The organism is Halogeometricum sp. CBA1124 (genome assembly GCF_009741955.1).
Classification (GTDB): Archaea; Halobacteriota; Halobacteria; order Halobacteriales; family Haloferacaceae; genus Halogeometricum; species Halogeometricum rufum.
In genome coordinates this window covers 1-57671 of record NZ_WPCD01000002.1, presented here as the reverse complement: position 1 = coordinate 57671, position 57671 = coordinate 1, and the positions used below count along the sequence as shown (strand labels likewise).

The 57671-nt window shown below is 54.0% G+C and carries 49 protein-coding genes and 3 pseudogenes (1 of these 52 running past the window's edge); 26 read left to right on the top strand and 26 right to left on the bottom strand.

Annotation, left to right across the window (positions count from 1 at the left end; genetic code table 11):
- Positions 1-990: pseudogene (locus tag GJ632_RS00625) on the top strand (ABC transporter ATP-binding protein) (it extends 914 nt beyond the left edge of the window).
- Positions 991-1014: 24 nt separating this feature from the next.
- On the opposite strand, the gene GJ632_RS00620 reads toward GJ632_RS00625, so the two are convergent.
- On the bottom strand, positions 1015-1830 hold the full coding sequence (locus GJ632_RS00620) for a hypothetical protein (protein ID WP_191451598.1): 816 nt from the start codon (positions 1828-1830) through the stop codon (positions 1015-1017).
- 224 nt (positions 1831-2054) lie between these two features.
- A pseudogene (locus tag GJ632_RS00615) lies at positions 2055-2596 on the bottom strand (fumarylacetoacetate hydrolase family protein).
- A 265-nt stretch (positions 2597-2861) separates the two neighbouring features.
- Here GJ632_RS00615 and GJ632_RS00610 point away from each other — a divergent pair.
- Positions 2862-4550, top strand: a complete 1689-nt coding sequence (locus GJ632_RS00610) for a spermidine synthase (RefSeq protein ID WP_191451596.1) — start codon at positions 2862-2864, stop codon at positions 4548-4550.
- Here the strand turns inward: GJ632_RS00610 and GJ632_RS00605 are convergent.
- From GJ632_RS00605 to GJ632_RS00575, 7 genes are all read right to left on the bottom strand, one after another.
- A complete protein-coding gene (locus GJ632_RS00605; RefSeq protein ID WP_089808621.1) occupies positions 4547-4828 on the bottom strand; it encodes a hypothetical protein in 282 nt (93 codons plus the stop codon). The genes GJ632_RS00610 and GJ632_RS00605 overlap by 4 nt on opposite strands.
- Positions 4829-4861: 33 nt before the next feature.
- The gene (locus tag GJ632_RS00600; RefSeq protein ID WP_191451594.1) at positions 4862-5233 is read right to left on the bottom strand and encodes a DCC1-like thiol-disulfide oxidoreductase family protein; all 372 of its coding nucleotides are present in this window, start codon (positions 5231-5233) and stop codon (positions 4862-4864) included.
- A gap of 189 nt (positions 5234-5422) precedes the next feature.
- Complete coding sequence (locus tag GJ632_RS00595; protein WP_191451592.1) at positions 5423-5674, bottom strand: hypothetical protein; 252 nt, start codon at positions 5672-5674, stop codon at positions 5423-5425.
- 87 nt (positions 5675-5761) lie between these two features.
- Positions 5762-6154, bottom strand: a complete 393-nt coding sequence (locus tag GJ632_RS00590; protein WP_343160938.1) for a hypothetical protein — start codon at positions 6152-6154, stop codon at positions 5762-5764.
- Between the two features lie 111 nt (positions 6155-6265).
- Positions 6266-7108, bottom strand: a complete 843-nt coding sequence (locus GJ632_RS00585; protein ID WP_191451588.1) for a potassium channel family protein — start codon at positions 7106-7108, stop codon at positions 6266-6268.
- 114 nt (positions 7109-7222) lie between these two features.
- Positions 7223-8455, bottom strand: coding sequence for a nucleotide sugar dehydrogenase (locus tag GJ632_RS00580; RefSeq protein ID WP_197427770.1), 1233 nt, complete (start codon positions 8453-8455; stop codon positions 7223-7225).
- Entirely contained in the window at positions 8436-9419 is a 984-nt protein-coding gene (locus tag GJ632_RS00575; protein WP_197427768.1) for an NAD-dependent epimerase/dehydratase family protein, read from the bottom strand. Before GJ632_RS00575 ends, GJ632_RS00580 begins: the two co-directional genes overlap by 20 nt.
- 112 nt (positions 9420-9531) lie before the next feature.
- Here GJ632_RS00575 and GJ632_RS00570 point away from each other — a divergent pair, with 112 nt between their 5' ends.
- Entirely contained in the window at positions 9532-10716 is a 1185-nt protein-coding gene (locus GJ632_RS00570; protein ID WP_191451582.1) for a glycosyltransferase family 4 protein, read from the top strand.
- A gap of 114 nt (positions 10717-10830) precedes the next feature.
- Here the strand turns inward: GJ632_RS00570 and GJ632_RS00565 are convergent, their stop codons facing one another.
- Positions 10831-11073: a hypothetical protein gene (locus tag GJ632_RS00565; RefSeq protein ID WP_089808609.1), complete on the bottom strand. Its 243-nt coding sequence runs from the start codon at positions 11071-11073 to the stop codon at positions 10831-10833.
- A gap of 370 nt (positions 11074-11443) precedes the next feature.
- On the opposite strand from GJ632_RS00565, the gene GJ632_RS00560 reads away from it, so the two are divergent.
- Together GJ632_RS00560 and GJ632_RS00555 are read left to right on the top strand one after the other, a co-directional pair.
- On the top strand, positions 11444-11791 hold the full coding sequence (locus tag GJ632_RS00560; RefSeq protein WP_231751216.1) for a hypothetical protein: 348 nt from the start codon (positions 11444-11446) through the stop codon (positions 11789-11791).
- A gap of 151 nt (positions 11792-11942) precedes the next feature.
- The gene (locus tag GJ632_RS00555) at positions 11943-12875 is read left to right on the top strand and encodes a tyrosine-type recombinase/integrase (protein ID WP_191451579.1); all 933 of its coding nucleotides are present in this window, start codon (positions 11943-11945) and stop codon (positions 12873-12875) included.
- A gap of 163 nt (positions 12876-13038) precedes the next feature.
- On the opposite strand, the gene GJ632_RS00550 is transcribed toward GJ632_RS00555, so the two are convergent.
- Positions 13039-14337, bottom strand: coding sequence for a hypothetical protein (locus GJ632_RS00550; protein WP_191451577.1), 1299 nt, complete (start codon positions 14335-14337; stop codon positions 13039-13041).
- Between the two features lie 467 nt (positions 14338-14804).
- Between GJ632_RS00550 and GJ632_RS00545 the strand changes: the two genes are divergently transcribed.
- Entirely contained in the window at positions 14805-15224 is a 420-nt protein-coding gene (locus tag GJ632_RS00545; protein ID WP_191451575.1) for a hypothetical protein, read from the top strand.
- A 35-nt stretch (positions 15225-15259) separates the two neighbouring features.
- Here GJ632_RS00545 and GJ632_RS00540 read toward each other — a convergent pair whose 3' ends face one another.
- Positions 15260-15532: a hypothetical protein gene (locus GJ632_RS00540; RefSeq protein WP_191451573.1), complete on the bottom strand. Its 273-nt coding sequence runs from the start codon at positions 15530-15532 to the stop codon at positions 15260-15262.
- A gap of 283 nt (positions 15533-15815) precedes the next feature.
- Between GJ632_RS00540 and GJ632_RS00535 the strand changes: the two genes are divergently transcribed.
- The 11 genes from GJ632_RS00535 (at position 15816) to GJ632_RS00485 (ending at position 23939) form a co-directional block, all read left to right on the top strand.
- A complete protein-coding gene (locus GJ632_RS00535; protein WP_191451571.1) occupies positions 15816-16097 on the top strand; it encodes a hypothetical protein in 282 nt (93 codons plus the stop codon).
- Between the two features lie 274 nt (positions 16098-16371).
- A complete protein-coding gene (locus tag GJ632_RS00530) occupies positions 16372-16701 on the top strand; it encodes a hypothetical protein (protein ID WP_191451569.1) in 330 nt (109 codons plus the stop codon).
- Between the two features lie 750 nt (positions 16702-17451).
- The gene (locus tag GJ632_RS00525; RefSeq protein WP_191451567.1) at positions 17452-17592 is read left to right on the top strand and encodes a hypothetical protein; all 141 of its coding nucleotides are present in this window, start codon (positions 17452-17454) and stop codon (positions 17590-17592) included.
- The gene (locus GJ632_RS00520) at positions 17589-18344 is read left to right on the top strand and encodes a hypothetical protein (RefSeq protein WP_191451565.1); all 756 of its coding nucleotides are present in this window, start codon (positions 17589-17591) and stop codon (positions 18342-18344) included. The genes GJ632_RS00525 and GJ632_RS00520 overlap by 4 nt, the downstream gene beginning before the upstream one ends.
- A complete protein-coding gene (locus GJ632_RS21750; protein ID WP_197427766.1) occupies positions 18337-18681 on the top strand; it encodes a hypothetical protein in 345 nt (114 codons plus the stop codon). The genes GJ632_RS00520 and GJ632_RS21750 overlap by 8 nt, the downstream gene beginning before the upstream one ends.
- A complete protein-coding gene (locus GJ632_RS00510) occupies positions 18633-18983 on the top strand; it encodes a hypothetical protein (protein WP_191451560.1) in 351 nt (116 codons plus the stop codon). Before GJ632_RS21750 ends, GJ632_RS00510 begins: the two co-directional genes overlap by 49 nt.
- The gene (locus GJ632_RS00505; RefSeq protein ID WP_191451559.1) at positions 18980-19513 is read left to right on the top strand and encodes a hypothetical protein; all 534 of its coding nucleotides are present in this window, start codon (positions 18980-18982) and stop codon (positions 19511-19513) included. Before GJ632_RS00510 ends, GJ632_RS00505 begins: the two co-directional genes overlap by 4 nt.
- An 87-nt stretch (positions 19514-19600) precedes the next feature.
- Positions 19601-21637, top strand: a complete 2037-nt coding sequence (locus GJ632_RS00500; RefSeq protein ID WP_191451557.1) for a DUF853 family protein — start codon at positions 19601-19603, stop codon at positions 21635-21637.
- The gene (locus GJ632_RS00495) at positions 21634-21918 is read left to right on the top strand and encodes a hypothetical protein (protein WP_191451555.1); all 285 of its coding nucleotides are present in this window, start codon (positions 21634-21636) and stop codon (positions 21916-21918) included. The genes GJ632_RS00500 and GJ632_RS00495 overlap by 4 nt, the downstream gene beginning before the upstream one ends.
- 116 nt (positions 21919-22034) lie before the next feature.
- Complete coding sequence (locus tag GJ632_RS00490; RefSeq protein ID WP_191451554.1) at positions 22035-22676, top strand: hypothetical protein; 642 nt, start codon at positions 22035-22037, stop codon at positions 22674-22676.
- 411 nt (positions 22677-23087) lie between these two features.
- The gene (locus GJ632_RS00485) at positions 23088-23939 is read left to right on the top strand and encodes a hypothetical protein (RefSeq protein WP_191451552.1); all 852 of its coding nucleotides are present in this window, start codon (positions 23088-23090) and stop codon (positions 23937-23939) included.
- A gap of 189 nt (positions 23940-24128) precedes the next feature.
- Here GJ632_RS00485 and GJ632_RS00480 read toward each other — a convergent pair whose 3' ends face one another.
- A complete protein-coding gene (locus tag GJ632_RS00480; protein WP_191451551.1) occupies positions 24129-24275 on the bottom strand; it encodes a hypothetical protein in 147 nt (48 codons plus the stop codon).
- Positions 24276-24465: 190 nt separating this feature from the next.
- The gene (locus GJ632_RS00475) at positions 24466-24840 is read right to left on the bottom strand and encodes a winged helix-turn-helix domain-containing protein (RefSeq protein WP_197427765.1); all 375 of its coding nucleotides are present in this window, start codon (positions 24838-24840) and stop codon (positions 24466-24468) included.
- A gap of 141 nt (positions 24841-24981) precedes the next feature.
- On the opposite strand from GJ632_RS00475, the gene GJ632_RS00470 reads away from it, so the two are divergent.
- The 5 genes from GJ632_RS00470 (at position 24982) to GJ632_RS00450 (ending at position 27964) form a co-directional block, all read left to right on the top strand.
- Positions 24982-25314 (top strand): hypothetical protein, encoded by a 333-nt coding sequence (locus tag GJ632_RS00470; protein ID WP_191451547.1) that lies wholly within the window; start codon positions 24982-24984, stop codon positions 25312-25314.
- A 14-nt stretch (positions 25315-25328) separates the two neighbouring features.
- The gene (locus GJ632_RS00465; RefSeq protein ID WP_191451545.1) at positions 25329-26003 is read left to right on the top strand and encodes a hypothetical protein; all 675 of its coding nucleotides are present in this window, start codon (positions 25329-25331) and stop codon (positions 26001-26003) included.
- The gene (locus tag GJ632_RS00460; RefSeq protein ID WP_191451544.1) at positions 26000-27100 is read left to right on the top strand and encodes a 26S protease regulatory subunit; all 1101 of its coding nucleotides are present in this window, start codon (positions 26000-26002) and stop codon (positions 27098-27100) included. The genes GJ632_RS00465 and GJ632_RS00460 overlap by 4 nt, the downstream gene beginning before the upstream one ends.
- A gap of 114 nt (positions 27101-27214) precedes the next feature.
- Complete coding sequence (locus GJ632_RS00455) at positions 27215-27442, top strand: hypothetical protein (RefSeq protein ID WP_191451542.1); 228 nt, start codon at positions 27215-27217, stop codon at positions 27440-27442.
- A 165-nt stretch (positions 27443-27607) separates the two neighbouring features.
- A complete protein-coding gene (locus GJ632_RS00450; protein WP_191451540.1) occupies positions 27608-27964 on the top strand; it encodes a hypothetical protein in 357 nt (118 codons plus the stop codon).
- Here the strand turns inward: GJ632_RS00450 and GJ632_RS00445 are convergent.
- The 7 genes and pseudogenes from GJ632_RS00445 to GJ632_RS00415 all read right to left on the bottom strand — a co-directional run bounded on the left by GJ632_RS00445 (position 27955) and on the right by GJ632_RS00415 (position 37244).
- Positions 27955-28452: a hypothetical protein gene (locus tag GJ632_RS00445; protein WP_191451539.1), complete on the bottom strand. Its 498-nt coding sequence runs from the start codon at positions 28450-28452 to the stop codon at positions 27955-27957. The genes GJ632_RS00450 and GJ632_RS00445 overlap by 10 nt on opposite strands.
- 154 nt (positions 28453-28606) lie before the next feature.
- Positions 28607-29074, bottom strand: a pseudogene (locus GJ632_RS00440) (30S ribosomal protein S15); the annotation flags it as partial.
- Positions 29075-29138: 64 nt separating this feature from the next.
- Positions 29139-30371 carry a tyrosine-type recombinase/integrase gene (locus tag GJ632_RS00435; protein ID WP_191451535.1) on the bottom strand — a complete coding sequence of 411 codons (1233 nt, stop codon included), beginning with the start codon at positions 30369-30371 and terminating at the stop codon, positions 29139-29141.
- Positions 30372-30768: 397 nt separating this feature from the next.
- Complete coding sequence (locus GJ632_RS00430; protein WP_191451534.1) at positions 30769-34944, bottom strand: ATP-binding protein; 4176 nt, start codon at positions 34942-34944, stop codon at positions 30769-30771.
- A gap of 739 nt (positions 34945-35683) precedes the next feature.
- Positions 35684-36022 carry a DUF5615 family PIN-like protein gene (locus GJ632_RS25680; RefSeq protein ID WP_394351766.1) on the bottom strand — a complete coding sequence of 113 codons (339 nt, stop codon included), beginning with the start codon at positions 36020-36022 and terminating at the stop codon, positions 35684-35686.
- A 30-nt stretch (positions 36023-36052) separates the two neighbouring features.
- Positions 36053-36331 (bottom strand): DUF433 domain-containing protein, encoded by a 279-nt coding sequence (locus GJ632_RS00420; RefSeq protein WP_191451530.1) that lies wholly within the window; start codon positions 36329-36331, stop codon positions 36053-36055.
- A gap of 25 nt (positions 36332-36356) precedes the next feature.
- Positions 36357-37244, bottom strand: a complete 888-nt coding sequence (locus GJ632_RS00415) for a Cdc6/Cdc18 family protein (protein WP_191451529.1) — start codon at positions 37242-37244, stop codon at positions 36357-36359.
- A 229-nt stretch (positions 37245-37473) separates the two neighbouring features.
- On the opposite strand from GJ632_RS00415, the gene GJ632_RS00410 reads away from it, so the two are divergent.
- The 4 genes from GJ632_RS00410 to GJ632_RS00395 all read left to right on the top strand — a co-directional run bounded on the left by GJ632_RS00410 (position 37474) and on the right by GJ632_RS00395 (position 47136).
- Entirely contained in the window at positions 37474-38454 is a 981-nt protein-coding gene (locus tag GJ632_RS00410) for an AAA family ATPase (protein ID WP_197427764.1), read from the top strand.
- 503 nt (positions 38455-38957) lie between these two features.
- Positions 38958-40628, top strand: a complete 1671-nt coding sequence (locus GJ632_RS00405) for a hypothetical protein (protein WP_191451525.1) — start codon at positions 38958-38960, stop codon at positions 40626-40628.
- A gap of 92 nt (positions 40629-40720) precedes the next feature.
- On the top strand, positions 40721-41695 hold the full coding sequence (locus GJ632_RS00400; RefSeq protein WP_191451524.1) for a hypothetical protein: 975 nt from the start codon (positions 40721-40723) through the stop codon (positions 41693-41695).
- On the top strand, positions 41692-47136 hold the full coding sequence (locus GJ632_RS00395; protein ID WP_191451522.1) for a DEAD/DEAH box helicase: 5445 nt from the start codon (positions 41692-41694) through the stop codon (positions 47134-47136). The genes GJ632_RS00400 and GJ632_RS00395 overlap by 4 nt, the downstream gene beginning before the upstream one ends.
- Positions 47137-47221: 85 nt before the next feature.
- Here the strand turns inward: GJ632_RS00395 and GJ632_RS00390 are convergent, their stop codons facing one another.
- The 5 genes from GJ632_RS00390 to GJ632_RS00370 all read right to left on the bottom strand — a co-directional run bounded on the left by GJ632_RS00390 (position 47222) and on the right by GJ632_RS00370 (position 57563).
- Positions 47222-48598, bottom strand: coding sequence for a hypothetical protein (locus GJ632_RS00390; protein WP_191451519.1), 1377 nt, complete (start codon positions 48596-48598; stop codon positions 47222-47224).
- 1 nt (position 48599) lies between these two features.
- Positions 48600-50255 carry an McrB family protein gene (locus GJ632_RS00385; RefSeq protein WP_191451517.1) on the bottom strand — a complete coding sequence of 552 codons (1656 nt, stop codon included), beginning with the start codon at positions 50253-50255 and terminating at the stop codon, positions 48600-48602.
- 516 nt (positions 50256-50771) lie between these two features.
- Positions 50772-51569: a hypothetical protein gene (locus GJ632_RS00380; RefSeq protein ID WP_191451515.1), complete on the bottom strand. Its 798-nt coding sequence runs from the start codon at positions 51567-51569 to the stop codon at positions 50772-50774.
- 341 nt (positions 51570-51910) lie between these two features.
- Positions 51911-56476 (bottom strand): DNA translocase FtsK, encoded by a 4566-nt coding sequence (locus GJ632_RS00375; RefSeq protein ID WP_191451513.1) that lies wholly within the window; start codon positions 56474-56476, stop codon positions 51911-51913.
- Entirely contained in the window at positions 56469-57563 is a 1095-nt protein-coding gene (locus GJ632_RS00370; protein ID WP_191451511.1) for a hypothetical protein, read from the bottom strand. The genes GJ632_RS00375 and GJ632_RS00370 overlap by 8 nt, the downstream gene beginning before the upstream one ends.
- Positions 57564-57671: the final 108 nt, after the last annotated feature.

Below are 57671 nucleotides of genomic sequence, written 5' to 3'. Positions count from 1 at the left end.
TTCGTCTGGCCACTCGCGCAGTTCGGCCAGATAATCAACAGCTACCAGCGCGCGAAGGCCTCCAGCGAGCGGGTGGACGGACTGCTCCGCGCCGAACGCTCGGTCGGCGAACGGGCGGACGCGCTGACGCTCGACGCCGTCGCCGGCCGCATCGACTACGAGGGGGTGACGTTCGGCTACGGCGAGTCGACGGCCCTCGCCGGCGGCGACGACGGCGGCGACGACGTGCCGCGCTCGCCGGTCCTCCGCGACGTCTCGTTCGGCGTCGAACCGGGCGGGACGGTCGGCGTCGTCGGCCCGACTGGTAGCGGTAAGTCGACGCTCGTGAAACTGCTCGTCCGACTGTACGACCCCGACGACGGCGTCGTCCGCATCGACGGCCACGACGTGCGCGACCTGTCGCTCGCGAGTCTCCGGCGGGCCGTCGGCTACGTCTCGCAGGAGCCGTTCCTCTTCTACGGCACCGTCAGGGAGAACATCGCGTACGGGACGTTCGACGCGACGGACGAGGAGGTTCGGACGGCGGCCCGGCGCGCGGCGGCCGACGAGTTCGTCGAGAACCTCCCGGACGGCTACGACACGCTGGTGGGCGAACGCGGCGTGAAGCTCTCCGGCGGCCAGCGGCAGCGTCTCACGCTCGCCCGCACGTTCCTCAAGGACCCCGCGATTCTCGTCTTAGACGAGGCGACGAGCCACGTCGACACCGAGACGGAGGCGCTCATCCGGCGGAGCCTCGACGACTTCGCCGCCGACCGGACGACGGTGGCAATCGCGCACCGCCTCTCGACGGTGAAGGACGCCGACGAGATTCTCGTCCTCGACGGGGGGCGCATCGTCGAACGCGGGACGCACGCGGAACTGCTCGACGCCGACGGCCTGTACGCCAACCTCTGGCGGGTGCAGGCGGGCGACATCGAGGCCCTCCCCGACTCGTTCTTCGAGGAGGCCCTCGCGCGCCGGGCGGTGCTGGAGAGCGACGGCGGGGAGTGAGCGTCCGCGGCGACGCGCCCGCCGTCACAGCACGAACGTCCCCTCGGGGAGCAACTCGCGCTCGGTCCGCTTCGCCTCCGGACCCGCCTCGACCAGCGTCGGCGACGCGGGCACCTCGTCGAAGCGGTCCACGTCGGGTTCGACGCGCTCCAGCATCGAGGAGAACACCGACCCCTTGCGACCGCCGCCGGAGACGATGCCGCCCGTCTTCCGTTCCTCGAACGACGTCTCGTCGGGGTCGGGGAACGCCTCGCGGATGTACGCCGCCGTCGCCGCTATCTCCTCGGCGGCCTCCCGTTGCGTGTAGTGGCTCTCCGCGGAGTACGTCAGCGCGGACTGGGCGTCGAGTTCCTCGACGAGGTGTTCGGGCGACTCGTACAGCACCGACCGGGTCGTCCGGTGGCCGCTGGCGAACCGGAGGTTGACCGTGAAGCAGTCGGGGTAGCGGAGGATGATGGGGAAGAACAGCAGGTCGGAGACGGTGATTCGCTGCTGCATCCGCCACAGTCCCTCCAGGTAGTACGCCGCGATGGCCGCGGTGTCGTCGTCGCGTTCCCCGCGCGCGTAGGCGAGTGCGACCGACTCGTACTCCTCGCCCGCGACGCGCAGACACCGCTGTCGGTACGTCTCGGCGATTCCCTCCAGTTGCCGCTCGTACGCCTCTAGCAACCGCACGTCGGGGTCGGCCAACATCTCGGCCTTCCGCTCCTGCGCGGCGGCGACGTTCATCATGTTCCGGTGGAACTCGCGTTCGGCGTCGACGTCCGGCAGTGGCGTCAGGACCGCGCGTTCGTGAAGTACGTCGACGTTTCCGTTGAACGGTTTCCCGTCGTTTCCCATCCCGAGAGACGCTCTACTCGGTATCCGTATTAAACGCTTACATTTCATACTGGTGATGACATGTCGTCACAGAGCTATGTCCCGGGACCGGAAGACGGCGTTCGACGCTCAGTCGACGACGGCCCGGACGTTCGCCTCCGCCACGCGGTCCGCGGCCTCGACGAGGAAGCGTCCCGCGCCGTCGACGCGGACGCCGGCGTCCGCTATCGCCGCCGTTCGGCGACTCACTCCCCCTCGACGACGGTGTTCCGAAGCGTCCCGACGCCCTCGTACCGTATCTCCACCTCGTCGCCGGGTTCGACCAGTCCGGGGTTGGCGGGACTGCCGAACGAGACGACGTCGCCCGGCTTGAACGTGTAGCGCTCCGAGAGGAACGAGACGACTTCGCGCGGCGAGAACAGCATCAACTCGGTGTTCGCCTCCTGTCGCAACTCGCCGCCGACGTGGGTGGTCATGTCGACGCGTCGGGGTCGAGGTCCGTCTCTATCCACGGGCCGAGGGGGCCGGAACCGTCGAACGCCTTGCGCGCGGTGCGGCCCGGTTGGTCGAGGGCGTCCAGGTCGTTCATGATGGTGTACCCCCGCACGGCGTCGTCCACCTCGTCCTCGGCGAGGTCCGTACACTCCTCGTCGATGACGGCGGCGAGTTCGCCCGCGTAGGTGAGTTCCTCCGTCCACGACGGGTACTCGACGTCGGTGTCGGGGGCGACCACCGACACGGGCGGCTTGATGAACCAGTCGGGCTGGTCGGGCGTCTCGTACTCCATCTGCTCGATGGTCTCGGCGAAGTTCCGGCCGACGCAGTAGCACGCCGAGGGCTCGCACGGGGCGAGCAGTTCGGCGTCCTCCCCGACGACGTACGCGCCGTCGTCCGTCTCGACCGTTCCGTCGTCGTATTCGCCCGTCAGTACGCCGTCGTCGGTCCGGATTCGCGCCAGTCGCATGACCGGCCGTTCGCGGACGACCGGACTATGGCTTTCGGTAGCGCTCCGCGGACGCCACGCTAAAGCGTCTCTGCTCCCTCGAACCCACATGGCTACGGCCCGCGTCTCGGACGCGTTCGAACTGTCGCGGCCGGAGGTTGCGGTGTTCGTCTCCGGCGTCGCCAGCATGGGGCTGGAGATTCTCGCCGGGCGGATGATCGCGCCGCAGTTCGGCAGCAGCATCTACACGTGGGGGAGCATCATCGGCGTCTTCCTCGCCGCGCTCAGCTACGGGTACCACCGCGGCGGCAAGCAGGCGGCCGAGCGAGCGACGAACGGGCGGATGGCGCGCGTGTTCCTCCTGACGGCGGCGTACGTCGCCGGCCTCATCTTCCTCGGCGACCTGCTGTTGCGCGCCAGCACCGGCTTCCCGCTTCCGAGTCGGTTCGCGTCGCTGCCGGCCATCACGCTCCTGTTCGGCCCGCCGACGTACCTCCTCGGCTACGTCAGCCCGTACGCGGCCGAACTGTCGGCGAAGGAGGGGCTCGGCGAGGCGTCGGGGCACGTCTACGCGCTCGGCACGATCGGCAGTATCGTCGGCGCGTTCGCCACGACGTTCGTCCTCGTGCCGTGGCTCGGCATCGAGTACATCGCGTTCGTCTTCGGCGCGCTCTCGCTTCTGACCGCCCTCGTCCTCGTCCTCCCGGAGTTCGACCGCGACGATGCCGTCGCGGGCGGGTTCGTCGCGCTGTTGCTCGTCGCCGCCGTCGGGAGCGGCGTCGCCGGCTACAGCGTCGAGGGGCGCGTCGTCTACGAGACGCAGACGCCGTATCAGGAGCTACAGGTCGTCGACAGCGGCGACACGCGGACGCTCTACCTCGACGGCCAGCGACACAGCGCGATGGACCTGTCGGACCCGAACCGTCACGTGTTCGACTACACCCGCTACTTCCACCTCCCCCTGCTCCTGACCGACGACGTCGACCGCGTGCTGTTCGTCGGTGGCGGCGGGTTCACCGGCCCGAAGCGGTTCGCGAACGACTACGACGTGACCGTGGACGTGGCCGAAATCGACCCCGAGGTCATCGACGCGGCGAAGCGCTACTTCGACGTCGAGGAGTCCGACCGGCTGAACATCTACAATCGGGGCGGCCGGCAGTTCCTCCGGGAGACCAACCGGACGTACGACCTCATCGTCCTCGACGCCTACCGGAAGGACAAGGTGCCGTTCGAGTTGACCACCGAGGAGTTCATGCGCCTCGCGTCGAGTCGCCTCGACGACGACGGCGTCCTGTTCGCCAACGTCATCTCCGCGCCGTCCGGCCCGGCGTCGGAGTTCTACCGCGCCGAGTACAAGACCATCGAGCGGGTGTTCCCGCGGGTGTACAGTTTCCCGACGGCCGGCGGGGGCGTCGTCCAGAACATCGAAGTCGTCGCCACGAAGGACGACTCGGAGGTCACCGAGGCGGAACTGCTGGCGCGCAACGACCGGCGCGACATCGGCATCGACCTCACCGAGGAGATACGGAACTACCGGCGGTCGGCCCCGCCCACCGACGACGTGCCCGTCCTCCGCGACGACCGGGCACCCGTCGACAGACTGCTGGACCCGATGGTCGGGCAGCGATACGTGCTGCAGGAGGCCGACGAGGTAAACGAGTCGTCGGCGGGGGGAACGGAGGCGAACGAATCGACGGCGGGGGAGACGGACGCGAACGAGTCGGCGTCCGCGTCACTCGCGGCGACGCCGCTCTCGACGCCGACGTGGACGCCGGCACGCGCCCGTCCGTCGGCCTAGCGGACGTTCATCTGCTTGGCCATCTCCGCGGCCTGACTCGTCACCTGTTCGATGCTCGCGTTCGACTGCTCGGCGAGGACGCGGGTCAGCATCCCGAGTTGCTGGGCGGCCATCTCCTGTAACTCCTCGTCGTCGACGTCGTTGGCGAAGTAGTACTCGTTCTGGCCGTCCGGGCCGGCGAGGCCGACGTACAGCGACGCGGCGTCGCTCTCGGTGAGGGCCTCGGCCGCCTGTTCGCGCACTCGCTCGAACGTCGGGTCGTCGGGGCTGTCGCTCATCGTCACCCCCTCGGCCGCCCAGCGGTAAAACGGTCACTCCCTCGCCGGCGGCCGCTTCGAGAGCAGTTTCCCCCACCACGCGCGGGAGTCCGCGACGCGGCGGTACCCCAACTCCCGGACGTTCCGGTAGGTGCCGAACGTTCGCAGCGATTCCACGGCGGGCCGGAAGCGCGACCCGACGCCGGTGCGGAGCAACGCCTCCTCGATGGACGCGCCGCAGGAGTGGACGGCGTCGTCCGTCACGAGGTGCGCGCAGGACTCGAACTCCGGCGGCAGTCGCTCTCGGAGCGACGGGTCGAGGTCGGAGAACCCGACGATTCGGAGGTCGGCGCGCCCGTCGAGGAACTCGGCCCACCACGTGCAGAACCCGCAGTCGTCGTCGTAGACGAGTACCGCGTCGCTCATGCGCGGACGGAGGGGCGCGAGCCACAAACGTCTCACGTCCGTTCCGCTCGGTCCCCCTCTCGGCGTCCGTTCGGTCGACTGCCCCGACCCGCGCGCGGCGCAGTTCGTCCGGATTCGACTCGGCGGCGGCGTCGCTCTCCTCGTCGTCGGCGCGGGCTGTCTCGGCGACAGAATCCGCCGGGAACTCGACTACCGAGCGTCGTCGGCGACGCCGGCTTCGAGCGTCTCGACGCGGAACGACGCGAGCGACTGCCGCGTGGCGGCGGCGGCGACGCAGAGCATCGCGAGGATGAACGCCGCCACGAGCGGAGACTGCGCCCCGTGGACGACGGCGTTCGCCGCCTGCGCGACCGCGACGACCACCGGTGTGACCGAGAGGACGGCGGTGCGAGCGGGGTACGATCGGACGAGCGCCGGGAATCCGGCGAACGGCTTCGACATCGTACGCACCCTCTTTCGAGAAACCGCACAAAAGTCTTTCACCGGTCGGTCGTCGCGACTGTCCGAAAAATCGAGGGAGGGAGAGCGCTACACGCCGGGGCTCTCGGCGCCCGATGCGCCCGTCGCCGTCCGCGCATCGTAGGCTTCGTACCCCGACAGCACCGCGATGGCGGCGCCGCTGGCGACGCTACTCCACGTCGTCGTCGTCGCGGCCTCGTACACGACCGGCGCGGCCATCGCCCACAGACCCAACAGCGCGGCGAGTCCGGAGGACCAGGCGTTGCCCGTGCCGGTCACACGCGAGCGGTACGCGCTGTATCCGGCGAGCAGGACGACTGCCGCGCCGACGACGATGCCGTTCCAGTACGTCGCGCCGACGAGGTCGAACACGAACGCCGAGGCGACCAGCCACGCGCCGAACAGTGCGCTGACGATACTGACCCACTGCGCGCTGTCGCTCATGACGGGTAGCACCTCCACGGCGCGCTAGCACCTCTCACGCGGAAAAGCCTGATAGCGCATCCCCGGAGAACGCGGCCGAGTCGGCTTCGCTCCTCCCTCGTCGGGGGCCTGACCGCCGCCGGGCGCCGACTACTCTCGCGAGTCGTACTCCTGATAGATGACCTGTCCGCAGGACTTGCAGTGGGAGGCGTCCGGGTCGTGGTAGGCGAGTCCGCAGTCGGGGCAGGTGACGTTGACCTGCTCTCTGTGGGTCCACTCGCGCACTATCTTCCCCGCCTGCCACGGGACGAGGAGGATGGCCGCGAAGATGCTCGCGACGGTCACCCAGCGACCCAGACTCGTCGTCGGCGTGATGTCGCCGAAGCCGACGGTGGTGAGCGTCACCACCATGTAGTAGAACGCGTCGCCGAAGTTGCGCACGTCGGGGTTCGTCTGGAACTCGGCGCTGTAGAACAGGCCGGCGGAGACGAAGAACACCACCAGCACGGTCAACAGCAGTTTCATCACCCGGAGCGTCTCCAGCGAGACGGTGCCGAAGAAGAACTCCTCGTCGCGCGTGAACCGGTAGAACCGCAGCACGCGGACGACGCGGACGACGCGGAGGAACCCGACGGTCATCGCCACCGCGGGGACGGGCAGGAGGAACACCGCCACCGTCGGGAGGACCGACAGGAGGTCGACCATCGTATACGGGTTGGTGAACTCCCCCAGTCGGTCGCGCGCCCCGTACAGTCGGAGGACGTACTCGACGACGAACACCGCCGCGATGCCGACTTCGGCCGCCCACAGCGACGACCGGAGCGTCGCCGAGACCACGTACGTCTGCGCGACGAAGACGCCGACGAACACGAGGTTCAGCGCCAGCAGCGCCACGTCGATGGTCCGACCGGCCGCCGTCTCGTGGTCCAGGAGGTAGAAGCGGACCCGTTCTCGGAACCCGTCCGTTCCGCGAGAGGGCGCGTGACTGGTCATACTGCTACCGGGCCGTCGAGGATACTGAATCTTACCGGCAGACGTCGGCGGTCCGACGGCGTTCGCTCGGGAGTCATCGGACCACGGCGACTCCGTCGCCCGACGACGAACGACTCACTCGGAGATGCCGAACCCCTGATAGCGAGCGTTCAGTCGCTCCGAGCGGAGGGCGCCCCAGACGTCGTAGACGAAGGCGTCGTCGTCGAGGTGTTCGTTCAGTTCCGGTTCGATGCCCTCGAACGCCGAGTGGTTGACCGCGAGGACGGCCCCGTCGGCGTCGGCGAGCACGGTTTCGAGGTCCGTGTCGTAGTCGTCGATGTGGGGGTCGTAGCTCCGCGTCTCGACGCCGTGCGACTGCAGGGACTCCTTGATGGCCCACGCGGGAGAGTTGAACACGTCGCCCACGTCGCGCTTGTACGAGAGACCGAGCATCGCCAGTTCCGAGGGCTGTTCGAGGAGCAACTCGGTCACGATGTACGACTGGAGGGACGCGTTGGTCCGGCGCGTGAAGTTGAACAGGTCGGGCGTCGTCGGCTGGTCGCAGACGCGTTCGTCCGTCAGGAAGTGGGGGTCCTTCGGGAGGCACTTGCCGCCGACGGTGCCCGGGAGGGGGATGTCGTTGCGGGGGTACTCGAAGTTCGCCAGGTCGATGGCCTCGTGCGCGTTGAGGTCCAACTGGTCCGCGGTGTAGGCTATCTGGTTCGAGATGGCGAACAGGGCGTCGCGGTAGGAGTTGTCGATGAGTTTGACGAGCATCGCCGTCTCGGGGTCCGTCACCTTCACCGAGCACTCGAACGGTTCCAGCAGTCGGCGGACGGCCGCCTCGCCGGCGTCGCTGTCCACGCCGACCACCTTCGGCAGCGTCTGTATCTCCGCTATCGCCTTCCCCTCGGCCAACCGTTCGGGGAAGACGGCGAAGTTCACGTCGCCCGTCGCGTGTCGCTCGACGATGTCGCGCGTCCGAGAGACCATGTTGACCGGCAGCGTGCTCCGGGAGATGACCGTCTGCCCGTCGACGAGGCGTTCGGCGTAGGACTCGACCACGTCCACGTAGTCCGACATCCCGTTGCGGGGCGCGTTGACGGTGAAGGCGACGTACTCGTGGTCGGTGACCGCCTCGGGGTCGGTCGTCGCTCGCATCGCGCCGGACTCGACGGCCGCCTGCATGTACTCGCCGAGTTTCGGTTCCGCGAACGGCGCCTCGGCGTCGTTTATCTCCTCGACCCGCGTCTCGTCCACGTCGACGCAGGTGACCTGCCAGTCCTGCACGGCGGCCAACACCGCCGCCCACGGGAGACCGATTCGACCGGCGCCGACGACGGCGATATCACGCTCGAACGTCGTCACAGGACCTCCTCCTCGTACCAGCCGATGTACTGTTCGAGCGACTCGTCGAGCGTGATTTCGGGCTCCCAGCCGAGCACCTCCTGCGCCTTCTGGGAACTCGGGACCCGCTTCTGCACGTCGTGTGCGAACGCCTCGGTCGTCTCGAACTCGATGTCCTCCTCGCGACCGCTGCGCTCCCATATCTTCCGAGCGAGGTCACGCATGCTGACGCCCTCCTCGAGCCGAGGTTGAAGTGGTCGTTCGCGGCGGCGTCCTCGAACGAGCAGAGGTAGACGCCGCGCGCGATGTCGCGGACGTTTGTGAACGACCGGACCTGCCGGCCGTCGCCGAGAATCTTCAGCGGGTACTGCTCCTTGTCGAGGATCTTCAGGACGAAGTCGGGGATGACGTGCGCCTGTCCGACCTCCTCGCCCGGCGGTTCGCGCGGGCCGACGGCGTTGAACGGGCGGAAGATGGAGTACTCCACGTCGTACTGGTCGTGGTACGCGCGGCAGTAGTACTCGCCGGCGAGTTTCTGGAAGCCGTAGGCGCTGTCCGGCGGGGGAATCTCCGAGATCTGGTCCTCGGTGACGGGGAACTCGGTGGCGCGTTCGTACACCATCGACGAACTGGCGTAGACGACGCGGTCGAAGTCGTGTTCGACGGCGGCGTCGAAGACGACCTTGTTCATCGCGTCGTTCATCGCGATGATGTCGGCTGGAACGTGGTGGAAGTACCCGATGCCGCCGATCTTCGCCGCGAGGTGGACGACGACGTCGATGTCGTCGAGTCCGTCGATGGCGTCCTCGGACCGAAGGTCGAGTTCGCGAACCTCGACGTCGTCGGCGGACTGCTCGAGATTCTTGGCCTCTCCGGAACTGAAGTCGTCGACGACGACGACGTCCTCTCCCTGTTCGACGAAGTAGTCCACGATATGCGAGCCGAGGAAGCCCGCACCCCCGGTAATAGCTACTTTCTGAGACACGACTGGCGGTTTCCGCGCGTCTCTCATAAACACTACCGGTTCTCTTCGCGCCGTGCGGACGGCATCGGGGGAGAAGAAAGAATTATAGCTGGAACTGGGCAACTGCCACCGAATGGGTTCGGACATCTCTCGCGTCTGTTTCGTCGGTATCTACGGTCACAATCAGGACGAAGTGCTCAGGCAGGGGCTCGAACGGCGCGGCATCTCGCTGTCGGAGGTGCGCGTCCCGCAACGCTCGCTCTCGGAGGCGAAGGCCGAGCGCCGACTCCCCGTCCGAACGATGCGTGCGACGATGAACTGGTTCGACGACGCGCCCGGGTGGCTCTTCCCGTTTCTCGTCGTCGCGACGTTGCTCGTCCACACCGTCGTCACGACGGCGGCCGTCCTCGGCAACCTCGGCGACCTGCGTCGAGCGGACGTCATCGTCGTCCCGCACATGGGCGACACGTCGGTGTTCGTCGCGAAGCCGTTCGCCGTCCTGTTCGACACGCCTCTGGTCTACTTCTCGCACAACGGGCTGTACTTCACGCTCGTGCGCAACCGCGGCATCTACCCCGAAGACAGCGTCGCCGGGAAGTTCCTGTTCGCCCTCGACTTACTCGTCCAGCGACTCTCCGACAGAGTGGTCGTCTTCTCGCAGGAGTCGGCCGACCGCTTCTCCGAGGCGTTCGGCCTGCCGGCCGAGACGTACGAGGTGATGTACATCAAAGTCGTCGAGTCCAACTTCGACACGAGCATCGAACCGGCCCCCGAGTTCGAGTCCGACGTCCTCTACTGGGGGAACTTCCTGCCGCACCACGGACCGGACACGATGGTCGAGGCGGCGGCGGCCCTCCCGGACGCCGAGTTCGTGTTCGTCGGCGAGAGCGACAAGCGACAGGGAGTCGTCGACCACGCCGACCGACTCGGAGCGGAGAACGTCTCGTTCCCCGGGTTCGTCTCGCTGAGCGAACTCGTCCAGTACATCAAGGGTGCGAGGGTCGTCCTCGGTCCGATGGGCGACAACCCGCAGACCGAGTTCACCATCGGAACCAAAGTCGCCGAGGCGTCCTACCTCGGGAAGGCCATCGCCGTCGCCGACCAACCGGGGACGAGCGAGGTGTTCGACCACCGGGAGACGGCCTACCTCGTCGAACCCGGCGACGCCGGCGCACTCGCCGCGGGCGTCGAGGAGATTCTCGGCGACGACGACCTGCGCCACCGCCTCGAAGACGGCGCCGCGGACGTCTACCGGCGACACTTCTCGGTGGACCGCGCGGGAGAGCGGTTCGTCGAAATCGCCGCGTCGGCTCGCTGAACGCGCGCTTCGGCGCTCTCGACACTCGCCGGTTCACGCGCTCTGGTCCGCGACGCCGGCGACGGCCGGCACTCGTCGGTCGCGTCCGAGAGCGGTACCGCCTGCTCGGACTCGCTACAGGTTCCCGCGCAGGTGAAGCTTCTCCGAGGCCTTCGTCTCGACGGCCGTCTCGTCGACCGTGTACTCGTCGGACTCGGTGTCGGCCCATCCCATGTCGGCCTTGATGGTCTCGGTGAGGCTCGGGTCCGGGTCGACGTACGCGGTGTCCCCCTCTATCTGCGTGACGAGTCCGAGCGTGTTCCCGCTGGCGTCTACGACTACCTTCCCCTCGTCGTCGTCCGTGAAGGTGACTGTCATCGGCAGAACGTGGGTTTGGCGCTCACTAATGCCTGCTGGCCCCGAGAACGTTCGTTTCGATGGCGAACCGGCGCGCTCTGCTGTCTCGCCGACGAACGCGGCTTCGTCCTCCTTCGGACCCGGGCGCAACCACTACCGACGCCGGCCGGAATCGCGGGTGACGAGGCGCGGCGGGGTCCGAGGACCGACGGGTGCCGGGACGACTCGCTGGTGGGCGTGAACCGACTGATTCGCTCGCCCCGGAGGAGAAGCGGTCCGTCCGTCGGAAACGGAGGCCTCGGCACTCATCGAAAGGCGGACTGGAGTTAGATATAAAAATATTGATAGATAAGGTTGCTAGCGTGATGGAACTGTTGGGAGGTGTCGGAAAATGACGGGCGGCGGTTGGAAAGAGTCAGTCAATCTTCCGGAATCAACGACGAAGGTGTCGCTGTATTGTTCGGAGGATGACAAAGAAGAGTGGGATGAGGAAGTGGAGGAGAAACAGTACAAGAGCAGGAGTAAGTACCTCTACGAGTTGATTCAGGAGGCGCGGGCCTACAGGGACCAAGGATTCCTCGCGCATCATGAAAGCGAGGAAAGAATTGAGGAACTGAAGCAGGAGATTGAATCACTGGAAAACAGGTTGGAGAATCGAGAGAGGCAGAGTAGTGGGCAGACGGAAGTGGATGATGTTGACTTCCTGGAAAAGTTCCTTGATGACACGTACAAGCCTTAGATCAGATTCTTCGGGAGATTGTGGAGAGTGGGGCTTTGGATGACTTGATTCGGAAACGTGTTGAGGATCAGTTGTACTTTTTGGCGCAGCAGGATCGGGTGGAGTTTGAGCGAGGGCATGGCTGGAAGCTCAGGAATGGGGGTGATCGGTGATGGCAGACGACTGGTATGAAACGGTCTACGAGAACAAGCACGAGTCGATCAACGAGTTCCTTAAACGGAAACAGGTCACGGGCCGAACCGAACGCACACTCAACGCCTACAGCCGAATCCTCAGGAAGTTCTACCACGAGGAGTTCCCGGAGTTACAGCCGGAGGATACGGAGGTCCATCATATCGAGGACTACGTGATGAGGTTGGATCAGCGTGATCTCAGCCAGAATACGAAGAGGCGGTATCTTGAGAGTTTGTCTGCGTTCTTTAGCTATGCGATGAAGCGACCTCGTTTTGAGAAAATAACGGGGAATCCGGCGGCAGTTGTTCTTGAAGAGATTCCGAAGCAGATACGGGATCGACCGGACTGTGCTACGTGGGAGAACGGGAAACGGATTATACACAATATCTCTGATCCGCGTGATAAGGCCGTCGCGATCATACTCGCTAAAACCGGTTGCCGGTTGACTGAGGCGCTTGAGATCCAGATGGATGACCTGATGCTGGAGGAAGGGTTCATCCGGCTTAGGGAACGAAAAGGCGGTAAACAGACCGTCGTACCTATCGACAAGGAAACCATCCGGGCTATCGAACGGTTCCAGTTCATTCGTAACGGCCGTGGCACCGACTATCTGTTCGTCTCAATACGCGGAGAACGAGTCTCTAAAACCTCGGTACAGCGAGCGGTGAAAACCGCTGCTGCAGAAGGCGGGATTATGGAGCCAGGGGAGGAACGGTTTCACAAGAAGTTCACACCTCACACCTACAGAACCGTCTTCACCACCCTGATGCGAAACCAGGGAATGCCTGACCACATCCTACGCTACATCCGGGGGGACAGCAACGACGAAACAATGGATATCTACACCCGCGTAGACCGAACCCAGGCCCGTCAACAATACCTAAACTGCATCAAAACCCTCGAACTCTAACCACGGGAGGTGAACAACAATAGAACACAGAATCAATGAGATAACCGATAGACACGGTGAGCTGCTCGGAGCAGCGATTTTCCTGAGTCCGGAAGAAGTCCGCAAGCTCCAGTCTGGAGAATCAGTTACAGTCCGACAAAAGCGGTAGCCCCTGAGCATTGATCTAGGTTCTTTCCGGATTGGACGTTGGTAGAGTTTTTGAGCAGAATCTGTCTATTTGCTTTACCGCGTTTTCAAACTCGTTTTCTGACTGAGGATAGATTGGGAGAGGTGTTCCGGTGCTTGGTTCGAACGGAACATTCCGTTCTTCGCCAGGGCTGAAGATACCTAATCCGAACAGAAGCAGTGATTGGGATTCATCGGGTTGCCCCATCTCTATATACTCGAAATCGGTGATCTTCTCACCGTTCCCATAGCAATATCGGTGTTTCTGAATAGTATTCTGCAGTTGATCCTCCGGGGCTTTGAAGAAGTCCTCTCTATGCATTCGTCGTATTTGTTGGCTGATCTTGTTTCTCCAGCGGTCACAAGGCGATTTATCTCCCTGGCTCACGCTAGATTTCGATGAAGCCAGTACTTGTTCTACAGATTCTTCTAACAGACGCAGTGCTTCGAATACCTCAATTATCTCGGAATGCTGTGGGAGATGAACTGGGAAATCTTTGAGTCGACTTCTCGGAAGGACTACTCCGTTCTTGAACCCGTGACGGTGATCCATCTCGATTCTCGGGTAGACCATGAATCCTGCACTTGCCACAGCCGTCATCCATACTATTCCCAACTCGTCGTCAAGTTCGTCACTGATCGGTTCTGGTGTGTCACCCGGAATTGTGAAGTCGGATTCATCAGTATCTGCCAGCCTGATGTGGACATGAGAGTCATCAGCCCAGACAACTTCTCTCTGGTCGATATTCTCTGCTTCAAGGTCAAATGGTGCTGAGTCTCTCAGCCAGACGTGTTGAAGATATCCACAAAGTGCGATTTCTAAAGTATATTTCCCGTCGTGTACGGATTCACTGTACTCCTGGATAGTTTCATAGCTGTACCCTGCAGCCTCAGATATCTCCTTGATTAACGGCCGTAGCTCGACGCTTGACTCCCCAATGAGACTTATAATCCAGTTTGCTGCTTTTCCCTTGAATAGACTCAATACTCCATGAGATTCGATAACTTGGAGTGCGACCTGAACACGGTCTGCAACAGACAGATCCTCAAACTCCCAGTTTTCAGAGTCTAGATCTGGCAGCTTAGTTTGACTCGGGTTCTTTCCTTTTGTGGATATATGACCGAGATCGTATAGCAAGTAGAATAAATGGTCAGGGAAGTACTCTCCCAGTTCTTTCCCACTGCTTTTGACGATCTCAGCCCCTCTATCTGTGACTTGGAAAGTATTGATAGAGTTCACATCACCACTCATATGGATGAAGTAGCCCCCATCCTTCCGGCGTTTCAACTTCGGCATTGACCCTACCATCCCTATACGATCATATAATATTTCCTGACATACGACCAATCAGGCTAATTATGGTACAAGCAGGAAAATTGTACTCAGTGGAGTCAAGCTGAGCATTCCTCTGTACACAACTAGGGGACGCTCGTTTTCCGGGTATGAGTTGTAAGACCAGTCTGTCTCCGGTTCGTCATCTTTGGAGTTCGACTTATTGGGCTAGAAATTGAATTGCTAGCATATAGCACACCAGTTGGCATATCGAGGTGGTCCTATGGAATGATCTTCAAGCAATCAGTCTCTATGGACTCTAGTGAATTGTTTGGCAGGAACCGTTAGGATGAGAGATGTTGGAGGTTAGAAAATGTTGTCTAATCTGGTTTTGTCTGAGAGTCCGTGTCTGTTGCCCAAATTTCTCAACCGATTCAATAGAGTTCGGATCCGACTTTCAGGTGCGTCAGTAAGTGACGCGGTGGTTCAAGATGACCGAGGACCTAGATGATGGGATAGAAGAGTTCGTTGATTGGTTTGAAAATCAGCAGAAGGATCGGTTGATAGAGTGCCACGATTTTGATAGCGAGCTTATTGAAGTGTCATATGAGGAGATGCCGTTAACTAAGCAAGGTGGGATAGATGCTAGGGAGTACCGTCTTGCGGTTGTTGGTGAATTCATAGAGTCGAGTGGGGTTCCAGAGAAACAGAAGGACGGACAGGCGTTCAGATCTTCGGATCAAAGTCGTTTGGAGCGTGCGTTTACGCGAGTTGCGAAAGTCTATGATAGATGTGAGACCACGATTCGTGAAGCATGTGTTCATTCGATATATTCTGGAGAGAAGCAGACAGAACAGTTTCTCAATGATCTTCTCCGGATCGAACGACGATTGAAAGATATCGAGAGATGAAGAGACCTATACGTGATCTCGAGATATTGGAGGTGCTAAGTATGGTTGCGGTTTCGGATTATAGTGAGTAGATGTGTCATTAGCCGTGTTTGTTCTTCTTCTGGCAGTTCTTTGAATTTTTTGCGTATATTGTTGACTGTTGCTTTTGAGTTGATGCTGGTGTTCTCGACGATGTAGGTGGGGCCGCCTTCCATTTTCTTTTGCATGTAGGCGGCGAGTTTCTGGCTTTGATCTTTTTGTCTTCGGTATGGCATCTTTTTCAAGATGTCATCTAGAACAGGGCCTTCCGGATTTTCGGGTGCGGACATGATATTGTTAATCTGTAGCATCGATTTTAAACATCTATGTGATTCTGGCGGAACTGGGTAATTAGAGGGTGTGGTTTCCTTTCTCCGTGGATGGCTAAGGCCACAGTCTCGTTCCGCAGGTTTGGTGTTGGTCATGATCCAGAGATCGTTGAAGTTTGTAGTAGTGCTCGGGTTCCAGGTTGTGATGTGAATTTCCGTGGTTATTTTGGTTTCAGATACTCACAGTACTTTACTTTTATAAAAGTATGAACTAGTAGTTCATCTAGAAGGTGGATACAGAACAATGGCACAATACCTCCAAACTAAACAAATACATACTATACATAACGCAGACCAATTCATCTCAGGCTTTAACGTAACAGTCGAAGAACTACAACAAATAGAACCCGGAATAGAAGAAATCAAAGAAGAGGTACCCATCTATGAGCAACTCAATGAGCCGGACGGCTACATAATAACTGAGACCTTGAAACACCGTGACGGGCTTTACACGGTGAAAGACCCCGAGAACGGAGCTAACTTCTTCGAAATCAGGGAGCACACGATCAGCGAAACAGGTGAATGAACAGGTGACAGCACTACCCGATGAACCCGCAGACAAATTCAGTATGTACATCAGGGAATCCCCTCATTCAGATCTCCCGCGAGAAAAGTACTGTCTTCGAGGAACTTACCCAACTGTAGTGGAGGATGGAGAGAACGTATCAACACGGAAAGGAACGCTCAGTTCCAGGGACAAAACCACTGTAAGAGAAACACGCCTCGGCATAGGCAACTAGCCCCTTCCTGAAGTGATTAGAATGAATGAAGAATGGGGTAGATACACTGATGAGCCGGATGTGAAAGAGTGGGAGCACACCAATCTACAGATACATGCTCGCGTACACCGAGCCGATGATCAAGTGATGTTTCACCTTTCAAGAAACGGCCATCAGATTGACTCAGGGACTTTCGATGAGATGGACGCAGCTGTAGAATACGCTGAGGAAACGCTGGAGAAATACAGCGACGACCTGGGAATGTACTCAGTTGAGTTCAAAGTTCCTGCATCTGTAGGGGTAAGAGCTGCTAGTGAAGACGAAGCACGGAGCCGTGCAAGACGAATCTACAGAGACAGTGGCTGCGAACTCGGTCAGCCATTCGGCTTTGAAGCAACAAGAGAAAACTAAAAATCTTGACTCAGAAAATCTGTGTCTTCAGCTGCAGCCATCGAAACTACCGTCTCTTACACCTACACCCTCGTGGCAACGCTCTCACACGAAAATACAAAAACAAATCTCCGTATACATCTACAGTAAAGACCTAAATCCTATACTGGGGTATACCGGGGAAAACACCGGGAGTGTAGACAAACCCGCAAACTCCGGAAACAGCTGTTTCACCGTGTTGAAACGCGTGTAATAGCATACTCAACACCGAATGCTGTAGAACCCGATTCAACACCTCTTCTACACCCATCAACACCTCTCTCAACACCGTTCAACACTGGAGTCAACACCAGAAATCTTTAAACGTCTAAGAACTCGCGAGACTCCCTAGGCTTAAATATGTCGACTAGCTCACATACAAACGTACGAAGGTTGCTAACTGGTGACACAAAAATAGAACAATGGTGCCTGGCCTTATCGACATGGTCGCAGCAAAGGTTCTGTCCGAAACCCAGAGATACATCCGGATAGCCGCCACCGACCAATTCTTGAAAAAATCAGATCAGAACAGTGTCGAGATAGTCAGCAAAGACAAAGTCCCCGAAGAACACCGAAACGATTCCAGTGCCGAAAAACCGGACGGTAAACTCCAGAAAATAGTTGACGCCCTCTCCAACGGAGAGTCACTGGAAGACGCAGCATCAGGAATCAACCTGCCGCTGAAAAAAGATCGCAGGAGCACTCGGTATCTCATGGCTCGTGCGAGCAGCCATGAACAAACACGGAGACAAAGTCGAGAAGAAAATCAACGAGAAACTCGACGACCAGAAAAACAAGGAGAAGAGCGGCGGTATCAAAAGCTCCAACACGGGTAAAGGAGTGGGCGGCGGAGATGTCGGAGGTAAACTGTGAACCAGCACCCCGACTATGCCGATCAAATCCAAGACGAACTCGAAGACCTAGGTATCGAAGCTGACTTCACCGGTCTCGAGATCAATCCGCCAACCGACCAAGAGCCGGACGTCAAATCAGAGGAAACAGTCAAAATCGTCGGTCGGCATCCCGAACAGGTCACTCGGCAGAACCTGGTGCACAACTTCCTCACATCAGACGGCAACCAGATCTCGGTCACTATCCGCGAGCGTCCGCAGTGCCCGACCTGTGACTACATCCTCGCCGGAGAAGACGAACGCCCCTTCCCCAGCCTCTGCAACGAACGGGTCAACGGAAAACAATGCCAGCGATGGACTTGTCCGCAGTGCGAAGGCATCTGTGCAGGGTGCGGGAAAATACTGTGTACAGAACACGTCACCGGTCACGGAGTGAAAGACGAGACGTACTGCTACGAATGTGGCAGCGACGTCGACGAAAAGCTCCGGCACGAACGCACCCTCGAACGCGAAGACCAGGAACACACTCACCGCATCGACGAGTGGGACCGGCAGATCAAACAGACCCGGATGGAACGAGAGCAGGAACGCGAGGACTGGAAAGCCAAACGCGACCTGCTGAAAATCATCCTGAAAACACTGGTCGAGAAAAAGAAAGTGGAGAACGGTTACTACGAAGGCGACCGCCGGAAGCGGGGCGGCCGTGAACCACGAATCCCCGGGAACAGCTCTGACAAGGGTCTCTTTGAAAAGATAGAGGACAGACATGGATGACGACATACTCGACGAAGCATTAGACGAACTGCTGGATGGAGGGCTGGGTGACCGCGAAAGCGGAGGTGTGTACACGGAAGAAGAAATCCTCCGGATGGAAGACCACGAACTCTACCAACGGGTTCGTCGACTCGGCTCCATCAAGATCGAGGGCGGTCGCCACATCATCAACTGTCCGTGCTACAACGACGCGATCTGTGGGTTGATGGAGATCGGCGGCCAGCTCGAATGCAACGGACCGATCCTGAAACGACCTGCCCACACCCGTATCGCGTTGGAGCATCAGCCGTGGGTGTCGAAACCGCCGGGAAAGAACTGCAAATACAACTCGGAGTAATTAGAAGAATGGGTGAAGATGGAATAAAGGAAGAACATATCCAACAAACAGCAGAGGAAATCTCCTACATTTTGAGCGTAGGGTCCGGTGTTGACGAAGAAAAAGCGGACAAGTACGGACAAGCCGGGTCTAAAGCACTTGCAGGAGCGGTAAAACTGGCTTTCGAACTCGCGGAGGAAGACGAATACGAAACCGTGCAGGAGGTGGAAAACGAGTTTGAGGAACGGACAGGGAAAACGTTCGAGCAAGTTGAAGGCCGTACCAGAGCCGAGATTGTGGACGAACTTGAAAAACGGCTATGAGCAAGAACTACATCAGCTACCTCGAACCACGCCGATTCAGTAACATAGAGGAGGATATCATCTCTGCAACACAATGCTACTGTCAGGGAGAACCCTACAAAAAATGGGTTCGAGACGCTGCCACAATCCACTCCTTCGTCAGTGACAAAAGCGACTACCATCTCAGTGGCAGAACTGTTCACAAACCTAGTTCTATGATGGACGGCTGGAAAATCTCCGGTGACTGCGAAGATCAGACTGTTCTTCTTAGCTCAATGGCGTGTTCCACGTCCACAATAACCGATATCCAGCTAATAGCTGTGAACTCGTCCTTCCGTGGAGACGACGCACACATATTGACGATGTTCGGAATCCCTCAAAACAGAAGAGACCGAGTCGTCGACCTGATAAAAAATTTCTACGACGAAGTGTTGAACTACTCCATAGGAGCGATCTGCTGGGAGAACTACCAAGGACGTACCTATTTTCCGGCAGATGCTACGATGTCGAACTATGTAGCGATCTGTCCGGCCAATACATGGCCAATCTGACAGACGCCGATAAAGGAAACTGGAACTGGAGTTACATCGAGGAGAGAATATTCGTTCCAAATCGCTTGGCTAACTCAGGATAAGAATATGGGATTGGATACCGTGCCTGTCGGCGTCACATCGGTTGAGCCACTGACTACGTTTCTCTGGAGCACCGACCATGCCGCCACGGTTGAAATCACAGAGCTCGACGAGGACCGGTTCCTGGTGCGGGCCGGGAAATCATACCGACTGCTCAAACAGGGAGAGGAAGGCCGGGAAACCTGGAGCCGAAACCTCGGGCAGCTGAACGACTACCTCGAATCCACGTTCTCCAGCTTCCAGATATCGGTGGACTACACAGCCACTGTCGATATACAGCAAACCGAGATAGTCGAAGACGCAGAACAACTCGCAGATGAAACCCGGCAAATACTCGAACAGAAGCAGCAACTGGAGAAACAGATACAGGGCTTACAACGGAGCAACCAGATCAGTCTCGAACAGTTCGACGATCTGATCGACCACCGACTTACAGAGAGACAAGAAAAGCTGCAGGAACTCGACCTCGAACTCCAACAGCTCCGAGAACAAGTACGGCGGCAGAACGAAGTCAAACAACTGTGGCAAGAAAACGGTGTCAGCCTCGCCTACCTTTTCACCTTCTACAGCACCGCCCGAACCACCAGAAAATCCAACCTAGAATCCGCAGTTGAGAACACGTTGGAGGAAGTGTATAACGATCACCGGCGGAAAGTGAAGCAAATCCTGACCGGTGAACGGTTTCGGCTGAAAACCCAGGAATTGGAGGAGCCTCGCCTGTTCCACCGACTGCAATATACTGGTTTGCTACATCCGGGAAGCGTTGACGCAGAGCTTCCTGACTCGGTCGTAGAAACGGTTCTCACCCAATTCGAGGCTTACAGCCTCCGAGATCTCGAAACCAGTGACGGTACCATGCAGGAGCGCAGGAACAATACTCCTGCCCGAGCAGTTCAATCCATCCTACACGATTTAGAAACGCAGCAGAACCTCGTCTCTGGTGAAATTCCAAGCAACGGTCCAATGATCGGCACTATCAACGACACGCAGCAAGTGGTTGGGTTTGACCCAGCCGACTTCCAAAGCCACGGGATGCCGCACATGTACATTGTCGGTGGAACCGGTTCAGGGAAGACCGTGTTGAAACGAGTGCTGATTGAGAACTGTGCCAGTCTCGGGTACAACGTTCTGTCGATCACACCAGGGAATGGCGACTTCGAAGGCATTGGGATTAGCTTCCCGAACCCAGCCAGTGAGAACAGTCAAGGATTGGCCGCCAACCAATATCTGTTCAGCGAAACCCGACTACTGGACAAACCAGAAGACCTGACTGAGCTATTCACCGGGCTGAATCAGGTCACGCTCGATACCATACCCGCCAAAGAGAAAATAGAGTTCGTTGAAGATGTATTCACCGAACTTGACCAACTCGGGAAACTGTCGAGACCGTTGTTCGTGTTCCTTGACGAGGCGCACAACTTCTCAGACACCCGAGCAGCAGAGATGATTGAGAAACTGAGTCGGGAAGGGCGAAAATTCGGCGTCCACGTAATCTTGGTGACGCAGAACCCGACCGACTTCAGTTATAGCGAAGCCACGCTCCGGCAACAACTCCCTCATTTGTTCATGAAAGGGAGGTACACTGACTACGCCGATAAGTTCCTGAGTAAAGGCAGTCAGAAAGTAACGTCGCTCAGCAAAGGGCAGGTAATACTCGGAGACTGGGACTACCCAGAAATCGTAGTTGACGGCCGCGAACCATTGACCCTGGTAGATATGCCGGCTGACCGCCAGATTGACCGGCTGGATCAGTCGCTTAACGCTGAACGACCGACGCTTGATCAAGAGAACAGCGTACAGCAGCGAGATACTGAGACGGAACCCGGAATTGAGCTAAGTGAGGACGAAAAAGAGTTGGTGCAGTTCGTCGAAAACTATGTGAGAGAAAATGACCAAAGTGCAACAGCTTCAAAATGTCATCGAGAGGGTCCAGGAACCGCAGGCAGGGTCTCCGATCAGCTCCAAAACTTGGTTGAGAAAGGGGTGTTGCAGTCAGAGGACGTGGTCCGCGGTGGACACGAAACGACGGGGTACTACAAATGAAAGACGTACTTGAGATCGCATTTGAACTGGAAGATCGCGTTGAGAAATTCGATCACATAGAATATGAACTCGGTGAACACGACATAGAATCAGATATTAACGACCATGTTGAGATCTCTATGAAAATTGCGGATGTCATAGACTGGTTTCAAATGACCTCAATTGATCCTCCGAAGAAGGAAATAATGCAACTCAAAAATATGGCTGAGAGGCATATAAAACAAGCAGAAAAAAATCGCCGAACGAAACGGAAAAATCGCAAAGAAGGGTGTTGGAAATGAATGGGAAGTGGTAAATCAGGACGATGATGAGAACATGCATTTTGACGGTAAGGATGATATCCATGAAGAACCGTTTGAAGGAGAGTTCACCGACCGCGACATGACTGAATAAATCGATGCCGGGTTACAACCTGAGAGACTATACGCAGTATATCGACCCCAAACCATTCAAAGGAATTTCTAATTATATGGTCGAAAAAGCTGACAAACTTCTCGACTCCGGTGAGTTCATGTTTTACAAGACCCGGAGAGATATAGTACTGCTTTTCGAAAAAGTCTCTCAGGAGTGCTCATATGAAAGAACCGGTAGAGAAGTTGTGCCGCCGGAGAAAATGGATTGGCAGCTTCAAGGGGATTGCACAGATCAATCCGTTTACCTCGGCTCTCTGTATGCAGCGGCGGAAACAGTTTCACGTGTCAGACTGGTATACGTCGGAAACAATGACGGCGACCGACATCTGTTGCTTGAGGTTGCTCCCCACGTCACAGATATGACACTAAACGAGTTCCGTGAGAATCTACGGTCGGCTTACAGAAAATTGTACGATCGTGATGTCGGTCCGATGTACTTCGAATTTGATGAAGGGAAGCCATGGTTTGTAACTGATCCTGTAATGAGTAACTACGTTGGCGATGTTGACTCGCTGAGAAGAAGTGGCTTCGTACAGGGAGATCAAGATAGTTGGTGGTGGACAGAGTTGGATTGTTACAAGAAGCCTTCAAAACAACGTATCCATGACAGCCTGGATTACAAGTAAAAGATAACAGGTCATAGAGACGTTTTGCCCTTTATACTGTAACTTCCACAAACTTTGGCAGCCATTCTAACTACGATTGACATATAAGGAAATCGCCAACTACTATCAGGTATTCATCCTAGCGAACGCCATACAGCAATCTCTCTAACACAGTCCTTCGATCGATGGTGTCCTTCTTCATACGAAACTAGGTGTTTCCTCGGCTACTACCGAACCAAACCCCAAAGCCAGTGGTAAGGTGATTCACCGATTCCGGAAACGTATGAATTCAACAGCATTTACGAGTTAGAGAAAATCTCCGAAGAGAATATCCAAGAGGTTCACCGGGCAGAGATCCACGGCTTTGACGAAAATACCGATACCTGGGTTCGTTGGCCGTACCGATCTGCACTGTTCACTGAGGATGGACGGATGGCTGGCGACGTATCCCGCAGCGACGACTTCTACAAGATCTTCCAGTACAACGACATCCTTGACGATACCGCCGACGCGATCCGCCGAAAGCAGAAAGATGACGACCTCGAATTCGGTGTCACGGGATCAGTAGAGGTTGCTGACGACTATCACAAGATGCGGATGGAGTCCATTTTCGACGGCGAAGAAACCACGTTCAACCTTGGTGAGGACGACGCGATCAAGACCGGTTTGAACGTCCAGTCAGGGCATAGCGGATTCCACGGACTGAAAATCCAGCCCGCAGCTCTACGAGAAATCTGTACCAACGGAATGAAAGGCTGGGTTGCCGACATGACCTTCGAACAGACCCACAGCGAAGAATACCAACCCGCCCTGTTCCACCACGGTGTCAACGCAGTGATCGACGGAACAGAAGATCTCGAACACCGGCTGGAAAATGCTCAGAATGAATACCTAGCTGGTGGGAAAGACGAGCTCCGGATTATGATGCACGAGATGATCGGAGAGTTCCTCGATACACCGGTCGCCGACATCCCTCTGTCTTTAGAACAAGAGGTCGGAGACGATGAAATCTCTTTGTATAAGGCATATCAGTCGATGACACGAGCACTAAGCCACCACGCACGTGAGGACCTACCTCAGTACAAAGTTGACGAAGGGTTCGAGAGAGCCGCAACACTGCTCGATACCGGCTACAACGAACTCCCTGACGCCAAGCAGTTGGGTCGTCAAACGGTCGAGAGACGGGCGAACGAAGTCATCGAAAACAGTGATGCAGAGATGTACTTCGACGGTGAGGATCAAACCCTGAGAGAGCTGATGGAAGAACACGAGATCACGGTGTAGGGTGAGTATTTTATCGCACGTAGACAGGGACACCGTTACTGGCGAGACAGCAAAACTGACGGACTTCTGTACGATGGATTCTTCAAATACAACGGAATACAGACCGTCGACGCCGTCTTCGACACCGAAGAACAAGCCGACCGATTCCTAGAGAGACTCGCAGAGGAAAACCCGGAAGAACGATCCCGGTTACAGGCCGCTGTCCAATACCGGGATGGGAAGAAAGTCAAGGAAGGGAACGACGTCCTCACCGAGCAACAGGGCTTGGAGGACTTTGCTCCTGATGGAGGTTCTGTACCAAGCGACGCTGCAGTTGACGAAATCCTCGATGAACATGATCCGGAGATGTACGCGGACCAACTGCACCAGGTATATGCGGCGATGGACTATCACAGCGACAATCGAGAGAGGTTCAACGAATTAGAACAAGAACGACAGGAGATCCTCAACCAAGACCCGTTGAGGAACACGGCCATCTTCATGTAGAATCAACCCCTTCCTTTCTTTTTTCTTCTATTTTCCCCGGCTACTCGCTTTCCTGTTCTCGTCGACGTCTCTCAATTTCCTCTAGGACTTCGTCCGGTACCACATCTGGGTTCTCGACAAGGAACTCCTGTAACTCGTTCAGATCCTTATGCAGCTTGTCGAACTCTGTCAGTAGCTCGTGCACTTTCTCACCTTTCTCAGTGAAACGATACTTCTTCCCCTCTACCTCAACCAATCCGGCTTCTTTGAATGAATTTAGATAAGGCTGGATACCACTACGGGTGTAATCTAGTTCCTGCTCGGCGATATCCTTTGGAGACATCCCCTGGTGAAGCAGATGAAAGGTTCTGACCCGGGTCTCACTATCCAGAGCCGACATGATCTTCGCCACCTCGTCCGGATGCTCGATACTCATCACCAGTTGACAGAGATATTCACGCCCTCTCATTGATATACTCGGTGTTACATGCCGCAAGTTGATACGCGTTAGTGCTAATATTAGCAAAAGTTCTAATATACACGAAACCGTAAACTGAGCCGGGTTCAGCGCAAGACTATGTCCGCACCCTTGGAACTGCTCAGCGAACCAGTGCTCGCCGTCTCAATATTCGTAGTCCACGCTGTGTTCGGGATGGCCTTGGTCTACAGTGCATACGCCGGATTCGAACGCAACCCGGCAGCAGGAGTAACGGCCGCGGCTCTGCTCACAATCACCATTATCGCAGGCGAATGGATGGTCGGACGGTGGTTCATTGAACTATTCACCGCAGCCACCTGGCCCATCCTCAGACAGAGCATCACCACCGCAGCCATCGGCAGTAGCATCGGGGCCTCAATGTTCGCACTGGCATTCCAGCCAGATCACATGCAGAAACCGGTCAACCCATAAAATAGAGGATTTCCATGGTTTCAACCAGGAACTGGATCGACCAACTGCTAAGCGACGTACTGATCCACAAACACCCGGAACCGCGGATAGACATCGCGGAGCTGCTTGACCTCGGTGTCTCCGAACACCAGATCGAGGCCGCGATGAACACAGCCGGGGAGAAAGCAGACGAACTCCACGACGAACTGAAAGAGGTCAACCGGCGATACGACAAACAACTTGACCGGATCAAAGAAGCCAGCGAGGTCGAAGCAGAGGACCTGAAACGCGAAGCATCCACGCTGAAAAAACGAGGGAACAGACTCGAAGAACAGTACAACCGGTGGGTGGTCCGAGAGCAACGGCTCTCTGAAGTCTGGGAAGAACTGCAAGCGTTCAAACACGAACAGGTCTGGGAGCAGCAGCACGGCGACGTGTTCAACGCACTCGAGGATCTCGGCGTCGACCAAATGATGCAGGACATCGAAGAACAGCGGAACAAAGATCGCCAGGTCCTCGACGACATCGAACAAGCCGCTCAGAGAAAAACCGAAACACAGGAAGCAGTGTTTGAAGAGGTCGAACGAGATCTGAGCGAGGACGAGTGGAGTGACATCGAAGAGGAAGGATCGCCCTTGTTCGGAGAGGATCTACTGGACAGTGAGGACGAAGAAGAGAGTGTAACTACCGGACAAGCCTTCGAACAATGACCGATCTACATCGGAAGGGCCAGTTGAACAACCGGTTCAAACGACTCCAGCAAAAGGCGAAACGGGAGGAAGAGGCTGGCAACGATCAGAAAGCGCTGGAGTCGTACAAGGAGATGGCAGAGCTGCTCGAACAGGCTGCCGCGTTGTTGGGTACCGGGAACCGGGAGCGTTTCCTGAAGAAACGAGTTGTTCAGAAAATCGAGGAACTCGGCGGCGAAGTACCAGACAAGGTCTCGGTGGAAGACCGGGCCAAGCGAAACAGCGAAGATGCTCAATTGGAACAGGCGGATTCTATCGAGGAAGTTCAGAGCGAGGTATTCGACATCCACAAACCCAATCAAAGTTTCGAGGATGTCGGCGGACGCGACCGCGTCAAGAAGATACTGAAACGGAAAGTCATTCTTCCCGTCCAGGAAAGAGAGAAGTACGAGAAATACGGTTTGAACGTGGTCAACGGAGTGCTGTTCTACGGACCTACCGGTACCGGGAAAACGTACCTCGCAGAGGCACTTGCCGGTGAACTCGACTTCACCTGTATTACCACGTCGGGAGCCCAGCTCAAAAACAGGTTCCTCGGTGAGTCAGAAGCCAGCGTCCGCGAATTATTCCGAACCGCCGAACAGTTCCAGCCCTGCATGATCTTCATCGACGAAATCGACGACGTCGCCAAAAGCAGGAAGAAGGCTTCGACTGATGGAGTCGCTGGAATGGTCAATCAGTTTCTCGACAATATGGCCGAAATGAAGGGCGAAGACGTACTCGTGGTCGGCTCCACCAACTACCCGGAAAAGTTAGACACCGCTGTACTGTCACCACATCGGTTTTCAGAGCAGATCAAGATCGGGATACCGCCGAAGAAAACCCGGTACGCGATCCTGGACAAGATGCTGGAACGGAAACCCGATCAAGACGTTGTCAACTGGAACAGCATTGACCTAAGAACCATTGCTGAGGAAACTCATGGCTACAGCGCTGCAGACCTAGAAAACCTGATTGAGAACGCGTTTTACAAGGCTGTTCGACGGGAAGAGAAGGTGGGTCAACACCATCTGCGTCACGGCCTCCAGCAAACCTCCCCAACCAAAAAAGTCCGATAGGGGTATTCAGTAACATTGTATTCCAAAATATTCTAGAAATAATTTCATTTGTATATGACAATAGTGTAATTTTCACGATAAAACTTTTGTCGCCCTTTGTCCTTCTTTCAATCCATGAACATTTCCCAGGGTACACCTATATTCACAATAATATCAGTCGATATCGTGATACTTACGTTTCTAATCGGACAGTACAATAGAGAGGAAAGGCTAGAAAGAGAAGTATTTCAAGACAAATATAGAGAATATATCCAGCAAATCCTCTCAGCCTTGGCGATCGCATTGGTTTCATTAGTTCCCTTTGGGATCAGTATTCTCATTGCACAATCGCCAAAAAATTGAGCCCCATTATGTAATCCTGCTCAACCTTATAACGGCATCCCTCTTCATCACATCCCTGATAAAATTGGCCGTCAGTACGTTTTTTGTCCATCAATTCAATAATAAACATAGAAGACGAAGAGACCAACAAACTTGCCGTAGTCGAGGTTAACCGAGAATAAAATTATGAGCGACGATGACAGGACTTGGGAAGAGTACTGGGAAGAAATCGTTGAGGAATACCCTATAAAAGAACCAGGCGAAGAAGTTCCAAAACAAGCTCTAAGAGAGATCAATCACCGGGTAGAAAAATACAAATCAAGCATATTTACAGTCCTACAAAACAAGACTCCGCCGCCCGAAGGAATGCCCTATGAAAGCTTTCTCTCTGATCTAGCAGATGACATCAAAGTTCAAAGCGATAGATTCCACGATTTCTTTGAAAGACACGAATGGGTTAAGGATATTGATCAGGACCGGAAAGACGACTGCCATGTCTATCTAAGCCTTTACTCAATACATTTCTATCTTGATCAAACATAGCGCTCAAATGAACGCCGAATACTCAAGAGATAAGTCTTCTTTTTCCTTCGGAGTCGACGATCTTGAAGCACTTCTCCTTTTTCTTTAGCTATCTCTTTTAACTCCTCCCAATCATCCTCAAGATAATCAAGCGCCTCCTCGGCGTCAACTGCTGTAACTGGTCCGTCGATCCCCCTTTCTCGTCTCTCCATGCGCTCCTCAGACGTATCCATATCCTCGAAAATGGAGTCTATCATTTCCTCGCTCCGTTCCGCATCAATTCCGTGATGTTTAGCATAGGAAACTAACTCATAGAGTCCGAGAATATCTTCATCTTCGAATTCCCGATTATTTTGATAACCCCTGACACAGATATCATATAATGTACTGGAATTTGACACTTGATCTCCTATATCAAGGAGCTGTCTTACTTGTTCGATTTCTAATTCACCTCCCTGGTTCACCTCCGATGTTATTTGTTTGATATATTCTTGATCTTCCTCATCCATATTTTTTTAGATCTCTATCAGATATTTTTATATCTTCATCAGAAATTCTCACATCTGATTCTGTAGATGATCCTCCAGGCTCTGGTTGAGGAAGATCCTGTGGAGAGGAAACACTACCAGTCCCTGCTACTGCACCACCTCTAGATCCACCCCCGTCTGTCGCTAAGGCCCGCTTCGCGACGCCGTAACTGTAGTTGAAGTCCTCGTCAAGTTTGTCGCCGCGGTAGTAGTTCACCTTTCGGCGCACCTTCGATTCGGTGTTCTGAAGCGCTCTCTTGTTTTGGTTGTCATTTGGATGGTCATCCAGGTGTTCGTGAAGTCGGATGGCGCGCTCCATCAGACTCCGAAGGTCTTCGGGAATTTCCGGAGCGGCGTTATTCTCCTCAAGAATGGTAGTGACTTTCTTCCCGGTCGCCAGTTTGACGTCAGGAATGGGTATTCCTTTGACGCCCTCGTCACGGAGCTTCAGACCGATCTTACTGGGGTCGTAGCCCTGCTCCGCGAGTTCGACCACGCGGGACTCAATGTCGTCTGCGTCAACGTCGCTCCACTCCGGGGGTTCGTCTGCCACGGGCTTGTCCGAACCGGACTGGCCTCGGCGGCGGGTGTGCATCCGTGCCATGACTATTACTACTAGTGTCTCTGTACTGGCACAAAATACACACGATGCATGCGAACAGCCGAGACTATAATTGTTCTAGGTTCTTCAGCACTCCTTTCTCTTCGAGTTCAGCCAGTCGGTCGATCACTTCCTGCTTCTTCTCCTGTTCGTTTTTCTGTTTGAGGTTGAGTGGTCTGCCACAGTTCCCACATTCGGAGTGCTGGCTCTGATTTGTGTGGCCGCAGAACGGACAGTCCACAGTCTTTGACTCTTCATCGCTGTTGTCGAGTCCGTACCGTTCTCGGATTGCTTGGTTGACGTCGTCGTTGTTGAGGTGTACGTAGACTTTCGCACGGTCGCTCCCGGGTTTCCAACCGGCGAACTTGTTCAGTTGCTCGTAGCCCATGAACTTCGCTACCTCAGTCAAACGAGTGTGCCGGAGATTGTACGGCCGGCACTTGTTCTCAGGGATTCCAGCGCGTTCACACGCATCGTCGAACCGTCGACGTAACGCGGCATAGCTGATCCGATCACCCAGATCCTTCTCATAGTTACAGCGATTTCCATGGTTGTGGGGGAGTTCGCCGCAGTTCTCACACGCTTGCTGCTCCCGTTTCACGAACATCGGTACAGAAGGATCCTTGATGTCACCGAGTTCGCCGCCGAGTGGATGTTCGAGCAGCCACTCCCGGACAGTCCGACCGGCCCGAATCAACTGGTTCGTCCTGTCGGGAGTGTTTTTGATTCCCTGTAGGAAGATGAAGTCGCCCTTCTCGTTCGATGTGAAGTCACCGATGCTGACCTGGATGATCTCACCTGGGCGGCCTCCTGACTCGTACATCAGTTTGAAGAACGCACGGTCACGGGTGGATCGGAACCCTCGGAACAGCCGTTTGAGTTCGTCTTCGGTGAACAGATCGTCCCGGGTTACCGGTGAGGCCTCGGCTCCTTTCTTGTGAACGGAGAAGAACTCCACTTTTTCAGGGTGGGTGCCGCCGTTTTCGATCTTGTAGAACTTCTTCACCGCGCACCGAAACTTGTGTTTCGAAGCCTCAGCGTAATCACTCCGGTTCACCCGGGCGATCAGGGTTTTCAGTTCGGATTCCGAGGCGTCGGGAAGCTGGAAGTCTTGGGGTGCGAACTTCTTCAGCAAGGTCTTGAACGCGTAGATCATCCGGACCTGCTGGCTGGTTCCAACTCCTTCAGCGGCGGTGGCATCAATGAAGGTTTCCACCGCCTCAATGTTGATCTGTTCGATGGGTTCGTCTCTGAGGTTTTGGAGGCTGCGCTGTACGTCGTCGTATTTGGTGGTTGACATAGAGCAGTTATCACGTCTGCGTAGAGAAACCAGGTAGGGAATACGAGGATTCGTTTGGTGGGATTCAACCACCGTTCGTTTGGAGTCCAGTGAACGGATGGGTGGTTGGACCCTCAGGCCCTGATAGTAACTATAGACAGGTCTCTGTCCTCTAGCTTTTCCCCAGCCCTGATTTCTCTTGGATTGGGTTTCATCATACATTGTGCACCAAGAATTTATCAATCTAACTACAATCGGACAGTACTCAATCGAAGCCCGGTCTCAAACTCTCTCACAAATTAAGACACCAAACACGCTAGGACATCTGAGAGAAAAAAAGCGGAGAAATAGAACTCTATTGAAGCCCCCTTCATTCAATTATTAGCATAACATCCACAGCGGAGATGAACGGCTGATTTCATCGGGGCTTGTCTTCACCGAGGTAGCTGTCCAGAAAGTCTTTATCTATCTCGTACCCGGATGCTGCAAACCGATTTGCGATCTTGTATGCGTCGGATCCTAGTCCGTCACCTGCCTCGACCGCGTTGACATACATCGTCTCTCGCATCTCGTCCTTGCTTGAACGGGCAACCTTGTGCCAATCTTTGTCAGGGACTGCCTTAATGATAGCGTGGTAAACTGATATGGCCGCAGCAGGATAAGACGTCGACTGTTCGGCCAACCATTCCTCTAGAATCCGTATATGTGGGGCTTGATGGACAAGGAAGGGTGCGGTCCGCTCCACAAGCTCCTGTTCGTCCTCCAGATTACTCGCATCAGTATGTTGGAGACAACGGAGGAAGTACCTGAATTCACGGTGGTAGTCGGCAGCATCCTCGATGCCGTTGATTCGTCTTTCGACCTGATCAAGACGCCACTGCCAGAGCTCTCTGACGCTATCCCAGTGTTGGTGCAGTTCATTGTCCTCGTTTTCGAGACCACTTGCCAACGCCTGAGCAAGGTTTGCAGTGGTATCGGGGCTCATCTTCTCGTAGAACAGTGCTATCAAACTGTCCTCTTCATCAAGCGGTTCATCTTCAAAGATATACGCCAGACCGACGTGGGATGCTGTTGACTTGGCAGTGATCCATCCTTCATCGGACTCGTCTTCCGCTAACAGATCCAACGCGTGGTGGTAGTACGGGCTGAGATAGGGATACGCTGAAGGAAGAAAAGGGTTGCATCGAGTATACCCGTTCCATGTCGCCGCGAACAACTCCTTCGTCTCGTCCCCTTCATCCGTTGGAAAGAGATCAGCCAAATGTGTCCGCATCAGCTCTTCGTCTGCAACCCAGAACGTCCTGAAATGGCGGCCCAATTCGGTCCGTATCGGGGTAGCAATATCCCGGCTTATTTTCGCTTCTATCACCTGGCGAAGCGGATCGTCCAACTGATCCTTCTCTAAACATCCGTTTTGATCCTGCCAGATGAGATAGCTGACAATAGCCCTAATCCCGTACTGTCGGACCTCCGATTCAGTCGTACCGACGCCACCGATCCAGCTATGCGGTTGCTCCTGATCAGGATCCAACTCAGTGATGGATGCTAGTGTGATCAACAGATCCTCAACGCGTTCGATATACTGGGTGGGGAAGTCAGTCTGTTCCGCTTGGATCCCCTGCCCAATCAGCCGTGCGATCGAGGTGCGGCATCGAGAACTCCACTGCCCGGGATCATCAACCACGGTCTCACAGAACGAAAGGATCGGTGGCCATGGGAACTGTCCATCATCCTGTAGCACATCGACAAATGCATCTAAGACGACATCCGCGTACTGAGGTTTACCATCCTCTAAAGTCTGGATCGCCTCTGCATACGCGACGGGTTGTTCTTCGACCAACTGCTGGAGCTGCTTTGCGAACCCCCAATGGCTGACATCCTCTAGTTCATCCTCTTCGAAGAGCTGTGTCCGATCGTCAGGCGGTTCCCAGTCCACACACTTCTGCAGGACTGTCTCAGCATCTTGACCACGAAGTGTATCAAGATCCTCAGGACCTCTCTCGTTAACAACACCTCCACGGACTGAGGGCGTGTACGGTTCAGACGCAGTCCGCTCTGGAACCCCATACTGGCCGACCAAGTCGTCAATGTACTCCTGCCGATCGTCAGAAACCTCACCGTCAAGGAGATACAAGCGTTTCAACCGCCACCGCTCCACCCGCTCCTGCACGATTTCATCTTTAGACTGCTCACGATCAGGCGCTTCGTGGGCTGCTCGATCCTCAATCCACTGTCTGTCCTGTGGCCCCTCGCGGAGTACCCTGTAGACCTGGTCCTGCTGGTCGTCGTCGAGAGAGGAAAACGCGGTTTCCACCAGCCTGTAGAAGTCATACTGGATACTGCTATCGTCGTAGTTTGCTTCCTCACCTAATTCATCAGCGACGAGATCTTGATAGGTGTCAGGGTGGCGACCGAGGAGAAATAAACCGATACGGCGGAATGCAGGAATAGGATCCTCAAGATATGATGTGATCAAATCTTTCCTATCATCGCTAGCCGGGTCAGCACTAACCCATTGCTTGGCCGCACGGCTCAGATACGTGAACAGTATATGCTTCCGTTCACCAGTATTGTCTTGATCGTAATCAAGATCCGGTATCGGGGTTCGGCTAGCTACCGATCCATAGATCGGGTCCTCTTCAGGATCTGTTCCGGTAACCAAGTTCGGTCGTAACGCCCCCTCTAATACATCCAGGAAGTCACGGCCACACGTCTCAACAAAGATCCCACATGTTTCCTGGAACAGCTCGTGGAGTTCATACTGTTCGAACTGCTGGTCCTGCTGGTTAAGCTCGTCATCGCCCTGTGGTGCCTGAAGCACACCTCGCAACACGGTCAGTGCGGCCTCTGTCTTGTTATGTTCAATCAAGTGCCGGACGAGCTGTATAGCATAGAAATCCAGTTGTTGGGACGGCTCTGACCCAGACACCCATGACTCGATTACATCAGCTGTCTCAGCAGCTGCATCCGCCGGCAGGTCGCTTGCGATACTGATCAACCAACGTCGCGTGTTCGGATTATCGCTGTCAAGATTAGTGATAACCTTGACCACGAAGTCTGGGTGGACGTCAACGATACTGTTCAGGTACTGCATGTGAGGGACATCTGGATCAGCGAAGATCCCTTGATCGTAGAGTTGTTCGCCCCACGATCGGTCAACCTCATCATCGAAGAAGTACCGGGCAAGCGGCTCCCGTTTCTCCAAGGCAGACAGCATCGTCAACACGATAGTGTCCGACACATCATCTGTCGGCCATACTTTGAGCTCATCAAGCAGGACAGTCGCCGTATAGAACGGCAGCCCATTCTCTCCTAACACTGTTTCCAGGAAATCAGCTACTTTCTGCTGTTGATCCTTCAACTCGATCAGGGCTGACAGATGATGGGTGCAGAGCGTGGTGAAATATGTTCCCCTTACGAAATCAGTTCCATCAGACGCTATCTGGCTTTGAAGCTGATCTGCGTAAAAATTGAATGCTGCCGCGTGGATTTCGCTAGGAGCCGGTTCTTGACGAAGCAGGAATTCTCGGAACTTGTCATGGATCGCGTACCGTATTGTCCCGTCAGGGCCGGTCCCTCTGTCTTGGACGATCACCCGCTTGTTAAGGCCACGTAACAACCGGCGGACACCGACCTGATCAAACCGGTCCTCGTCCGCCAACACGGAGCTACAGACATGCTCATCCAGCTCGGTGAGTGGGGATGTCGCCTGGAGGAACCGCTCTTCGTCTCCAGTCAACGCATTCAGATACTCTTCTTCGATATAGTCGCGGATATTCTCTTTAGGAACTTCGATGGCTGAAGCCGGATCCTCGATATCCACCAAGAGCCCCAAGTAGTATGGATGGCCACTCAACCGGTCATGCAATTCCCGCGCTGTGGCTGGCTCCATCTCCGGTACTTCGTTCGTCAGAAGTTTAACAGACTGTGCCTCACTGAACGTGGAAAGCCGGATCACCGGAACTTGTCCTGTGAACTGCAGTCGCCCTGCTGAAACCAAGGTGACCTCCGGTCCGAGAACTTCGGCTATCTCGACGAGGGCATCCTTGATTTTCTCCTCATCATCGTTGACGTTGTGTACGTCGTCAAGACAGATGAGGCGCTTGTGGTCGTCCGGAACGTAGTCCGCCATCTGATCCAGCGCCTCGATATACTCGAACTGATCCTCCGTCCAATCTGGTGGGTTTCGTGTCCATGAGAAGCCACCCCCGACAGCATGCGCACTTCCTGAGACACCGGTGACTTCTCGATCTCCTTTCTTCGCTGATTTCGGAATATCGTTCAATACCGTCCGATAGACCTTCTGTGCCAGCGTTTGGATACTGTGGTGCGAGTCTAATTCGATCCGTTCTATCGCGTACTGTTCATCGAATTCGTCCTCAACCCAGTCAAGAAGAAATGTCTTCCCAACACCAGGTTCTCCCGCAATGTGGAACAGTGTATCCTCCTTATCTAGCCACTGAGATATCTGTTCATGAGTTTCATCCCGTGAGATGTAACTATCTGCCAGCGGAGAAGGACTCGTTTCTATCTCCGGATCACTTCTAATTAGGTGCTTGATTTTACTCCCAGCCCTCGTGATGAAGGATCGCATGAAACGTCACCAGTTACTACCATTTTTGAATAACTGCTACAAATAGGGATGGGTAGAGCCTTTCCCGGTTACGTCGTCGTAGATATACTCTATGAATACAAAACACATCTAAATTATTATATGTCATATAATCATAAGATGTGTCACATCGTTCCGCTGTAGTAAACGAATTGAGACAAGAATTCTTAATCTCCGACCATCTCGACAAATACAGAAGTGTCTGATTGGAATGGTGGTTTTTGTGGAGAGTTCGATCAGTTTGGAGGGAGAGCGTTAATTAGCGTGGCTCCAGTCGGGTTGTTAGGGGAGTTCGACCTGACTGAAACAAGGGACACCGTATAGGTGAGAATAGGGGAAGGTGTCTTAGAAATCCTCCCAAAGTATTGTGTCTACCATTGGCTTCAGATGATTCGGTGGTAGGTTGAAGCTGCAGTTTTAACAGGGAACGTACGTTGGGGAAGCATATGGTTGAGCTATTCGAGGTTCTGGATCTGCTCGCGGACTCAGGACTCGAAGGAGCAGTTACGTGGCTGTTCCGCATCCTAGGTGTGCTCAGTATCCTTGCCGGAATCGGCATCTGGCTATTTACTGAGAGTACTCTTCTCGTTCCCGTTGCCCTCATTGTCGCCGCGTCGTCCTCATCGCTGTCCCTGGGCTCTTGCTTGAACTCGCCGAGATCGCTGGATAACCCACGACTGTGTGCCAACCGCTCTATGAACACTGAAGAGCACTAAGTTGGTTAGTAGAACTTCTTGAGCCGAACCACAGTTGAACGTAAATCCTGGGCGTCGAGAAGGTCGAGGACTCTGGTTAGTGCAGAGAGTTCTTCTCTTGGTGGGCGGTGATGCATACCGGAGTCGAAAATAATTCCGTAGTGATCCTGGTCCTCTCTATGTGCCTTCACGAAGTCTCGATCCCGCGTCAGTATGGGACACCGATTCTGTTGGGCTAATTCAATAACTTCGTCATCGGTATCCGAAGGTTCCGGTCGAAGCACTTCGACGTTCTGCGAGTTCAGATACTGGTCTATGACTGGGTCAACCATTTCGTCACTGACTATTCGATCGACATCTGTCAAAGGGGAGAACCACCGTTGAAAGAATGAGGGTTATGCGGAGGCTCCGCGTGTCCGGGCTTGGCGTTCCGCGATTTCAACTGTAAGCTGGGAGGTTGACTGCTCCCGGACAGCGTCCGGATGAGCGACACAATACTCCAAACACTGTTTCACTCCGTCGATATCCAACGCCTCGTATTTCTCCACGAGTTCGTCGACGGTCAGTCCTCTCAACACATGCATCTCGTAGACTTGAATCGCTGAGATACGTGAACCATTCACTAGCGGGCTCTCCGTCAATTCAGCGTCAAACCGTAGTTTGTCAGTAGTCATGGTTAATAGTTGGGTATCTAATATTTTAATATCTATCTGGTGGGCGATCCCTCTGATCCGAATGGTCAATCGCTGCTTCAACCATCTCTTCCGTGATTTCAGTCTGACCGTTCTGCTCTGCTTCGCGGCCGAGCTGCCGAAGAGTGTGAACTGCCCGTCGGCAGTCACCTCCATTTCGGGCTACAGCACTTGCGATAGTTTCCAAGATCTCATCGGTAACCGTCCCAGGGTAGAGCGCTTTCTCTGCGCGATGTTTCAGAATCTCGGTGAGCTGATCAGCCGTGTAGGGCAAGAACTCAATCGGTTCGATCTGAACCCGGCTCTCACTACGAGGGTCAAGCCGTAGCTTCGATGGTTCTTGATTCGAGATCATCACTAAACCGAACTTGGCCTCCGTGTTTCCATTGAGTCGCTCGATATCGTAGACGATCTCGGATTTCTGATTGAGCTGATCGAACTCATCCAATATGACCGCGTAGCCTTTGGGAGCGTTCAGACTCCGGCTTTTATCCGCCCACTCCTCTATTTTGGTGAGCAGTTCGTCGACGGGTTTGCCCTTCCGGGGTGCAGGATAACCGAGTTCAATCAGGAACTCCGTGAGAAGCGAGGAACGGGTATTGTACTGCCAGCAGTTGATGGAGACTGGTTTGATGCTGGTTTCCTGTTCAAGCCGATCGGAGATATGTTCGATGCACGTGGTTTTCCCGGTGCCTGCGGGTCCGTAAGCCAGGATATTCACCGGTTCCACTTGGTCGGTCAAGGGACGAAGCGCATCCGCTATCTCCTTAATCTGTGAATCCCGACCGTACGGTTCACTAGGTTGATGTTCAGAGGTAAGGACTGATTTTGACTGAAATACAGTTACGTCACTTTGCTTTCCGTCTTTGAACACGATGCTACACCTTTCCAACATTTCTACTCTAAGACTGATAGTTTCCTAATATGTGGTTGCACAGAGGAGTTCGTATGAACTGCTCTACAACGTTGTACTGGGATTTACCGCGGATATTTGCGGTTCTCTACGATAGTGAATATGAAATCTCTTGAACCAGACCTTTCCCATGAGCTGTATTCAGAACCCAGAGGCATTAGAGCCTGGAAATCTTCCACCGAAGTTACGAGATCGGGATAAAGCGAAGTCTGTGCTGAACAGAGAGTTCGGTTCAGATCTGAGTTCAAACAGTAACGTATTGATTTCCGGTCCTCGAGGTACTGGGAAGACACATATAGTGCAGAAAGTACTGGAGGCAACGCCGTCAACTGAATCTGCGACCTGCTACGTTTCCTGCCGATCCTCAAACACCCAGTACAAAGCGTTGGCACAGATTCTGAGCGTATTGACCAACGAGGACGTCAGTACAGGCCACCATATCTCCTCGCTCCAGCGCCGAATTAGAGAGCGAGTTGAGGCACTGCCTTTGCTGGTTGTTCTGGACGACGTGGAGTTCCTGATGAGGAACGATGGCAGCGACCTACTCTACTACCTCTCAAGAATTCCGGGAAATCTTCGGCTACTGTTGACCTCTACGACGCCGTCAGTCATGAAGCAGGCTGACGATCGGGTGGTCAGCTCGCTACAGCCACACAGACTAGAGTTAGAGAGTTACTCCGAGAATCAGGCCTTCTCGATCCTAGCAGAGCGTGCAGAGCAGGCACTGGACTCACATTCGCTTCAACGCGATGCGCTTCAGAAAATCGGAGAGACGACTCAGAACATTTCGATCGGACTCTACTGGCTTCAGGTAGCCGGAGAACGTCGAGACACAATCACTTCGGCGGTAATTGAGGACGTGAAACATGCTGCATTCCGGCGGTATCTGGACCACCTGTTGTCTTACTTTTCCACTCATCATCAGTTGGTTGTTCAAGCTGTGATGGAGCTGTTGAGCGAATCCTCGGGACCGGTAACTACTGGAGAAGTCTACTCACGGTACGAAGATCTCTCAGAAGTTTACTCAGAATCAAGCGTCGGACACCGGAGTATCAGTGATGTACTCTCTGAATTGGAACTCTTGAGAATACTGGACTGCACGTATCACTACGGAGGTCGACATGGTAAGACTCGTGAGATCGAACTTGCAGACCCGTTCAACGATAGTGGCTACGAAACCCAGGTAGCCTGATACTACGGCATCTATTCTGGCCTACATTATATTCACTTTCGAGATGGTCACTATCACCCAGTTTATTTAGTCTACGCAATCGTGTTTTATACTGCAATAGTTGTGGTAGATAACCCTCAGGCCGTAGACGTTTGTCGGTTCATGTCGACTAGAAAGATTCTGTTCCCCTTACTCGAAGTAAATGTTTTTAGAGTGGCGGTCTATCTGCTTAGTAAGAATTATATAGTATTAAACAGGAGTGGAGGCGTGATCAAATGACAGCCTCCAATGAAATACAGTATGAAATTGAGATCCTATTTGTCTGTCTATGAGTGAACTGTTTATCCCCGTGATCGCTCCTTCTGGTAATCTAAACCCGATTGAAGAAGCAGTACGGTTTAAAATAGACAATAATAGCTGTCGGGAATGTAGAGAGATTGTTAAACAGCGGGGAGATCTCGCTTCTAATCCATTTCTACGCAAATATGATGGAGCTCTAGAGCAGACGTACAATTCAAAATAAAATGGCAAAAATACCGTTCGCACTAGATCCTCACGGTAATGAAGTCCACATATCGGAGGCCGAGAAATCAAAACCACGTGGGTATTACACCTGTCCAGACTGCGAGGGTCCGCTCCAGACACGCACAGGTGATACCTATCAACACTACTTCGCACACTATCCGGGCGTTTTAGATGAACGTGACTGTAGTCTTGGCACTCCTGACGCAATCAGAAAACTTACTGAAGAAAAACGAACTACAGATCGAGAACGAACATACGATCAACATACCATCACAATTGGCCTCCGCATCCAGTATGGTATTGTCCAACTGATCGGTATCCTACCAACGCTGGACTGGGAGGATCTTGGGCCTGAAACTTCGCCTGACGATGTTCTCCAAAATCTCTCAATCAAAGGCACCAATATCGAAGGTTCATTCCAACCTAGCAACTTCCATCCTAACGAAACAGAGACAACAATAACTCTAGCACAGGACGCGAAGGAATACCTCCTCCAGGTTCAGACAAACGATAGCCCTGCCCTCGAGGAGATCGCCGGTGAGTGGCGTGCCGAAGGTCTCAAATCAGGAGATGTCTTTGTGGGTGATCAGACACGTGCCCATCGAGTCAGCGGTCAGGTCAAGGCTTCTCCCGGTGATTGGGTTGGTATTGTCATGGACGAGGACCCGAATGACGGTCGTGATGAAGTCGATGTGTACGAGGTTGGCGACTATTATCTCGTTGGGTTTCAGTATCACGACGAACAGGATCTTCTCACAGAGTATCTTGGAGATGAGATGGTCAAGCGAGAACGTTTCTCAGCTGATCTGGTTCTTCCACCGCGCAGTACGCCAAATTCCGAAGCTCCGCAAGCAATTATGGCCGGCGAAGAAATCCTGGTCGGCATTACGCCAGCTCCAGAAACCGACCCAGAGTTCGAGATTATTCCATTCCCGCGTGATGCAGGCAACGTTGATCAGTTGGAGGCACTCGGTGAGGGGGTCCCTCGGTTTTGGGGCCGGTCATTCCCTGGCTCTGAGGCACTTCAGGTAACTGTTCACCGACCAAACACCAACGAACATCGGTTACTTCAGTTCGAACCCGCCGAAACTGTTGGCTACCCTCATTGGAGGTCTGAACCTCGACTCACCCTGACTGTCAAAACAAAAGGTGAAACATATAAACTAAACCCATTGATGGGGCCGACAGAAGCAACTCTTCCGCAGATGGTTGACGCTGATGGGTTCGTTGACAACCTCGATATGACGAGTCCTGATAACTATCGGTTTGATGTTTTCTTCAAGTTAGACACGTCCGCAGATCATGATACTGTCCGACGTCGAAATATAACGCTCACTGAGGTGCAACCGCTCATCAGAGATGTACTTGAAGAGGGATGCGAACGCCTACAGTTTAAGTTAGATAGTCTTCCTAATTTAACAATTTCTTTTGAATCGTCTAGTTCAGTTTCAAATTCTGTACACACAGAGATGTTACCCGATAAAGTTGTGAAACAGCGTATTCAGGAGATGGATCCATTACCCGACAAGGCGCAGTGGCGGTTGGTACGTGATATATACACTATCCCAAAGGGAACCTCGTATACTACGCTTCGTTACCGTGCAAGGAAACAGGTAGGACAAATACTGAGAGTTGTGCGTGAGGAGCGCCAGGAGGATGGTGAGATATGAGTCAACCTGAACTACGTGAACTACTGGCGTCATTCACTGGTTTGCCACCCGCACGGCTTCCTGAGCATACTGATGTGGTTCGACGAGCACTGGTGTCTGAGTGCATCCGTCTTGGCATGGCCGACATCATCCACGAAGATGAAGAGTGGCCAGAAGTCCATAATCTTCGACTGAGAAATTGGGTTATCCGGAAACTTCAGACCGTAATTGACTTTGAACGAGATGCATCTGACTCCGCCAAAGAGATTGATACCGATCTCTTCCGGCGGGTGCTCACTGAAGGCCCTGAACCATCGCTTGAGTTTTTAGGTGAACTCATCGAACTAGATGGAGGATATTATTCACCAGGACCAACACGAGCGGTGATGTCATCTGCTTCGGCACCAGTCCTAGTGTCTGGGCTTCCGACACGCTCATTCACTGGTGACTTCACGATCGAGATTCGAGGGACAAGCAGGCACATTCTCAACACGAGTCGGCCTGCAATCGAAGCAGCCGATATTGGGACGCAGTCGATCGAATCGTACGTCGACATTGAGGACACCCAATCCTTTGACTTGGACTGGCTTGAGTCGTTCTTCGATGGGCAGTTTGACGCGACAGTCCAACCTGAGCGGCACTGGAATGGGTTTGATCGATCCACGTCTTATCGTTTGCAGTGGACCGATGAGGAACAAGATGTACGAACGTTCGGCAAGTTCTACGCGTTGTTCCAAGACTTTGGCGAGAACCGTGGGGCTCGATACTGGCTTCGCCGCAAACCGGTTGAGGAGAACCCGACAAGCGAGTTCGCTGAAGTACCACGACGGATATTGAAGTACGTGTGCTTGATTCTCGATGACCTTGACGGCAATACGCGAGAGGTCATCTTTGAACAGGCAGATGAGGGGCTAGTAGTGAAGGCTGATTTCCAGCCTCCACGCCCGGTGTTCCGCTGGATGGCGGCAATTGGTGGGTTGTATGATCCCGCCAGTGGATATCTACGGTGGATCATCACACCGGACAATAAGGCGGCTACGAAACAGCTGTTCAACAAACTTCCCGTTAGGATCACTGACAATACATGAAATCGATAACCGAAGTCTCCGAAGACCTGGAACAGGATCACCGAAAATACATCGAATCAACATACCATCTGCAGCATCCACGACTTCTGAAAGAGCGCCGGGGGTTGATGGCTGATGGGGCGATCTCCACGGAACCATGGGTGGAGTCCTCTCCACGCTATGTGTCGGGGAAGCCGTTTAGAAATCTCGATTTACCCGACTGCATGATTAGCCTCCTAGAGGATCTCAAGGGCTACGACTTGGATATCTATGACCCACCATACGAACATCAGGCGAATGCGCTGGAATCCTTCTTTGGTGATGATCAGGATCTAGTGGTGTCAACTGGGACTGGGTCTGGAAAGACAGAGATTTTCCTGTATTCGATTCTTGGCCAACTGGCGCGAGAAGCACAGCGCAATCAATCGACTGACCAGAGGGGGATGCGAACACTAGTTCTCTATCCGATGAACGCGCTGGTTGCAGATCAACTCGCTCGAATGCGGCTCCTGTTCGGTGATGACGATGCCGCGGATATTCTCGAGGAACAAATGGGACGAACCGTCCAGTTTGGGATGTATACTGGCCGGACTCCTTATCATGGAGAATATGATGAGGAGCGAAACTACAACGAACTCGCTAAAATATTTGACAGATATATCGATCTCGAAGATGAAGACGAAGATCTCTACGATGATCTCAAAGATCGGGGACGGATTCCAGCAAAAGATCTCGAAGGGTTCCGAAGCAAGGGCCAAAGTCGTTCCACACAGTTCAGGACCCAACCAGGGGATGCAGAGCTATTTACTCGACAGGAGATGCATTCGCCCAACGATTATGGCGGGGTGCCGGATATTCTCATCACGAATTATTCGATGCTGGAGTACATGCTGTTGCGTCCCATTGAACAGCCCTTGTTCGAAGAAACCCGTCAGTGGCTCGATGAGGACGAGGAGAATGAACTAAATATTGTTCTCGACGAAGCCCACCTCTATCACGGTGCGCAAGGAGCGGAAGTCTCTCTATTGTTAAACCGGTTGTTACAGAAGCTCGAGATTCCACGATCCCGAGTCCGGTTCATTCTGACGAGCGCGACGATGGGTGGAGATGTCCAGACTGTCGCCCCCGACTTTGCAGCTGAACTGACGTCTTCGGACCCAGATGATTTTGACGTTATCGAAGGTACACGAGAACAATTGTCTGGGGGGAGTTCTGGTGATCAGAGTGCTGCTAAAGCGTTCGAGGCAGTTAATTATACGATTGAGGAGTCTAGTATTCGTGAACTGGCAGCTACGCGCGACTGGATGCCATATGATGGTGATCAGGAACTGGAAGAATACGTAGCAGCGGAGCTCGAATCAGATCCCATCTTCCGGTTTATTCACGATGAACTCCGTGATGAATCTATTGAACTAGATGAGTTAGCTGGTGAAGCATTCGATACAGACAATGACGAACAGGCGATTGAGGCAACAGGGAATCTCCTGTACTTAGCGACAGAATCGAAACGTCCAGATGGGTCTTCGTTGCTACCGACTCGTCTCCATATGTTTATGAAGGGGCTTCCCTCTCAGTATGTCTGTACGAATCCGGACTGTGATGGCCGACGGGAAACGGCCGAAGATGATCTACTCGGAAAACTCTACACGACACCCAAGCGGAAATGCGATGAGTGTGACTCTCGCGTTTTTGAACTATACAGTCATCGTGACTGTGGTGCCGCCTATCTACGAGTGTTCCGAGCGCCTGCAGATCACCATGATAAAACTTTCTTGTGGACCGCTCCAGATAATGCGAATAATCTAGAGGAGGTGCATCTTCTTGTTGAGAAGCCTCGGGAGGACATTGGTCCAGATGGTCCTATAGCGACTCATGGGGATGAAGGAACTAGGCGCTCATTTAGGGAGACGACCCGCAAGCGTTACTTAAACCTCACTACCGGGCATCTGGTACAATCGCCAGCTGATAAGAGCAACTACATTCCTGTCTGGGTGCCCACGGAAGAGCCACCAGATGAGGATTATCCGTGGTGTTTCAATCCTTGTCCAGCCTGTGGACAAAAGAACCGTCGTAAGAATAACGGCGAAACCAAGGTATCCGATCTAGAGACGAAAGGCGAGGAGCCGTTTGCAAACATTGTACGGTCGATGTTTGACTTCCAGCCGCCGCAAGAGAATAAACAAAAGTACCCAAATGAGGGGAAGAAAGTGCTGTGTTTCTCTGACGGTCGGCAGAAGGCTGCTCGTCTCGCTCGAGACCTTCAGGGACACGTTGAACAGGACTCGTTCCGAGAGGTGGTCGCTGATATTACAGAAAATATGCTCCCTGACTCTGCAGGGATGGACGAGTTCTTCGCCGCATTTGTCATCTATTGCTACCAGAATAACATTGTCTACTTCGATGACCACGACGAATATTTCAACCAGTCAGGAGAAGTGTATCCTGGATCGCGAACACAGTTCTCGCGGATCCAAGATGAAATCCCTGGGCTAATGGGTGAAGAAGGCGTTGACTCTGCGGAGCAACTGCTTAACAGTCCCTACATTGCTGATGACCTGTCTGGTGGTGGCCAGGGGCGTCCAAGGCAATACGATACAATGCTTCTCAAGGCCCTAGGTCACGACTATTTCTCGCTTCCTGAGACGCTTATCGCATATCTCAGACCGGCAGAAGATGTGATGGATGCGATCACTCATAAGAGCAGTATCGATGAGGAATTGCTCGATACGATCATCGTTGAAGTCCTTCGACACGCTTGTTCTGAGTGGGCGTATGACTCGTCTATCTCAATCCAGAACCGGAATGACGTCGTTCGGTACGGAAGTATAAGCCGAGAAGAGGCTGGTCTTGAGGAAGAAGAGCTCATTCCCGAATATCTCAGAAATGCAGTCGGCGACCGGTTGGACACAGACGATTGGGAGGACATCAAGGGATTACTGAAACGGACTCCAGGTGGGACACGCGTCTTTGACCGGAATCAGGATTTCCACTACTTCGTGAATCCTCAGGCGGTAACTATCGAGTTAGCGGTTGATGCAGAGTGGTACCGCTGCCGAGGGTGCAATAAATACACGATGACGTCCTTCGACGACTCTTGCCCGCGTGAAGGTTGTCATGGGGCGCTGGAAACAGTCGACAGCTCTGATATCCGTGTGGACTCGCGGAAAAGCCATCTTCGTGATCCGCCACGTGCCGTAGCCCACGGTGAGAAGGAGCCATTCACACTCCGTTCCGAGGAGCATACGGCCCAACTCAATAAGAAAGACAACTCTGACGCCTTCTCGAAGACAGAGCGATACGAACTACTCTTTCAAGACATCCTTGTTGGTGAAAATGAGGTGGAACAGCCGGTCGACGTACTTAGTTGTACGACTACGATGGAGGTTGGGATTGACATCGGGAGCCTTACTGGTGTTGCAATGCGAACAGTTCCGCCACAGCCGGAGAACTACGAACAGCGTGCCGGGCGTGCTGGAAGACGCGGCGCAGGGCTTTCAACCATCATCACCTTCGCAGACAACTCTCCGCACGAGTCGCACTACTTCGATAACCCCACTGAGATGGTCGGTGCTGAAGGTACCGATCCCACAATCTATGCAGGCAATGAGAAGATTGCGAAACGACATATTAATGCATCTCTATTAGCAGAATTCTTTGAACCAGAGCAACTGGGTGAAGGATCTGCTGTCTTCGAGTCACTCGGTACCTGTGGGGCGTTTTTTGCTGGTAATAGCGACTACACCTATGAAGAATTCAGCACTTGGCTGGAATCGATCATCATTGGGGGTGGATCCACAGAAACAACGCAACTGGAGGAATTGCTGCCGGACGAACTCGGTACAAATCGGAGTGGCGCATGGCGGCAGGCATTCATCGAAGAGACGGCTCATGAGTTCAACGAGGCGCTCGCTGAGCTTGAAGCCGAAGTTGATTGGACTAGTGATGACAATGAGGATCGAGAACTACTTGAAACACTTCTTGATCAGGCCCTCCTACCGACGTTCTCGTTCCCAATCGATGTCTGTGACTTCGTGGTGCAGCAATTAGACCGGTCAGACAATGAAGTAAAAACCGAGTATGAAACATCTCGGGATCTGAAGGTCGCACTATCGACGTACGTTCCGGGTCGTGATATTGTAATGGATAAGAAGACATTCACATCATATGGTGTCTTCTACAAATTCTCTCAGAATCCCGTCGATAAAGCCTCAGAAGAAGATTGGGGTGACTTGGATTGGCTTAATATCTGTCCAGAGTGTGACACGGTTTATGATAATCCGGATGAGAACATGATGGGCGAACCGTGTGATGTGTGCGGGGCTGGGATCAACTCAATCCACAAGTATACACCGCCAGCGTTCGCACCGGAAGTTGATCCAGATTACGGGATTAGCGAGGATTCTTCCTACGAGGAAGAACGAATTTATCCTACGCCACCGAAGTATCCGTTGACTCCAACATCGTCAGGGCAGGCAGATACAGGTGGTGATGGTGCTGCTCGCACGAAGTCCATTGGTATTGGGCAGGTGAAGAACTTGTCCGATGAGAAGTTGCTGGTAGCGAATCTAGGCCCTGAGGAAGAAGGGTTTGAGGTGTGCCGGCTCTGTGGTGCGGTAGATCGAGACGGAAATCTGTCTGACTCACACAACCGGCCGTACCCGAAGGATCCGCGAATTGATTGGAATACTGACGATAATGAGGAGGACTATGAGTGGACTGACAAATGTCATGGGGAGCCGATACAGACATCGTTCTCACATGAATTCCGGAGTGATCTGACGGTCTTCCAGATCCCTATTGAGGAGCCAATGGAGTGGGTGCCAGGAGCTCCTTGGTTTGAGAGTGCTGCTCAGTCCCTCTCTGAAGGGTTAGTGTTGGCTGCCTCACGAACGCTTGGCATCGATGCTGATGAGCTGGAAGGTGGCTTCCGAACGCGTGATGCAGACGATAGTGATCCCGAAGGGTATCTTGAAGTGTATCTATTCGATACTACGCCGGGCGGAGCAGGGTTCGCGGCACGTGTTTGGGATGAATTTGATGATGTTCTTAACGCAGCTGAGAAAATCCTACTGGACTGTGATTGTGACTCTTCGTGCCACTCTTGCCTGAACGTCTATCAGAATCGCCACCTGCACGAGTCCTTGAATCGGCATCTCGGATACGACCTCGTCGATTATGTAAAGTCCGGGAATCCACCGACGTTATCTGCAGATCGTCGTGAATGGTTGGCTGATCAAGTCCGTGATACACTCCAACTGCTGGATCCCGATAACGAGGTTGAACGGAATCCGGATGGTACGTGGACAGCCCGGAGTTCAGGGAACACCGTAACGTTCGACATTCGATCGTGTTTACGGACCGATCGATCCAGCGGAGGAGCGGCAATTGATCATGACTTCTCCAGCTATGAATTGACCAAACGGCTCCCTGAAGTCACGTTCCGTCTTAACCACCAACTCTAACCTCCCTCTATCTCTCCTTACGAGGTTTTCCATCTATTGTAGGCTTATACTCTTTTGGAGGAACCACTACCATCGAGAAAGATTACTAGGTTTCCTCATGATTTTCCGTCGCGAGTGCGTGTGATAAACGGGCATTGATCTCTTGACGTTGTTCTGTGATTTTGGATGGACGAATAGGGAGGTGGTTGACGTTGAAATGGCCGCCCTTAGAGAGTGTGCTGTCTATAGTATTGCCGGGATAGAGGATACTAACACAATGTTCACCGGTGGCTGGCAAGAGGTCTCCACTGTATCCAAATAGACGCTGGTAATCAGCCAATTCGATGTTCCGAAGTGGTCTGAATTTCGCATCACCTATCCAGGTGACGGCATCATCCACAGAGAGTGCGTAATCAGGCCGGCCTGGATTTTCTACGAGTTCATCGAGATGATGACTGTACTCGGTAAGTGGGCGATCGTAGTGAAGGGTTACATCCGAGGTAAACTCGAATTTGTTGAGATTATCGTCTGGGGTGGATGGTGCCATATCCAGAATGCTAGCGATTTCATCGAGAAGAATTTGGAGGACCCAGACTTCGTACATCTTACTGACTGGTTTGATACCGATGCTCAGTTGTTCTCCGAATGAGACAGAGAGTGTGGTGTGTGACTGGTAGGCTTCCCAGAGATCAACCAGTTCGTTAAGTGTGCCAGTAGCTGCTTCGCGCGTATTAGAGAGCACGGTCGAATCCGTAAAATCAGTCGAAATTGCTTGGTCCAGTAAGTCACCGGGGAGACCATCCTCGATAAATTGAAGATGGTAGTGACGGTATTCGTCGATTCCCCTTCTGATGGATGTATTTACAATAGCCAATTCATCAAGGGCATTTGCGAGTGCAAGATGGAACCGTATAATGAGGAGGTTCGGGAGGGTTTCAACAGAGAACTCAGTCCTTTCGGTGACTAACTCTTTATTGCCAGATCCCCATTCGGATACCGTCTGCTCAACCAGTAACCGTCCTTGCATCGCGGGGCCGCGAGTTGGGCGACGTGTGACCTCCACATGTGGCCGGTGCGATAGCACTGACTCTGTGAGTTCGATCACAGCTCGGCTGTAGCCGAGCGTCATGGCTTGCGGTTCGTTACTTTCGCGGGCAACGAGAGGCATGATAGCTGCTGCAGTTGGGACAGACCACATTTCGAGCCAGCCCGCTACATCAGTTATTAACTGTTCATATTCATTCTGAGATAGTTTGCCAGGGACGACCATTATGTCGCCAGGATAGCGTCCAACCCATCCTTTCGGGGAAAATACCTGCGTACCGTATTTGTAGGTGATTTCGGGTACTCTTTCTTCAATTCCGTAGGCGTCTCGGCTTCGTTCGAATATTTCCGTATTCTGGTCTAGAAAGGAGACTAATTCATGCCATTCTTCATGGCTCACCCCGAGTGCGCTCTGTGACCGCGTCTGGTAGGTTTCCATGTTAGAGGAGTTGCTGGCCGTTGAGAAGTGTTTTCATCCGGTCTGTTGTTTTCATGAATCCCAGTTCCTCAGCGGTATCGCAGGCATCCTTGAATCGAGTTACTGCATCACTATCGGTGGAAACTGTGGTAGCGCGTCGAAGTTCAGAACTGAATGAATCTAACTGAGGTACAATATAGGCGATTGCGGCGTTATCGACGATCGTCCAGTTAGTGGTCTCTGGAAACATTTTCAGGTATAACACAACGAATTTGATCGCGTCAATTACCACACCTTGGCCGATATCGACGATATCTAGCTCAGAAAGGGTGTGCACAAATTTGAGGATCGTATCTATGAAGTCAATTTCACCGGTGGTGAGCCTATTTGTAGCTTCTTCGAGAGCAAGTTCTGGTTCGATAATCTCAGACAGGATCGGCAATAAGAATGGAGTATCGTTGTCTGTTACCGGATCCAATTGAAGATCAGTGAGGACCGCCGACTCAATCACGCTTCTGGTCGCTTGAATGTGTTCTGGGAATTCGGTACGGTAGTTTGGTGCTGTTGACGTCGGTGATTCTGGCGAACTGAACAGTGAGGGTACGCGGACGAATGCGAAACGACGCCGGAAAGCATATCCTAGCGAGAAGAGTTGCGCTCGGTCTTGGGTATTCATTGTTGCGAGGATCCGAAACGCGAGTGGAACTGATTGAGTACCGTTGCCGCCTGCGTAACTCAATGGTGCATTCTTTCGGTGACTGAGGTCGAGTAAAGTGAAGACGTCACCGAAAGCCTGGTCGAGGTTAGCGCGATTCAATTCATCGATCACGAGCCAGGTTGGGAGTGTTTTCTCGCGGAGTGATTGTTCGCATTTGGATGCGGCCGTGGTGAGGATGCCAGGTGTTGGGATGAATGAGTCTCCGGCCGGTTGGTAACCACCGACAACGTTGTGGTGTGTCCATTCAGCATTAGCGGTAGCGAAGTGGAGATCTGTACAGAGGGTATTACCAAGTCTAGTGGCGGCTCGTGTTTTGCCACTGCCAGGAGGACCGTAGAAAATAATATTTTTTCCGGCGAGGAGGTGGGCGAGGGCTTCTCGGTAGAGGTTTGGACGAAGTTCATTCCTTGTTGCTGTTCGCAATAGTTCAGCGCCCGGTTCTAATGCTTCCGTGAGTGCATCGTAAACCGTCTGTATGCCGGCGTCTTTTTGTTCAATAACTGTAGGGATCGGGTCTTCGAGCGGGGTCGTGTCGGTAGATTGAGTCTCGGTGCCTGGTTGTTCAGAAGTTAGTGTAACCTTGCCGTCGTCTCTGATCTCGACTGGGGTGCCGTCTGTTTGGAAAGCGTCAAGGACAGCGGTTTCTCGATCGCCGGAGAGTTTGTTGATGTCTGAGTCAGCCGGGAACGGGGAGCCGGAGTCGGGGAGTTGGTAGATATCGTCCCACGTGACGCGGACTTGTGCAGTGAAGCGACCGTTCCAGGCAGTGGGATCGATATTGCGTTCCTGATCTGAGTCGGCTTTGAACGGCCCGTACTGGATATTCTGTTCGTAGTTGCGGAGGATAAGGTAGTCGCCCTGTTCCACAGGATCGTTGGGGAGATCTTTTTCACCGAATAGTTTCTTAGAAAAACACTCTTGCTGCGTATTATTGTCGCACGCGAACTGGTAAATAGCCATTAGTCGCGGATTTGAGCCATCAACATATATTACTGCTGTGTAGACTACTTAGCAGCTTTTCAGGTTTGGGTGGATCCACCCAACTCAACGCATTCTCAGAATGAGTACAGATGCTATTTGTTACTGCAAAAGATAGGTCCAGTATGTCCTGGAGTTGGTTTGAACGGGCAGAAGAGAATGACACCGACTGGATTGAGCGGATCGGCAACACAGAAGAGCGCCCTACGTTCGAAGACTCGCGGATGCCGCATCGGAGGTACGCGATGTATCGATGGGGAGGTTGGTCATTACCACCTATGACCCGTATACTGGAGAAACATATACTGATGAGGTCCGGATCTACGATATCGATGATTCGAAGATTATCGGTAGCGACGGCCAAATTCGTATATTCGTCCTCCCGGATCTAACGGCAGGGCATTTTGACACTCAGGGAGGAACTGACAGAATGCCCGATCTTGTCATCGACTACGATACCAAACAATAAAATCGCGTGTTGAAGGCGATGACAGCAAGTTAGAAGGGGGATCGAAGCGGTCCATTTGTTTCCACAACCTTCCGAAGTTCCCGAACTTCCTCAAACGATATATAGTTCAATAAGCCTGTTTCCTGTTGATCTAGTACTTGCTCGAATGTCGGACGAGCCATCTGCTTTCGGACCTTCTCTTCATCAGTAGCAGGGGCGACAATGTTCATGCTCACTTTGAGATTCGGAACTTTAACGACGAAATCAGTCATACGGAGAATCCCGCTGAATACGCTGGTTGTACTTTCCACTTCAAACATCTCAACGATGTAATCATCATCAAGCCAGATCACATCAACATATTCAATGATGTCCATAGCTGATTTACTGAAACCGGTTAGATTCAGCGAATCAATGCATGGATCACCAAGCTTGCTACCCTCGTATTCGCGATTCTGATCATTCTTCGCCACGTACACATCGTATCCGTGATCCAACCCAAGCTGGATGAGTTCCCACTGAATTTCCGTATGGTCGCGGATGTCCTCTGTTGTCGACTCAGATTGATCGGTTTCCGATGACTCATCTTGGCTCTTTGTATTTTTTGAAGTCAGTTCTTGATAGGCTTCCTCAACAGAGTTGAATTTTTGTAATAAATTGCTGGTCGCGCTGTTTGATGGCCGATTGAAACCCATCGGGATGTTTCCAGATTTGTAGCCGAAGATTTCGTTCACTGGTTCGACATCGAGGGCGATCTGCCGAAAATCAGTCAGTGTAAAAATAAAGCTACTCTCAGGCTCTCCCCACACGAGTTCGCCGAGTTTACTACTCTCGAACTTTTCGCCCAATCGCCCTGCTGCGAAGTACTGTCCATCGTTATAAAACAGGACTGGATCACCAGTCTCCGCCTTCTCAAAGTATGGACGTTTCTTTTCTTCGTTGGTTGTCCCCCAGAGCCGTACCTCTCCCTGTTCTCGTAGTTTGTCCGGCGCTTTTTTGATCAGAGATAGCCACCGTGTTTTTCACTGTCCGATCAAACTCCTCCATCCAGTCGTCATCAACAGGGACTAAGAGAAAGCCACTCATGGAGAATCCTTACTAAACACGGTATCTATTGTTTTTGGTCTAATAGTATTATCTGAGATATACTGGAGCGGATCCAATATGGATTGAAATATTGAGATAGCCCCTATGAGATTCGGTCAACCAACTCCCTGAGGTCGTTCGGTTCGATCAGTGTCCCCTGTAGCCGGGTAACCTCGTTCCCTTCCTTGAATAGCATGTCGCCGTCTCCACCAAGCCCTTCAGCGCCGTTCTCGTCTAGGATGACCCGTGAATCGGAATCCGAGGGAACTCGAAACGCCGCCCGCATATCCAGGTTTGACCGGAGATCCGTGTTGATGATGTTTGCACTCGGCCGCTGCGTAGCAATGACCAAGTGGATTCCGACACTCCGTGCGATCTGAGCGATCCGCCGAACGTTCGTCTCCATCTGGTCGGCATCGTCCTCGGCGGCATCCAAGAGATCAGCGTACTCGTCGACGACAACGACCATCGGTGAGAGAGGATCGTCCGCTCGCGAGTTGTGGTCAACAATGTCCACGCTTGCGCTCTCCTCCAGAATTTCCTTTCGACGGGGGATCTCCTCGTTCACCAGCCGGTCAAACAGATTGAAGGCTTCGTCTGCTTCTGTAATGATATCGTCCGTCACTAAATTCGGGAGGTCCCGGAAGAACATGAAGTTCGTGAGCTTAGGATCGATGATTGCTAACTGAACCTGATCTAGTTGCTGTGTCTCAAGTATACACGACAATAGCGAGTAGAGGAAGACGGTCTTCCCGCTCCCTGTAGTCCCGCCGACCAGCATGTGAGGCGCGTCCCGCAGGTCAGAAACATAGACGTCGCCGGATGGTTCAATACCGGCGATGAACGGAAGATCGCCGACAGTCACCTCCTCGCTGCGCGGAAGATTGTCGACGTACTCGTTGAGGCCAACGATCTGTCGGTCTTGACGGGGAACGTCGATGGCGATAAATCGCGTGTTCGGAAGCCGGTGGATGATCGGCTCATTTTCTAGTGCCATCTCACGGGCAATGTCCTCGGAGCGTTGCTCGATTTTCTGCTGGCGTTCACCTGGAGCTAGCTGGACTTTGAAGCGGATGATATTTGGCCCGACCTCAACTTCGTCTGGATCAATATCCCGGATATTGATGTCGAACTCGTTCAGGACACGTTTCAGCGTTTCAACAGTATCGGCGTACTCTGCCCGGTCACCGAACGGCTGATCGGTATTAGTAGGCTTGGCCGCTTTAACTTCGGTCGATTCCTGTTCTGTTGTTTCCTCGTTTTCGTCCGTCAGTTCTTGGTCCTCTGGATCTTCCTCGCCCGTAGTTTCGATTTCTTCGGGGCGATATCGGCTCTCACTTTCCTCCTCGAACCCGCTCACCAGTAGTCGCGTAATTGTCTGTCGCGGTACCCGGTCAACGCGAATAGATTGCGCTTCCCTGGTCACGCCATCAATTCGTTCATCAGCTGTCGCCTGGTTCGTGATTTCGACTGAGATGATCCGTGGGTTGACCTCAATCTGGGCCTCACCTCGGAACACGTTGTTGATGCGCGTCGCCCACTCGGCCTTGTCACCCGTGACATCTGAAGAAATCAGTTCATGATATATCTGTTCGCGGAGTGCTTCCTTTCGGGGCGCGATAGTGATATTATCCTCGCCACTGAACAGTTTCCGGATCGTCTCCGTCGATTCGAAGAGCTGCTCTACTGCCGGGCCTTCAACGACCTTGGTGTCATCTTCTTCATGGACGGTGAATGCATCGTCGGGCTCATCTAGCGCTTTGACCTCGACGATATCGAGGATCAGACCACCATCGTCATTGAACTGGACGGTCAAGAAGTCTGCCCGACGACCTTTGTTGTCGAAGTTCAGCCACTCTCGGGTCACCGGATCGTCTATCGAGAAAATCAGCTTTGGCGTCCTAAGTTTCTCTTGTAGCCACTGGACCGCGATGATCGATCCGAGGATACCCTTCGTGTTCCGTGACTGTTGGTCACTCAGAGTCTCCTGTGTGATCAGTCGGAGAAGTCCGCTCTGTTGGATACTTGCGATACGTTCGGCGATATCCTCGAGATCGGCGTCGTCGGGAGCAATCCGGTACTCGTTGATTATGCGGCGGAGTGTCCGACGGAAATGGTCGATGTCGCCGGAATAGATGGCGTAGTCACGATCTCCTCGACGTTCTTGGGAGATGAGGTTCTCGTTCCAGAACGGGTTGGTATTCATCGTTGGGGTTGAGAGACATACCCAGATAGATGACCCTAGAAGTTGATCAACGGTTTCGCGTGGAATATTTAGTTCGTGGACCTCGGCATTGTGGATGGTCTGGCGCTGGCTGTAGAGCTGATTGACCAGGTTCTGGTATTCGGAGAACAGTACACCCTCCTTCGACGGAGAGATACTGATCTCGTCCTCGAATGAATCATACTGGAACTCCTTTGGCACGTAGAGCGGGTGAATCGTCGTGTCGGTATCCCGGTCGAACTCCTGTAAGTAGAACTCGCTACGGTCATTCAGCAAGACGAAATGCTTGGGATTCACCGTCAAATGCTCGAGATAGTCATCGTAGCTTGCATACTCTCGAGTGACAATTCGGAACGATCCCATGTCGCTGTCCGGACCGAAAATGCGAGTGATGTCTTCTTCCTGTGCTGGTGTGGTCCCTTCTAAGATGGATCTCTTGCGCCCCTCAATGAATACGAACTCGACGGTCGCACCATCGAGGTGGCCGTCGTCTGCACAGTCCGCTATGTCTTTCAGTAGATCGGATGGTTGGATCGGGTCGACCACACTGATTTTGAGGTGGCGTTTCGCTGGCGGGTACGCAGAGACGAACTTCTCCAATAGGTAATCCCACACTCGGGAATTGGTACCGGCGTCGGCCTCCCCCGGCTCCCCGAACACGGGGAGTTTCCCGAACTCATCTGACTGGATTAAGTAGGTTTGCCGTTGGAGCCGTCTGTTGCCACCGACATGGATGCTGCGGAGGACGTGGGGCTGTTCGTCAACGGCTTCAACAAGGAACTCCCGTTCCTCTTCGCTCAGCGATTCACGCTCCTCAGAGACCTCTTGCGCCAACTCTGCGTACTTCCAGAGATGCAGCGGATGAAGCGGCGAGAGTATCAGTTCCCGCCCCTGCTCTGTTTCCAGTACAATCGTGTCCAGCAGAAGGAACTCTGAAAGGACGCGTGAGGCCCCGGACGAACTTGCGTCCTGCAGATCGCGGTATTTCTTATCAAGTTTATCCTGGGCAGTGCGGTATGCCTGGATGTAGGTCAGTGTCTGTTCCAGGAGGTCCCCATCGCCAAGGAGTTTGATGAGCGGTATGTTCAACAGACCCTGGAGATCGCCAACGAGCGCGGACCGTGCCTCGATGAACTTGTCGATCGCTTCGACAAGGGATTCGAAATCCTCGTTGCGGTCAGCGAATTGGCGGAGCTGGGTGAAGCTACTGTCGTCCCCTTCAGGCGAGAAGAACTCAGCATCTAATGCTTGGAAGTTCGTGATGGCATCTTGCCTGGATTCAGCATCACGGATGACGCCGCCAAACCGGTTCTCAGTCACGAAATGCTGGATGAAGTAGTACTGGTCATCATCCACGTCGACACCGAGCCGACGGTCGTTATCGTAGTCTAGATACACCCGGTTCTCACCGTTCTCGAGCGCCTCCTCCTCGAACGAATCATCGAACTGCTCAGACAGACTGGAGAGTTCTTCTTTCCGGTCATCGAATACGAGTTCCACACTTGCCGATTCCACATCGCCTCGCGTAGTTCGAGTTGACTTCGTGGTTGTCGACTGGCTTGACGTGGAGAACACATCCTTGACCTCTTCGTAGGTTAACTCAGCCAGAATCGTACCGTCACCGGTCCGTTCAAACCGTCGGAGTTTTTCCACGATCTCACCGCGTTCCGCTTGGTCGTCGCCTTTCCGGATGCTGTTCATAATCCGGCGTCGATCAGTATTAGCCATGTGCGCGACCCGCGAGACCAGATCCAGATTGTCTGCAAGCCGCTCCGGAATCTCGCTAGGTACGTCTAACCCCGGATCTGTGAACAGTCTCAGCCGATAGAGTTCATGTCCTAATGCTTCGAGCGCGGCCTGCCGCGAGTCTCGTGTGGTCGCAACAGCATAATCCGCGATCGCTGGAATCCCGAACCGGTCCCGAAGATCTGTCCCGAGCGTTTTCCATACCGCCTGTGCGGGGGCGTTATCGGCGAACTGGTCAAGTGACCGCATCCGGTCGGTGATCTGTTTACTGATTTCGCCAAGCGGGATAGCCGTCAGCCGGTGAAGTGATCCCATCTTTGCATGGTCTCCCCGTACAAGCACGACTGTCCGCTCCGGGATATGCTCCCCGTCCCAATCGAATCCAGTATCGGAACCGTTTCGCCACTTGACAGCGACACTGACCTCGCCAGTCACTCGGACAGACGATCCCGCAGTAGTCTGCTGAAGAGTGTCCACATTTGCTTCGGAGATCCCAGCCAGGGCCAGCCCGATATCGTACTCGGCACCGTCACACAGAGTTTCGATGAACGCATCTGGATCGAACCGAGGCGGAGATTCAATAATTACGCCGAGGGGTTCAGATGCCAACGCGTCATTGATACGGCTGGCAATCGCCTCGCCGATGAGCCGGTCACTATCCTCTAACGTGGTAGTCTGGGTGGTTGCCGTGTCACTCATTTTTCGATGGGGTGGAAACGATAGTTACGCCATCAGCGTATTCCTGCGCAAATCCAAGGTCCACAACTGCCTGCTTGAATCCCTCGTAATTCCGGTTATTCAGTGGGTCGCTCTCGGTACCGCTTGCTCCGAGATGAATGTCCCACGCTGAAAGATGCTCTCGGTCACGCTCAGTCCCGCCGACGATGATCCCATACCGGGTACGAAGCTCCTCGCAGAGTTCACCGAGCGACATCGATCCACCTGGTTTGATGATTGATAAGAGAATACTTTCCAGAATCTCGGGATCCGGTCGAAAGCGGCGTCTGTTCGCCCGGTTCCCACGTGGTTTGAGGAGGCCGGCCCGCCAGCCGAACGTTTGTGCCGTGGTCTGCGGTGTGTAAGTGTTGAACCGACTGGACGAGTGGTGGATTGCATCACTCACCGCGTTCACCAGCTTCTCAAAGGTCTCAGAGGCTGGATCGGAGCTGTATATCGCCTCGAACGTCTCGTAGTCCTCATTACGCTTCTCCTCGCTCTGTCGGCTGACCTCAAGGAACTCCCGGACCTTCAGTTGCTCATAGATCTCTTCTTCGCTGTACGCCCGATACCCATCCCGGTCAAGGACTTCCCGGATACCGAGTCGGGTCGCACGTTGGATCTCTGAATGTGCGGTCCTGGTGCTATCTAGGCTCGCATCCGCGACTGGATTGTCTGTATCTCCCGTATAGTTCAACACGAGGGGAAGTCGGCCGCGGCTGTTCCCCTTCTTGCTGATCTCTTGGTGCCGGTTCGCCATGTAGATGTAGAAGGCAACGCACCCGTATTTTACGACCCTGCGTAGATCTCGCGGATAGTTGAGGCTGGCCGACCCGTTGTTCGATTTCAAGTGTTCGCTGAGAATCGTGTACCCATCCACAAACTCGGTTGCGACGGTGTTGTCGTCGAAGGCTGCCCCGAGCTCCGGCTCAGTCCACGGTTTCATGGTCGCCGCAGATTCGTCAGCATCCTTTGCTAACGGACGGAACAGCAACGAGATCGCGTCGTGGTGGTCGCGGAGTTGTTCCTCCAGTTTCTGTTCAACGCCCCCTGACGCCCGGTTCAGCAACGTATAGATGAAACGCCGGCAGTGACGCCAGCAGCGGCGTCAATGATGAACCAGTCACTGGTACAGGTCGGTGCTGAACCGCGCTGACTAGCGTAGAGCGCGTTGTCG

Bases quoted from the DNA above. Each gene is read 5' to 3' on its own strand.
- GJ632_RS00495 (WP_191451555.1), top strand. From the start codon at position 21,634: ATGAAAGACGTACTTGAGATCGCATTTGAACTGGAAGATCGCGTTGAG.
- GJ632_RS00480 (WP_191451551.1), bottom strand. From the start codon at position 24,275: ATGTTCATCGAGGATTTCGTCAACTGCAGCGTCGCTTGGTACAGAACC.
- GJ632_RS00535 (WP_191451571.1), top strand. From the start codon at position 15,816: ATGGCACAATACCTCCAAACTAAACAAATACATACTATACATAACGCA.
- GJ632_RS00560 (WP_231751216.1), top strand. From the start codon at position 11,444: ATGACGGGCGGCGGTTGGAAAGAGTCAGTCAATCTTCCGGAATCAACG.
- GJ632_RS00390 (WP_191451519.1), bottom strand. From the start codon at position 48,598: ATGGAAACCTACCAGACGCGGTCACAGAGCGCACTCGGGGTGAGCCAT.
- GJ632_RS00395 (WP_191451522.1), top strand. From the start codon at position 41,692: ATGAAATCGATAACCGAAGTCTCCGAAGACCTGGAACAGGATCACCGA.
- GJ632_RS00430 (WP_191451534.1), bottom strand. From the start codon at position 34,944: ATGCGATCCTTCATCACGAGGGCTGGGAGTAAAATCAAGCACCTAATT.
- GJ632_RS00385 (WP_191451517.1), bottom strand. From the start codon at position 50,255: ATGGCTATTTACCAGTTCGCGTGCGACAATAATACGCAGCAAGAGTGT.
- GJ632_RS00545 (WP_191451575.1), top strand. From the start codon at position 14,805: ATGACCGAGGACCTAGATGATGGGATAGAAGAGTTCGTTGATTGGTTT.
- GJ632_RS00620 (WP_191451598.1), bottom strand. From the start codon at position 1,830: ATGGGAAACGACGGGAAACCGTTCAACGGAAACGTCGACGTACTTCAC.
- GJ632_RS00600 (WP_191451594.1), bottom strand. From the start codon at position 5,233: ATGAGCGACGCGGTACTCGTCTACGACGACGACTGCGGGTTCTGCACG.
- GJ632_RS00505 (WP_191451559.1), top strand. From the start codon at position 18,980: ATGAGCAAGAACTACATCAGCTACCTCGAACCACGCCGATTCAGTAAC.
- GJ632_RS21750 (WP_197427766.1), top strand. From the start codon at position 18,337: ATGGATGACGACATACTCGACGAAGCATTAGACGAACTGCTGGATGGA.
- GJ632_RS00420 (WP_191451530.1), bottom strand. From the start codon at position 36,331: ATGACTACTGACAAACTACGGTTTGACGCTGAATTGACGGAGAGCCCG.
- GJ632_RS00460 (WP_191451544.1), top strand. From the start codon at position 26,000: ATGACCGATCTACATCGGAAGGGCCAGTTGAACAACCGGTTCAAACGA.
- GJ632_RS00415 (WP_191451529.1), bottom strand. From the start codon at position 37,244: ATGTTGGAAAGGTGTAGCATCGTGTTCAAAGACGGAAAGCAAAGTGAC.
- GJ632_RS00570 (WP_191451582.1), top strand. From the start codon at position 9,532: ATGGGTTCGGACATCTCTCGCGTCTGTTTCGTCGGTATCTACGGTCAC.
- GJ632_RS00465 (WP_191451545.1), top strand. From the start codon at position 25,329: ATGGTTTCAACCAGGAACTGGATCGACCAACTGCTAAGCGACGTACTG.
- GJ632_RS00555 (WP_191451579.1), top strand. From the start codon at position 11,943: ATGGCAGACGACTGGTATGAAACGGTCTACGAGAACAAGCACGAGTCG.
- GJ632_RS00490 (WP_191451554.1), top strand. From the start codon at position 22,035: ATGCCGGGTTACAACCTGAGAGACTATACGCAGTATATCGACCCCAAA.
- GJ632_RS00605 (WP_089808621.1), bottom strand. From the start codon at position 4,828: ATGAGCGACAGCCCCGACGACCCGACGTTCGAGCGAGTGCGCGAACAG.
- GJ632_RS00470 (WP_191451547.1), top strand. From the start codon at position 24,982: ATGTCCGCACCCTTGGAACTGCTCAGCGAACCAGTGCTCGCCGTCTCA.
- GJ632_RS00550 (WP_191451577.1), bottom strand. From the start codon at position 14,337: ATGCCGAAGTTGAAACGCCGGAAGGATGGGGGCTACTTCATCCATATG.
- GJ632_RS00540 (WP_191451573.1), bottom strand. From the start codon at position 15,532: ATGTCCGCACCCGAAAATCCGGAAGGCCCTGTTCTAGATGACATCTTG.
- GJ632_RS00475 (WP_197427765.1), bottom strand. From the start codon at position 24,840: ATGAGTATCGAGCATCCGGACGAGGTGGCGAAGATCATGTCGGCTCTG.
- GJ632_RS00445 (WP_191451539.1), bottom strand. From the start codon at position 28,452: ATGGATGAGGAAGATCAAGAATATATCAAACAAATAACATCGGAGGTG.
- GJ632_RS00485 (WP_191451552.1), top strand. From the start codon at position 23,088: ATGGCTGGCGACGTATCCCGCAGCGACGACTTCTACAAGATCTTCCAG.
- GJ632_RS00585 (WP_191451588.1), bottom strand. From the start codon at position 7,108: ATGACCAGTCACGCGCCCTCTCGCGGAACGGACGGGTTCCGAGAACGG.
- GJ632_RS00435 (WP_191451535.1), bottom strand. From the start codon at position 30,371: ATGTCAACCACCAAATACGACGACGTACAGCGCAGCCTCCAAAACCTC.
- GJ632_RS00525 (WP_191451567.1), top strand. From the start codon at position 17,452: ATGAACAAACACGGAGACAAAGTCGAGAAGAAAATCAACGAGAAACTC.
- GJ632_RS00610 (WP_191451596.1), top strand. From the start codon at position 2,862: ATGGCTACGGCCCGCGTCTCGGACGCGTTCGAACTGTCGCGGCCGGAG.
- GJ632_RS00455 (WP_191451542.1), top strand. From the start codon at position 27,215: ATGAACATTTCCCAGGGTACACCTATATTCACAATAATATCAGTCGAT.
- GJ632_RS00450 (WP_191451540.1), top strand. From the start codon at position 27,608: ATGAGCGACGATGACAGGACTTGGGAAGAGTACTGGGAAGAAATCGTT.
- GJ632_RS00595 (WP_191451592.1), bottom strand. From the start codon at position 5,674: ATGTCGAAGCCGTTCGCCGGATTCCCGGCGCTCGTCCGATCGTACCCC.
- GJ632_RS00375 (WP_191451513.1), bottom strand. From the start codon at position 56,476: ATGAGTGACACGGCAACCACCCAGACTACCACGTTAGAGGATAGTGAC.
- GJ632_RS00405 (WP_191451525.1), top strand. From the start codon at position 38,958: ATGGCAAAAATACCGTTCGCACTAGATCCTCACGGTAATGAAGTCCAC.
- GJ632_RS00500 (WP_191451557.1), top strand. From the start codon at position 19,601: ATGGGATTGGATACCGTGCCTGTCGGCGTCACATCGGTTGAGCCACTG.
- GJ632_RS00565 (WP_089808609.1), bottom strand. From the start codon at position 11,073: ATGACAGTCACCTTCACGGACGACGACGAGGGGAAGGTAGTCGTAGAC.